General features: G+C 70.8%; 59 protein-coding genes, 1 tRNA gene, 1 rRNA gene, 1 other RNA gene, 1 pseudogene and 1 riboswitch (1 of these 64 cut by a window edge). Of the genes and pseudogenes, 49 read left to right on the forward strand and 14 right to left on the reverse strand.

Annotated elements, in window-relative coordinates; translation table 11 throughout:
- Positions 1-69, forward strand: a 5S ribosomal RNA gene (rrf, locus tag Q5722_RS14965); the annotation flags it as partial.
- 123 nt (positions 70-192) lie between these two features.
- Here the strand turns inward: rrf and Q5722_RS11285 are convergent.
- The gene (locus tag Q5722_RS11285; RefSeq protein WP_305028373.1) at positions 193-687 is read right to left on the reverse strand and encodes a DUF2505 domain-containing protein; all 495 of its coding nucleotides are present in this window, start codon (positions 685-687) and stop codon (positions 193-195) included.
- A 30-nt stretch (positions 688-717) separates the two neighbouring features.
- Between Q5722_RS11285 and Q5722_RS11290 the strand changes: the two genes are divergently transcribed.
- Together Q5722_RS11290 and Q5722_RS11295 are read left to right on the forward strand one after the other, a co-directional pair.
- A complete protein-coding gene (locus tag Q5722_RS11290) occupies positions 718-5,478 on the forward strand; it encodes an NAD-glutamate dehydrogenase (RefSeq protein ID WP_305028374.1) in 4,761 nt (1,586 codons plus the stop codon).
- A 33-nt stretch (positions 5,479-5,511) separates the two neighbouring features.
- Positions 5,512-6,384 carry an SDR family NAD(P)-dependent oxidoreductase gene (locus tag Q5722_RS11295; RefSeq protein WP_305028375.1) on the forward strand — a complete coding sequence of 291 codons (873 nt, stop codon included), beginning with the start codon at positions 5,512-5,514 and terminating at the stop codon, positions 6,382-6,384.
- Here Q5722_RS11295 and Q5722_RS11300 read toward each other — a convergent pair.
- Positions 6,381-7,322, reverse strand: coding sequence for a DMT family transporter (locus tag Q5722_RS11300; RefSeq protein ID WP_305028376.1), 942 nt, complete (start codon positions 7,320-7,322; stop codon positions 6,381-6,383). The two genes, Q5722_RS11295 and Q5722_RS11300, sit on opposite strands and share 4 nt — an antisense overlap.
- A 97-nt stretch (positions 7,323-7,419) precedes the next feature.
- Positions 7,420-8,220, reverse strand: a complete 801-nt coding sequence (gene ku / locus Q5722_RS11305; RefSeq protein ID WP_305028377.1) for a non-homologous end joining protein Ku — start codon at positions 8,218-8,220, stop codon at positions 7,420-7,422.
- A 30-nt stretch (positions 8,221-8,250) separates the two neighbouring features.
- Here ku and ligD (Q5722_RS11310) point away from each other — a divergent pair, with 30 nt between their 5' ends.
- From ligD (Q5722_RS11310) to Q5722_RS11320, 3 genes are all read left to right on the forward strand, one after another.
- Positions 8,251-9,150: a non-homologous end-joining DNA ligase gene (ligD, locus tag Q5722_RS11310; protein ID WP_305028378.1), complete on the forward strand. Its 900-nt coding sequence runs from the start codon at positions 8,251-8,253 to the stop codon at positions 9,148-9,150.
- Entirely contained in the window at positions 9,147-10,049 is a 903-nt protein-coding gene (ligD, locus tag Q5722_RS11315) for a non-homologous end-joining DNA ligase (protein WP_305028379.1), read from the forward strand. Before ligD (Q5722_RS11310) ends, ligD (Q5722_RS11315) begins: the two co-directional genes overlap by 4 nt.
- A gap of 115 nt (positions 10,050-10,164) precedes the next feature.
- Positions 10,165-11,385, forward strand: coding sequence for a mechanosensitive ion channel (locus tag Q5722_RS11320; RefSeq protein WP_305028380.1), 1,221 nt, complete (start codon positions 10,165-10,167; stop codon positions 11,383-11,385).
- 223 nt (positions 11,386-11,608) lie between these two features.
- On the opposite strand, the gene Q5722_RS11325 is transcribed toward Q5722_RS11320, so the two are convergent.
- Complete coding sequence (locus Q5722_RS11325; protein WP_305028381.1) at positions 11,609-11,752, reverse strand: hypothetical protein; 144 nt, start codon at positions 11,750-11,752, stop codon at positions 11,609-11,611.
- Here Q5722_RS11325 and Q5722_RS11330 point away from each other — a divergent pair.
- From Q5722_RS11330 to Q5722_RS11370, 9 genes are all read left to right on the forward strand, one after another.
- Entirely contained in the window at positions 11,741-12,856 is a 1,116-nt protein-coding gene (locus Q5722_RS11330; protein WP_305028382.1) for a TadA family conjugal transfer-associated ATPase, read from the forward strand. The genes Q5722_RS11325 and Q5722_RS11330 overlap by 12 nt on opposite strands.
- Before the next feature lies 1 nt (position 12,857).
- Positions 12,858-13,706 (forward strand): type II secretion system F family protein, encoded by an 849-nt coding sequence (locus tag Q5722_RS11335; RefSeq protein ID WP_305028383.1) that lies wholly within the window; start codon positions 12,858-12,860, stop codon positions 13,704-13,706.
- Positions 13,703-14,623, forward strand: coding sequence for a type II secretion system F family protein (locus Q5722_RS11340; protein ID WP_305028384.1), 921 nt, complete (start codon positions 13,703-13,705; stop codon positions 14,621-14,623). Before Q5722_RS11335 ends, Q5722_RS11340 begins: the two co-directional genes overlap by 4 nt.
- A 33-nt stretch (positions 14,624-14,656) precedes the next feature.
- Positions 14,657-14,848, forward strand: coding sequence for a hypothetical protein (locus Q5722_RS11345; RefSeq protein ID WP_305029059.1), 192 nt, complete (start codon positions 14,657-14,659; stop codon positions 14,846-14,848).
- Positions 14,823-15,212 carry a TadE/TadG family type IV pilus assembly protein gene (locus Q5722_RS11350; protein WP_305028385.1) on the forward strand — a complete coding sequence of 130 codons (390 nt, stop codon included), beginning with the start codon at positions 14,823-14,825 and terminating at the stop codon, positions 15,210-15,212. Before Q5722_RS11345 ends, Q5722_RS11350 begins: the two co-directional genes overlap by 26 nt.
- Positions 15,209-15,673 carry a hypothetical protein gene (locus Q5722_RS11355; protein WP_305028386.1) on the forward strand — a complete coding sequence of 155 codons (465 nt, stop codon included), beginning with the start codon at positions 15,209-15,211 and terminating at the stop codon, positions 15,671-15,673. Before Q5722_RS11350 ends, Q5722_RS11355 begins: the two co-directional genes overlap by 4 nt.
- Positions 15,670-16,101, forward strand: coding sequence for a pilus assembly protein TadG-related protein (locus Q5722_RS11360; protein ID WP_305028387.1), 432 nt, complete (start codon positions 15,670-15,672; stop codon positions 16,099-16,101). Before Q5722_RS11355 ends, Q5722_RS11360 begins: the two co-directional genes overlap by 4 nt.
- 162 nt (positions 16,102-16,263) lie before the next feature.
- Positions 16,264-17,367 carry a peptide chain release factor 2 gene (gene prfB / locus Q5722_RS11365; protein ID WP_305028388.1) on the forward strand — a complete coding sequence of 368 codons (1,104 nt, stop codon included), beginning with the start codon at positions 16,264-16,266 and terminating at the stop codon, positions 17,365-17,367.
- A gap of 12 nt (positions 17,368-17,379) precedes the next feature.
- Positions 17,380-18,054, forward strand: coding sequence for an alpha/beta fold hydrolase (locus Q5722_RS11370; RefSeq protein WP_305028389.1), 675 nt, complete (start codon positions 17,380-17,382; stop codon positions 18,052-18,054).
- A 2-nt stretch (positions 18,055-18,056) separates the two neighbouring features.
- On the opposite strand, the gene Q5722_RS11375 is transcribed toward Q5722_RS11370, so the two are convergent.
- Positions 18,057-18,683, reverse strand: coding sequence for a hypothetical protein (locus tag Q5722_RS11375; RefSeq protein ID WP_305028390.1), 627 nt, complete (start codon positions 18,681-18,683; stop codon positions 18,057-18,059).
- A gap of 100 nt (positions 18,684-18,783) precedes the next feature.
- Between Q5722_RS11375 and ftsE the strand changes: the two genes are divergently transcribed.
- The 9 genes from ftsE to Q5722_RS11420 all read left to right on the forward strand — a co-directional run bounded on the left by ftsE (position 18,784) and on the right by Q5722_RS11420 (position 26,149).
- Positions 18,784-19,473, forward strand: coding sequence for a cell division ATP-binding protein FtsE (gene ftsE / locus Q5722_RS11380; protein ID WP_305028391.1), 690 nt, complete (start codon positions 18,784-18,786; stop codon positions 19,471-19,473).
- An 11-nt stretch (positions 19,474-19,484) separates the two neighbouring features.
- Entirely contained in the window at positions 19,485-20,393 is a 909-nt protein-coding gene (gene ftsX, locus Q5722_RS11385; RefSeq protein WP_305028392.1) for a permease-like cell division protein FtsX, read from the forward strand.
- Positions 20,394-20,446: 53 nt separating this feature from the next.
- Positions 20,447-21,730: a M23 family metallopeptidase gene (locus Q5722_RS11390; protein WP_305028393.1), complete on the forward strand. Its 1,284-nt coding sequence runs from the start codon at positions 20,447-20,449 to the stop codon at positions 21,728-21,730.
- A 47-nt stretch (positions 21,731-21,777) separates the two neighbouring features.
- Entirely contained in the window at positions 21,778-22,257 is a 480-nt protein-coding gene (gene smpB, locus Q5722_RS11395; protein WP_305028394.1) for an SsrA-binding protein SmpB, read from the forward strand.
- Positions 22,258-22,347: 90 nt separating this feature from the next.
- Positions 22,348-22,720, forward strand: a transfer-messenger RNA (tmRNA) gene (gene ssrA / locus Q5722_RS11400).
- A 233-nt stretch (positions 22,721-22,953) separates the two neighbouring features.
- Entirely contained in the window at positions 22,954-23,358 is a 405-nt protein-coding gene (locus tag Q5722_RS11405) for an HIT family protein (protein WP_305028395.1), read from the forward strand.
- Positions 23,359-23,435: 77 nt separating this feature from the next.
- Positions 23,436-24,188: an SDR family NAD(P)-dependent oxidoreductase gene (locus tag Q5722_RS11410; protein WP_305028396.1), complete on the forward strand. Its 753-nt coding sequence runs from the start codon at positions 23,436-23,438 to the stop codon at positions 24,186-24,188.
- A gap of 202 nt (positions 24,189-24,390) precedes the next feature.
- A riboswitch (cyclic di-AMP (ydaO/yuaA leader) is annotated at positions 24,391-24,538 on the forward strand.
- 3 nt (positions 24,539-24,541) lie between these two features.
- Positions 24,542-25,030: a C40 family peptidase gene (locus tag Q5722_RS11415; protein WP_305028397.1), complete on the forward strand. Its 489-nt coding sequence runs from the start codon at positions 24,542-24,544 to the stop codon at positions 25,028-25,030.
- 120 nt (positions 25,031-25,150) lie between these two features.
- Positions 25,151-26,149, forward strand: coding sequence for a DUF3048 domain-containing protein (locus Q5722_RS11420; RefSeq protein WP_305028398.1), 999 nt, complete (start codon positions 25,151-25,153; stop codon positions 26,147-26,149).
- On the opposite strand, the gene Q5722_RS11425 is transcribed toward Q5722_RS11420, so the two are convergent.
- Positions 26,136-26,852 (reverse strand): TetR/AcrR family transcriptional regulator, encoded by a 717-nt coding sequence (locus Q5722_RS11425; RefSeq protein ID WP_305028399.1) that lies wholly within the window; start codon positions 26,850-26,852, stop codon positions 26,136-26,138. The two genes, Q5722_RS11420 and Q5722_RS11425, sit on opposite strands and share 14 nt — an antisense overlap.
- 132 nt (positions 26,853-26,984) lie before the next feature.
- On the opposite strand from Q5722_RS11425, the gene Q5722_RS11430 reads away from it, so the two are divergent.
- From Q5722_RS11430 to Q5722_RS11440, 3 genes are all read left to right on the forward strand, one after another.
- Positions 26,985-27,533 (forward strand): hypothetical protein, encoded by a 549-nt coding sequence (locus Q5722_RS11430; RefSeq protein ID WP_305028400.1) that lies wholly within the window; start codon positions 26,985-26,987, stop codon positions 27,531-27,533.
- Between the two features lie 157 nt (positions 27,534-27,690).
- Positions 27,691-27,948 (forward strand): DUF3039 domain-containing protein, encoded by a 258-nt coding sequence (locus Q5722_RS11435; RefSeq protein WP_305028401.1) that lies wholly within the window; start codon positions 27,691-27,693, stop codon positions 27,946-27,948.
- On the forward strand, positions 27,945-29,750 hold the full coding sequence (locus tag Q5722_RS11440; protein ID WP_439652493.1) for a DEAD/DEAH box helicase: 1,806 nt from the start codon (positions 27,945-27,947) through the stop codon (positions 29,748-29,750). Before Q5722_RS11435 ends, Q5722_RS11440 begins: the two co-directional genes overlap by 4 nt.
- Before the next feature lie 65 nt (positions 29,751-29,815).
- On the opposite strand, the gene Q5722_RS11445 is transcribed toward Q5722_RS11440, so the two are convergent.
- The 4 genes from Q5722_RS11445 to nemA all read right to left on the reverse strand — a co-directional run bounded on the left by Q5722_RS11445 (position 29,816) and on the right by nemA (position 33,368).
- Positions 29,816-30,559, reverse strand: coding sequence for an amino acid ABC transporter ATP-binding protein (locus Q5722_RS11445; protein ID WP_305028402.1), 744 nt, complete (start codon positions 30,557-30,559; stop codon positions 29,816-29,818).
- 5 nt (positions 30,560-30,564) lie between these two features.
- Positions 30,565-31,359, reverse strand: a complete 795-nt coding sequence (locus tag Q5722_RS11450; protein WP_305028403.1) for an amino acid ABC transporter permease — start codon at positions 31,357-31,359, stop codon at positions 30,565-30,567.
- A 7-nt stretch (positions 31,360-31,366) separates the two neighbouring features.
- Positions 31,367-32,167, reverse strand: coding sequence for an ABC transporter substrate-binding protein (locus tag Q5722_RS11455; protein WP_305028404.1), 801 nt, complete (start codon positions 32,165-32,167; stop codon positions 31,367-31,369).
- Between the two features lie 106 nt (positions 32,168-32,273).
- Positions 32,274-33,368, reverse strand: coding sequence for an N-ethylmaleimide reductase (nemA, locus tag Q5722_RS11460; protein ID WP_305028405.1), 1,095 nt, complete (start codon positions 33,366-33,368; stop codon positions 32,274-32,276).
- A 140-nt stretch (positions 33,369-33,508) separates the two neighbouring features.
- Here nemA and Q5722_RS11465 point away from each other — a divergent pair, with 140 nt between their 5' ends.
- The 8 genes from Q5722_RS11465 to Q5722_RS11500 all read left to right on the forward strand — a co-directional run bounded on the left by Q5722_RS11465 (position 33,509) and on the right by Q5722_RS11500 (position 38,853).
- On the forward strand, positions 33,509-34,810 hold the full coding sequence (locus tag Q5722_RS11465; RefSeq protein ID WP_305028406.1) for a choice-of-anchor P family protein: 1,302 nt from the start codon (positions 33,509-33,511) through the stop codon (positions 34,808-34,810).
- Positions 34,811-34,903: 93 nt separating this feature from the next.
- A complete protein-coding gene (clpS, locus tag Q5722_RS11470; RefSeq protein WP_439652494.1) occupies positions 34,904-35,194 on the forward strand; it encodes an ATP-dependent Clp protease adapter ClpS in 291 nt (96 codons plus the stop codon).
- A gap of 7 nt (positions 35,195-35,201) precedes the next feature.
- Entirely contained in the window at positions 35,202-35,789 is a 588-nt protein-coding gene (locus tag Q5722_RS11475) for a DUF2017 domain-containing protein (RefSeq protein ID WP_305028407.1), read from the forward strand.
- A gap of 79 nt (positions 35,790-35,868) precedes the next feature.
- Positions 35,869-36,312, forward strand: coding sequence for a M67 family metallopeptidase (locus tag Q5722_RS11480; protein ID WP_305028408.1), 444 nt, complete (start codon positions 35,869-35,871; stop codon positions 36,310-36,312).
- Between the two features lie 3 nt (positions 36,313-36,315).
- Positions 36,316-36,597 (forward strand): MoaD/ThiS family protein, encoded by a 282-nt coding sequence (locus Q5722_RS11485; protein WP_305028409.1) that lies wholly within the window; start codon positions 36,316-36,318, stop codon positions 36,595-36,597.
- A gap of 43 nt (positions 36,598-36,640) precedes the next feature.
- A complete protein-coding gene (locus Q5722_RS11490; RefSeq protein ID WP_305028410.1) occupies positions 36,641-37,603 on the forward strand; it encodes a PLP-dependent cysteine synthase family protein in 963 nt (320 codons plus the stop codon).
- A gap of 71 nt (positions 37,604-37,674) precedes the next feature.
- Positions 37,675-38,433 carry an MBL fold metallo-hydrolase gene (locus Q5722_RS11495; protein ID WP_305028411.1) on the forward strand — a complete coding sequence of 253 codons (759 nt, stop codon included), beginning with the start codon at positions 37,675-37,677 and terminating at the stop codon, positions 38,431-38,433.
- A complete protein-coding gene (locus tag Q5722_RS11500; RefSeq protein ID WP_305028412.1) occupies positions 38,434-38,853 on the forward strand; it encodes a cupin domain-containing protein in 420 nt (139 codons plus the stop codon). It abuts the gene before it with no gap.
- A 22-nt stretch (positions 38,854-38,875) separates the two neighbouring features.
- Here the strand turns inward: Q5722_RS11500 and Q5722_RS11505 are convergent, their stop codons facing one another.
- Both Q5722_RS11505 and Q5722_RS11510 read right to left on the reverse strand, forming a co-directional pair.
- The gene (locus tag Q5722_RS11505) at positions 38,876-39,559 is read right to left on the reverse strand and encodes a response regulator (RefSeq protein ID WP_305028413.1); all 684 of its coding nucleotides are present in this window, start codon (positions 39,557-39,559) and stop codon (positions 38,876-38,878) included.
- On the reverse strand, positions 39,556-40,704 hold the full coding sequence (locus tag Q5722_RS11510; protein WP_305028414.1) for a sensor histidine kinase: 1,149 nt from the start codon (positions 40,702-40,704) through the stop codon (positions 39,556-39,558). Before Q5722_RS11510 ends, Q5722_RS11505 begins: the two co-directional genes overlap by 4 nt.
- 132 nt (positions 40,705-40,836) lie before the next feature.
- Between Q5722_RS11510 and Q5722_RS11515 the strand changes: the two genes are divergently transcribed.
- The 8 genes and pseudogenes from Q5722_RS11515 to Q5722_RS11545 all read left to right on the forward strand — a co-directional run bounded on the left by Q5722_RS11515 (position 40,837) and on the right by Q5722_RS11545 (position 47,088).
- A complete protein-coding gene (locus Q5722_RS11515) occupies positions 40,837-41,739 on the forward strand; it encodes an ABC transporter ATP-binding protein (RefSeq protein ID WP_305028415.1) in 903 nt (300 codons plus the stop codon).
- Positions 41,736-42,545: an ABC-2 transporter permease gene (locus Q5722_RS11520; RefSeq protein WP_305028416.1), complete on the forward strand. Its 810-nt coding sequence runs from the start codon at positions 41,736-41,738 to the stop codon at positions 42,543-42,545. Before Q5722_RS11515 ends, Q5722_RS11520 begins: the two co-directional genes overlap by 4 nt.
- 70 nt (positions 42,546-42,615) lie before the next feature.
- Positions 42,616-43,473 carry an SGNH/GDSL hydrolase family protein gene (locus tag Q5722_RS11525; protein WP_305028417.1) on the forward strand — a complete coding sequence of 286 codons (858 nt, stop codon included), beginning with the start codon at positions 42,616-42,618 and terminating at the stop codon, positions 43,471-43,473.
- 31 nt (positions 43,474-43,504) lie between these two features.
- Positions 43,505-44,227, forward strand: a complete 723-nt coding sequence (rph, locus tag Q5722_RS11530) for a ribonuclease PH (RefSeq protein ID WP_305028419.1) — start codon at positions 43,505-43,507, stop codon at positions 44,225-44,227.
- Positions 44,220-44,861, forward strand: a complete 642-nt coding sequence (gene rdgB, locus Q5722_RS11535; RefSeq protein ID WP_305028420.1) for an RdgB/HAM1 family non-canonical purine NTP pyrophosphatase — start codon at positions 44,220-44,222, stop codon at positions 44,859-44,861. The genes rph and rdgB overlap by 8 nt, the downstream gene beginning before the upstream one ends.
- Positions 44,862-44,940: 79 nt before the next feature.
- Positions 44,941-45,420: pseudogene (locus tag Q5722_RS14970) on the forward strand (ATP-binding cassette domain-containing protein); the annotation flags it as partial.
- 399 nt (positions 45,421-45,819) lie between these two features.
- Entirely contained in the window at positions 45,820-46,509 is a 690-nt protein-coding gene (locus tag Q5722_RS14975) for an ATP-binding cassette domain-containing protein (RefSeq protein WP_439652499.1), read from the forward strand.
- A gap of 15 nt (positions 46,510-46,524) precedes the next feature.
- A complete protein-coding gene (locus Q5722_RS11545; protein ID WP_305028422.1) occupies positions 46,525-47,088 on the forward strand; it encodes a 1-acyl-sn-glycerol-3-phosphate acyltransferase in 564 nt (187 codons plus the stop codon).
- Positions 47,089-47,147: 59 nt separating this feature from the next.
- Here the strand turns inward: Q5722_RS11545 and Q5722_RS11550 are convergent.
- Both Q5722_RS11550 and bcp read right to left on the reverse strand, forming a co-directional pair.
- Positions 47,148-47,220, reverse strand: a tRNA-Leu gene (locus Q5722_RS11550).
- 25 nt (positions 47,221-47,245) lie between these two features.
- Positions 47,246-47,722, reverse strand: coding sequence for a thioredoxin-dependent thiol peroxidase (bcp, locus tag Q5722_RS11555; RefSeq protein WP_305028423.1), 477 nt, complete (start codon positions 47,720-47,722; stop codon positions 47,246-47,248).
- 145 nt (positions 47,723-47,867) lie between these two features.
- Here bcp and Q5722_RS11560 point away from each other — a divergent pair, with 145 nt between their 5' ends.
- The 6 genes in view from Q5722_RS11560 to Q5722_RS11585 are tightly spaced (at most 56 nt apart) and all read left to right on the forward strand, a layout consistent with a single transcriptional unit that may run on beyond the window.
- Positions 47,868-48,485, forward strand: coding sequence for a YveK family protein (locus tag Q5722_RS11560; protein ID WP_305028424.1), 618 nt, complete (start codon positions 47,868-47,870; stop codon positions 48,483-48,485).
- Entirely contained in the window at positions 48,482-49,678 is a 1,197-nt protein-coding gene (locus Q5722_RS11565) for a lipopolysaccharide biosynthesis protein (protein ID WP_305028425.1), read from the forward strand. The genes Q5722_RS11560 and Q5722_RS11565 overlap by 4 nt, the downstream gene beginning before the upstream one ends.
- Positions 49,679-49,695: 17 nt before the next feature.
- A complete protein-coding gene (locus Q5722_RS11570) occupies positions 49,696-50,808 on the forward strand; it encodes a glycosyltransferase (RefSeq protein WP_305028426.1) in 1,113 nt (370 codons plus the stop codon).
- Positions 50,805-52,214 (forward strand): O-antigen ligase family protein, encoded by a 1,410-nt coding sequence (locus Q5722_RS11575; RefSeq protein ID WP_305028427.1) that lies wholly within the window; start codon positions 50,805-50,807, stop codon positions 52,212-52,214. The genes Q5722_RS11570 and Q5722_RS11575 overlap by 4 nt, the downstream gene beginning before the upstream one ends.
- Positions 52,211-53,446, forward strand: a complete 1,236-nt coding sequence (locus Q5722_RS11580) for an acyltransferase family protein (protein ID WP_305028428.1) — start codon at positions 52,211-52,213, stop codon at positions 53,444-53,446. The genes Q5722_RS11575 and Q5722_RS11580 overlap by 4 nt, the downstream gene beginning before the upstream one ends.
- 56 nt (positions 53,447-53,502) lie before the next feature.
- Positions 53,503-54,394, forward strand: partial view of a glycosyltransferase gene (locus Q5722_RS11585; protein WP_305028429.1) — the 5' portion only. The gene runs 266 nt beyond the window's last position; 892 of the gene's 1,158 nt are visible here — the first part of the coding sequence; it begins with the start codon at positions 53,503-53,505; its stop codon lies beyond the right edge, outside the window.

Genomic DNA, 54,394 nt, shown 5'->3' on the forward strand with positions numbered 1-54,394 from the left:
GAAGTTAAGCCTGACAGCGCCGATGGTACTGCAACCGGGAGGTTGTGGGAGAGTAGGACGTCGCCGGACAAATTTTCCCCAAAGGGGCATCACGAAAGTGGTGCCCCTTTGGCATTTCTGCGCGAACGCTCGGGAAGCGAAAGGGCCGCCGGCCTCCGATCCTGGAGGCGGCGGCCCTCTCGTCATCCGGCGTCAGGCGTTGCGATCTCCAGCCAGCCACTTCACGCCGACCCTGTTCTCCGCGCGCGCTGCCTTGGCCAACAGGCCGGCGATCAGGTCCTCGATCTTGCCGCCGATCAGCGGGATGCCGACCTTGACGGTCAGGTCGACCGTCTGGACCACGTCGTCGCCGTTCTGGGCGAGCGTGATGCTGCCCTTCATGTCGCCGGGCTTGCCCGGGATCGTGATGAGCACGTCTGCCGCGTGACCGCGCCACGCCTCGTGCTGCACGATCGGGATCTCCTCGCCCACCAGCTTCTTGGCGAACGACGGAACGCGCTCGGTGCCGTGGGCGTACTCGAAGGTCACGTCGTTTCCGCCGGGGGCGGGGGACACGGCGAGGCTGCTCCGGATCGCGTGCTGGTACGACGCCACGGCCGCACGGAACTCCGGGTCGATGGCCAGCGCGGCGACTGCGTCGACTGTCGTGCCCGGATAGGTCAAGGTCTCGTGGATGCTCTTCGCCATGGCGCGACCTTAGCGGGCTATGTTGAAGACGTGCCTCGCCACGACAGCACACCCGACGTACTCCTGCAGGCCTACTTCCGGCACATCGCGCCGGAAGACCTGGCGGACCGCTTGCCCGATGACCTGGCCGGCGCCCTCGCCAGTCATCGCAAGCTCGCGAGCCTGCGTGCGTCCGGGACGGTGGTGGTGCGCGTGCACACGCCGCGGGCAGCGGTGCAGGGCTGGGAGGCGCACGGGCACACGGTGGTCGAGGTCGTCACGGAGGACATGCCGTTCCTGGTCGACTCGGTGCTGATGGCACTGGCCCGGGAGGGCCACGACGTCCATCTCGTCGTCCACCCGCGATTCGACGTCATGCGCACTGCCGAAGGCGCTCTCCTCTCGGTGGAGCCGGCGGACGAGCGCGTACCGCCGGGGGACGGCTGGACGCGTGAGTCCTGGATGCACGTGGAAGTGGACCGGCTTCCCGAGGGCCGCGACATCGCGGCCGACTTCGAGACCTCGATCCGACAGGTGCTGGACGACGTCCGCAGCGCCGTTCATGACTGGCAGGCGATGCGGGCGAAGGTCCTGGCGATCGCCGACGACCTGGAGAGTTCTCCTCCGCCGCTTCCGGCTCCCGAGCTCGAGCAGGGCACCGGCCTCCTGCGGTGGCTCGCCGACGATCACTTCACCTTCCTCGGCTATCGCGAGTACGACCTCCTCGACGACGACTCTCTCCAGCCTGTGGCTGGGTCGGGTCTCGGCATCCTGCGTGGCCGGGGCGAGGCGTCAGCGGCGTCGTTCGCCCGGCTTCCGCCCCACGTGCGGGCGCACGCACGCGAGCAGACGCTTCTGGTCCTGGCGAAGGCGAACTCCCGGGCGACGGTGCACCGGTCGGCGTACCTCGACTACGTCGGCGTGAAGCGCTTCGACGCGGAGGGCGTGGTGACAGGGGAGCGGCGGTTCCTCGGCCTGTGGTCGTCGGCGGCGTACACGGAGTCCCTACGAAGGATCCCGTTGCTGTCGGAGAAGGCCGACGCGGTGCTTGCTGCAGCGGGCCTCGACCCGCTGAGCCATGCCGGCAAGGCACTGGTGGAGATCCTGGAGGACTACCCCCGCGACGAGCTGCTCACCGTGCCGGTCGAGGACCTGGTCAAGGTGGCGGAGGCGGTGCTGCAGGCGCGAGAACGCCGGCGGCTACGGCTCTTCGTGCGTCCTGACACGTACCGGCGCTACCTGACCTGCCTGGTCTACGTGCCGCGCGACCGATACAGCACCTCCGTGCGTGAGCGCTTCGCGGCGATCCTGCGTGATCGCCTCGGAGCGTCGACGGTCGAGTACTCCGCGCGGGTGGGGGAGTCGCCCCTGGCGCAGGTGCACTTCGTCGTCCGTCCGGAGAACGCCGAGGCCGTGCCCGAGGTCGATGTGGCTGCGCTCGAGCACGAGCTCGTCGAGGCGGCTCGCTCGTGGTCCGACGACTTCGTCGGCGCGGTCACGGTCGAGTTCGGAGAGTCGGAGGCAGCGCGCCTCGTCCGCGCCTACCGGGGCGCGTTCCCGCCGGCGTACGTCGAGGAGTTCTCGCCGCGCGCCGCTGCGGTCGACGTACGCCGGATCGAGGCGATTCAGGGCGAGGCAGGTGTCGACGTCGCCATGTCCGAGCGGGTGGACGCGCCTGCCGACGAGGTGCGGCTCTCCATCTACCGGGTCGGGGAACCCCTGACGCTGACGGCGGCGCTCCCCATGCTCGCCTCGCTGGGCGTCGAGGTGGTCGACGAGCGGCCGCACGAGCTGGAGGGCCTGGCCCGGCCGACGTGGATCTATGAGTTCGGTCTGCGCGCTCCGTCCCCGGTCGGGGAGTCGGACCTGGCTCCCCTGGAGGAGCTGCTGCGGGCGATCCTCGCCGGGGAGTGCGAGGTCGACGGCTTCAACGCGCTCGTACTCGGCGCGGGCCTGCACTGGCGGCAGGCGGCGGTGCTGCGGGCCTATGCGCGCTACCTGAAGCAGGCGGGGACACCGTTCAGCCTGGAGTCGATCGAGGAGGCGCTGCGGGAGAACGTGGCGCTGACCCGGCTCGTGGTGGGCCTCTTCGAGGCGCGGTTCGACCCCGACGCCGACGCGGAGGGGCGCTCCCAGAAGGAGGAACGGCTCCGGGAGCAGATCGTCAGCGGCCTCGATGACGTCGTCCGGCTCGACCACGACCGGATCCTGAGGTCCTACCTGGCGCTGGTCAGCGCGACGCTCCGGACGAATCACTTCATGGTGGGCGTCGACGGGCGGCCGCGTGCCTGCCTCGCCCTGAAGCTGGACCCCGGCCAGGTGCCGGACCTGCCGGCTCCCCGGCCGCAGTTCGAGATCTTCGTGCACTCTCCGCGTGTGGAGGGCGTGCACCTGCGCTTCGGAGCCGTGGCCCGCGGCGGGCTCCGGTGGTCGGACCGCCGTGACGACTACCGCACCGAGGTCCTCGGCCTGGTCAAGGCGCAGATGGTGAAGAACACCGTCATCGTGCCGGTGGGTGCCAAGGGCGGCTTCTACGCGAAGCACCTGCCCGACCCGGCCGACCGTGAGGCATGGCTGGCCGAAGGGATCGCCTGCTACCGCACCTTCATCGCCGGCCTCCTGGACCTGACCGACAACATGGTCTCCGGTGAAGTCGTGCCACCGGCGCGCGTGGTGCGCCACGACGGTGACGACGCCTACCTCGTGGTGGCTGCCGACAAGGGGACGGCGACGTTCTCCGACATCGCCAACGAGGTGGCGGCAGGCTACGGATTCTGGCTGGGTGATGCGTTCGCGTCGGGTGGCTCGGCCGGCTACGACCACAAGGCCATGGGTATCACCGCCCGTGGTGCCTGGGTCTCGGTGCAGCGGCACTTCCGGGAGATGGGAGTCGACTGCCAGAACGAGGAGTTCACCTGCGTGGGCATCGGCGACATGTCCGGAGACGTCTTCGGCAACGGCCTGCTGAGCTCGCGAACCACGCGGCTGGTGGCGGCGTTCGACCACCGCGACATCTTCCTCGACCCGGACCCCGACCCGTCCACGTCGTACGACGAGCGTGCGCGCCTGTTCGCGCTCCCGCGGTCCTCCTGGCAGGACTACGACCGGAAGCTCATCTCGGCCGGCGGCGGCGTGTGGTCGCGGCAGGCCAAGCAGGTGCCCGTCTCGCCCGAGGTGGCGGCCGTGCTCGGGCTCGATCCGGCCACCGGCTCGCTGCCTCCCAACGACCTGCTGCGCGCGATCCTCGCTGCGCCCGTCGACCTCCTGTGGAACGGCGGCATCGGGACGTACGTGAAGGGCGCCGCCGAGTCGCACGCGGACGTCGGGGACAAGGCCAACGACGCCATCCGGATCAACGGCGCCGAGCTCCGCGTGCGCTGCGTGGGGGAGGGCGGCAACCTCGGCCTGACCCAGCTCGGCCGGATCGAGTACGCCGCGGCCGGTGGCCGGATCAACACGGACTTCATCGACAACTCGGCCGGCGTCGACACCTCGGACCGCGAGGTCAACCTCAAGATCCTGCTCGACGCGGCGGTCGACGACGGCGACCTCACCGGCAAGCAGCGCAACGCGCTCCTGGCGTCGATGACGGACGAGGTCGCTGCGTTGGTGCTGCGGGACAACTACGAGCAGAACCTGGCGCTGGCCAACGCCCTGGCGACCGCGCCGGCCCTGCTGCACGTGCACGAGTCCTGGCTCCAGGCGCTCGAACAGCGACGTGCGGTCGACCGTGAGCTGGAGGGACTGCCGGCGGCGGCGGAGGTGCGGCGTCGGCAAGAGCAGGGGGAGGGGCTCACCGCTCCCGAGCTGGCGGTCATGCTCTCCTGGACCAAGATCGTGCTCGCCCGCGAGCTGCTCGAGTCCGACCTGCCCGACGACCCGTTCCTCCGGAGCGACCTCTACGCCTACTTCCCCTCGCAGGTGCGGCAGGAGTACCGGCAGCGGATCCTTCGGCACCCGCTCCGGCGGGAGATCATCGTGACGCAGGTGGTCAACGACCTGGTCAACGGAGCCGGCATCACCTTCTGGCACCGTCTCTCGGAGGAGACGTCAGCGAGCGCCCCGGACCTCGCGCGCGCGAACTTCGTGGCGCGCGAGATCTTCGCCTCGCTCGCGCTGCGCGAACGGATCGCGGCCGAGGACAACCGTCTCGATGCGAGCGTGCAGACCACGATGCGCATCGAGATGCGCACGCTCGTCGAGCGAGCCTCCCGCTGGCTGGTCACCAACCGCCGTTCGCCGCTGGCGAGTGAGGAGATCGTCGACTACTTCGGCGAGGCCGTGCAGCGCCTGATGGACTACCTGCCCGGGCTGCTCGGCGGACGGGAGCGCGAGGGCTTCGAGGCACGCCGGGACGACCTGCTGGCCCACGGGGTCGACGAGGCCCTGGCGACCCGGGTGGCGGTGCTCCAGCCGGCGTACGTGCTGCTGGGAGTCGTCGAGACGGCCGAACGGGAGCAGGTCGACCCGCTCGACGTGGCCCGCGTCCACTTCGCCCTGGGGGAGAGGCTCGGCCTGTCCTCCGTCGTACGCCGGGTGCAGGCGCTCCCGCGTCGCGACCGATGGGAGGCGCTGGCGCGGGCCGCTGTGCGCGACGATCTCCATGCCGTCCACGCCGCGCTGACCGAGCAGGTCCTCCAGTCCACCCCGGCTGAGGAGCCGGCACCGTTGCGGGTGGCGCTCTGGGAAGAGCGCGACGCCGGGCGGGTGCAGCGGGCCGCACAGACGCTGGAGGAGATCTGTGTCGACGAGTCGGCCGACCTGGCCCGGGTCGCGGTCGGGCTCCGCGTGGTGCGTGGCCTGGTCACGTGACTTGACCGATCGGTCAGACGTAGCATGGGCTTCATGCTCCTCTTCCAGGGTCCCCGCGCGGTCGCCGCTCGCGTCGTACGCCGGGTGGCCGGCCTGCCCAGCCCGCTCGCCGGGCGCACCGTGCTCGTCACCGGCGCTTCCTCCGGCATCGGTCGGGCCACTGCCGTGGCTGTGGCCGACCGGGGGGCGCGGGTGCTCCTCGTCGCGCGGCGTGTCGCCGAGCTCGAGGCCGTGCGCGACGAGATCGAGGACGCCGGCGGCGTCGCCGAGGTCTTTCCATGCGACCTCACCGACGGTGACGCGATCGACAAGCTCGTCAAGGACGTGCTCGCCGCCCACGGCGCGGTGGACTACCTGGTCAACAACGCCGGCCGCTCGATCCGCCGGTCGCTCGACCTGAGCTATGACCGGTTCCATGACATCGAGCGCACCATGGCGATCAACTACATGGGGCCGGTCCGGCTGACCATGGGACTGCTGCCGGCGATGCGTGCGCAGAAGTTCGGCCACGTGGTCAACATCGTCACCTGGGGCATCCAGATCAAGGCGCCGAAGTTCGCGGCGTACATCGCCTCGAAGACCGCGCTCGACACGTTCTCGCGGATCGCCGGGCGGGAGGCGTTCTTCGACAACGTGACCTTCACGAACATGAGGTTCTCGCTGGTCAGCACGCCGATGGTGGCGCCGACCGAGGCGTACAGCGGGCACGGCGAGACGCCGGAACACGCTGCGGAGCGCGTCGTCCGCGCCCTGGAGGACCGGCCGCTCACGGTCAACACCCGCGTCGCCGGCGTCCTCGAGGTGGCGAACGTCGTCGCGCCGCGTGCCACGGACTTCGCGATGGCTCTGGCACACCGCGCGTTCAAGGACTCCGCCGCGGCGCGGGGGAAGACGCCGTCGGCCTAGGCCTGGCCCTCGGCCGGTGTGACGGCGACGGGCCTCGGGCCGATCCGGATCCGGCCCTGCGCGATGGCGACACCGAGCAGGATGACGGCTCCGCCCACCGGCTGGTACCAGTGCGGCTCCTCGCCGAGGACGACCATGCCGACCGCGATGGCGAACAGCGGGCTCAGGTAGGTCACGTACGACGCCGTCGAGCCGCCGACCCAGCGGATGTTGCGCGCGTGGATGGCCAGGGCGATGCCGGTGCCGACGGCACCGAGCGTGAGCACGGAGGCGACCACCTCCGGCGAGAGGTCCCACGGCGCCGGCGGTACACCGGCGACGAAGGGCGCCACGACCGCGAGTGCGGCGGTCGCCCACAGGAGCTGGCCGGCGCTGACCGCGAGGTCGGAGTCGACGCGCGGGGCGACGTAGCGGTGCTGGTAGGGGATCGCGATGCCGTAGCACGAGGCTGCGGCGAAGCAGAGCATCTGCCCGGTGAACCCGCTGCCGCTGAGGCCGTGCCATGCCCCGAGCACGACGAGCGTGCCGCCGAACCCCAGCACCAGGCCGACGACCTTCGCCAGCGAGAACCGCTCGGTCCGGAACAGCAGGACGGCAGCCGGGAGGGTGACGAGCGGCGTGGTGCCGTTCCAGATCCCGGCGAGCAGGCTGGGGATGCGCTGCTCGCCGAAGCCGAAGAGCGTGAAGGCGAACGCGATGAGGAGGCCGGGGACGGCGAGGTGGAGCCACGTGACCACGTCGCGCGGTAGCCGGTGTCCGGTGAAGGCCATCAGCACCAGCACCGCGATGGCGCCCGACGAGACGCGGCCGAGTGTCACGTAGGCGGGATGCAGCTCGCGGACCCCGACGCTGATGAAGAGGAAGCTGCAGCCCCAGATCGCCGCGAGGCCGATCAGCCAGGGGAGCCAGACGCGGACAGGAGGCTGCTCGGTGGTCACCCGGTCAGCATGGCGCCGACTGGCTGACGCGTCACCTGATTTCGGGCCGGCCCGGTCGATCGTGGCCGGACCGTGACGTGCGGCGCGGAGGCGCCGGTCAGCCGGCCTTCTCCCCGCGCGCCTGCTTGGCCGCCTCGACCGACTGCTGGAGGGCCGCGAGCAGGTCGACGACCTCGCCGGCGGACTTGGTGGAGGTCTCGGTGCGCTGCACCTCGCCGCCCTCGATCTTTGCCTTGACCAGGGCCTCGACCGCCTCGGCGTAGTCGTCCTCGAGCTCGCTCGGGTCGAAGTCGCCGGCGAGCGTCTCGACGAGCATGCGGGCCATCTTGACCTCGGCGTCCTTGACCTCGCCGGCCTCGACGGAGAAGTCGGGGGTGCGGATCTCGTCGGGCCACATGAGGGTCTGCAGCACGATCACGTCGCCGGCTTCGGTCTCGCGGACCCGGAGGACAGCGGGGGCGGTGCGTTGGCGCAGCGCGACCGTCACCACCGCGACCCGGTCGGACTCCTGCAGGGCCTGGCGCAGCAGGGCATAGGGCTTGGCGCCGGTCTTCTCCGGCTCGAGGTAGTAGCTCTTCTCGAACATGAGCGGGTCGATCTGCTCGCTCGGCACGAACTTCTCGACGGCGATCTCGCGGCTGGCCGTGACCGGGAGCTCGCGGAGGTCGTCGTCGCTGAGGATGACCATCTCGCCGTCCTCGGTCTCGTAGCCCTTCGCGATGTCGGCGTAGGGCACCTCCTCGCCGTCGAGCGAGCAGATCCGCTGGTAGCGGATCCGGCCGCCGTCCTTGGCGTGCACCTGGCGGAAGGAGACGTCGTGGCTCTCGGTCGCCGAGTACAGCTTGACCGGGACGCTGACGAGGCCGAACGAGACGGCCCCCTTCCAGATAGCGCGCATGTCTTCACGGTATCCGAGAAGATGGTTGGCATGCCGTTCGTGCCTCCGATGCTCGCCACCAAGGGCGACCGCGTGCCCGACGGGCCTGACTGGGTCCACGAGGTGAAGTGGGACGGCATCCGCGTGATCGTGCACGTGGATGCCGACGGGGTGCGGGTGTGGTCGCGCAACGGCAACGAGCGCACCCGCGACTTCCCCCGGCTCGCCGGGCTCGCGGCACTCGGCCGGAGCATGGTCCTCGACGGTGAGCTCGCCGCAGCCGACGAGGCGGGCCTGCCCACCTTCGGCGCCCTGCAGCGCGGCGGGCAGCCGCGTCTCTACGTCTTCGACCTGCTCGAGCTCGACGGTCGCGACCTGACCACGCTGGCGTGGGTCGACCGGCGTGCCCAGCTCGAGGCCCTGCACCTCGGCGACGACGCCTGGCTCGTCCCCCCGACGTACGACGACGGGGAGATGCTGCTCGAAGCCACCCGGCAGCAGGGGCTCGAGGGGATCGTCTCCAAGCTGCGGTCGGCGGCGTACCGTCCGGGGGTGCGCAGTCGCGACTGGCTGAAGTTCCCCCACCGGCCACGGCGTTCGGTGGTGATCGGCGGATGGCGTGGCGAGAAGGGCAGCGACGCCCGGCTCGGGGCATTGCTGGTCGGCGAGCCGACGCCGGACGGCCTGGTCTTCCGGGGGCGGGTCGGGAGCGGTCTCGCCGGACGTGCCGGCCTGGCGCTGCTGCCGATGCTGGCCGACCTGGGCCGTGCCGACAGCCCCTTCGTCACGCCGATCGCGAAGGCCGACGCGCTGGGCACCCACTGGGTGGAGCCGGTCGTGGTCGTGGACGTGGAGTCGCTGGGCATGACCGGCGACGGCCGCCTGCGCCAGCCGTCGTACCAAGGAGTCCGGCAGGACCTCGTCCCGGCCGACCTCGAGGGCCAGTCGTGAGCCCGGCCGGCACCGAGGTCGTCACCGAGGTCGAGGGGCACCGGCTCACGCTGAGCAACCTCGCGAAGGTGCTCTACCCCGCGACCGGCACGACGAAGGGCGAGGTGCTCGACTACTACGTGCGGATCGCGCCGGTCCTCCTGCCGCACATCGCCGACCGGGCCGTCACCCGGATCCGCTGGCCGCACGGCGTGGCCAAGGCGAGCTTCTTCGAGAAGAACGCACCCGCCGGCGCTCCGTCGTGGCTGAGGACGGTCTCCGTGCCGACGACGGGGTCGCGGGGATCGGGGGAGGCGGGGGAGATCAACTTCCCGGTCGTCGACGGCCTCGCTGCGCTGGTCTACCTGGTCAACCTGGCCTCCCTCGAGCTGCACGTGCACCAGTGGCAGGTCGACGCGACGGGCGCGCCCGCCGCCCCGGACCGCATGGTCGTCGACCTCGATCCCGGCGAGGGCGCCGGGCTCCTGCAGTGCTGCGAGGTGGCGCTGCTGGCACGCGCCCTGCTGGCGGAGCGCGACCTGGAGGCGAGGCCGGTGACCAGCGGGTCGAAGGGCCTGCATCTCTACGTGCCGCTCGACGGTTCGCTGAGCTCCGAGGGGTCGACGGCGCTGGCGAAGGAGATCGCCGAGGAGCTGCAGGCGGCGCATCCGGCGCTGGTCACCGCGACGATGACGAAGGCGCGGCGTACCGGAAAGGTCTTCTTCGACTGGTCGCAGAACTCCGGGTCGAAGACCACCGTCGCGCCCTACTCGCTGCGGGGGAAGGAGCGGCCGACGGTGGCGACACCCCTCACCTGGGACGAGGTCGAAGCCGGTGCCGCAGACGAGTTCGGACTCGACCAGTTCCGCTACGACGAGGTCCTGGCGCGCGTCGTGGACCTCGGCGATCTCTTCGCCTGACCGACCTCGCCCTGGCGTCCCGACCTGTCCGAATGAGACAGAGCCCTACCGCTGGTCTAGACCGGTGTGTAAGGGTCTCCAATGAAATCTGCTCTCACTCGGGCTAGGAGAAATCGTGGATATTCAGGAGTTCAACGACCGCTACGACGTGGTCGGCACGCTGGGGAAGGTCGGCATCGCGATCGCGATCCTGGTCATCACGTGGATCATCGCCAAGATCGTGGCGAAGGTCTTCGCGAAGCTGGTCACGAAGGTGCCGGCGCTGCAGAAGGCTGGTGCTGACGGCCAGAGCCTCGGCGCCTCACTGGGCTCGATCGCCTCGCTGCTGGTCTGGCTCTTCGGGCTGATGGCGATCCTCCAGCTCTTCGGCCTCACCCAGGTGCTGGCGCCGGTCCAGAACATGCTCAACGGCGTCTTCGCCTTCCTGCCGAACATCATCGGCGCGGGCCTGGTCTTCGTCGTCGGCGCGATCCTCGCGAAGATCGTCCGGCAGCTGGTGGAGACCGCGCTCAGCGCGGTGCCGTTCGACAGGTGGCTCGGCAACGGGAGCCGAAAGCTGGAGACCGCGGCGGGCGTCGCCGACACGCCGGGGTACGCCGCGCCGGCACCCGTCGAGGCTGGCCTCTCGGCCCGCTCGATCATCTCGATGCTCGGTCTGGTCGTCTACTCGATGATCATGCTGGTCGTGGCCATCTCGGCCCTCCAGATCCTCGACATCCAGGCGATCTCGGAGCCGGCGACGCAGATGCTGCAGAAGATCATGGACGCGATCCCCAACATCATCGCCGGCGCCGTCCTGCTCGGCATCGGCGTGCTGATCGCGGGCTTCGTGACGGCCCTGCTGACCGAGCTGCTCAGCGGTCTCGGCATCGACCGCGGCCTGCGGTCGATGGAGGTCCTCCCGGCCGGCAAGAGCGCCGTCCCGGCGATCACCAAGATCGTCCAGGTCGCGATCGTGCTGGTCTTCGCGGTCGCGGCGACGCGGCTGCTCGGGTTCGCGGAGATCACGAACTTCCTGCAGGAGATCCTGGCGCTCGGCGGCAAGGTCGCCTTCGGCGGCGCGATCATCGCGGCGGGCTTCGTGGTCGCCTCGGTGCTCGCCAAGCTGGTCGGCGGCAGCGCGGCCAACATCGTCCGGATCGCCACGCTGGTGCTCTTCGGCGCGATGGGCCTGAAGTACATGGGCCTGGCCGACTCGATCATCAACCTGGCCTTCGGTTCGCTCGTCGTGGGTGGCGCTGCCGCCGCGGCGCTCGCCTTCGGCCTGGGTGGTCGTGAGGCGGCGGCCCGCCAGCTCGCGAAGCTGCAGAACCAGAACAGCGGTCCGCAGATCTGACCCTCCGCACGTGGCGGCGCCCCCGGGTGTTCCCGGGGGGCGCCGCTGCATTTGTCGGCTTCCGCCCGGGTTGTCCGGGCGCCGGCGGTGGTCGTCCACAGCGGCTGGACGCGTTGGTGGACAACGGCGCGTTGCAGGGCGTAGGAACCCCTCAGGAGACCACTACTCGGGACGGGGATCGACGATGGTGGCGTACGCCGCGACCCAGGGCGCAGACGCGTCGTCAGGCACGGATGCGGGTGCGCACCGCGCCCTCGTCGAGCAGATCGACGAGCGAGTCCGCGAGCGGGTGCGGGCCGAGGGCGTCGATCCGCAGCACGAGCCGGGTGCCGTGCGTCGACTCGCCGAGGAGGCTGTGCGCCTCCACGACGAGCACAGCCTGACCGGTCAGGTGGGTCGCGTCGCCGACCCGTCGCGCGTCATCACCGAGGTCGTCGCCCGGGTCTCGGGCTTCGGGGCCCTCCAGCCCTACCTCGAGGACGACGAGGTGGAGGAGATCTGGATCAACAAGCCGTCGGAGGTCTTCGTGAGCCGCCGCGGCCGGCACGAGCTGACCTCGACCGTGCTCACCCGGGCCGAGGTCGCCGAGCTCATCGAGCGGATGCTGAAGAGCAGTGGCCGACGGATCGACATGAGCCAGCCCTTCGTCGACGCGATGCTGCCGGATGGCAACCGGCTGCACGTCGTGCTCGAGGGCATCTCGCGCGGGTTCAGCGCGGTCAACATCCGCAAGCACACCCTGCGTGCCACCCGGCTCGCTGATCTCGTCGAGCTCGGGAGCCTGTCCCCGCGAGCTGCGAGCTTCCTCGAGGCGAGCGTCCGGGCCGGGCTCAACCTGCTGGTCGCAGGAGCGACCCAGTCGGGCAAGACGACCTTCCTCAACTGCCTCGCCGCGTCCATCCCCGGCTCGGATCGTGTCGTGTCGGCGGAGGAGGTGTTCGAGCTGCGCTTCCCCCATCCCGACTGGGTCGCGATGCAGACCCGTCAGACCGGGCTCGAGGGCACGGGGGAGATCACCCTCCGTGACCTGGTCAAGGAGTCCCTGCGGATGCGGCCGAGCCGGATCATCGTCGGCGAGGTCCGGGCCGAGGAGAGCCTCGACATGCTGCTCGCGCTCAACTCCGGGCTGCCGGGCATGTGCACGGTCCACGCCAACTCCGCGCGAGACGCGCTCGTGAAGCTCTCCGCGCTGCCGCTGCTCGCCGGTCCCAATGTGCACGCAGGGTTCGTCACGCCGGCCGTCGCCAGCAGCATCGACCTCGTGGTGCACCTCGGCATCGACCACGCCGGCGTACGCCGGGTGCAGGAGGTGGTCGCCGTTCCCGGGCGGATCGAGCAGGGCGTCATCGAGACCGAGCCGCTCTTCGTGCGTGATGACGCTGAGCTCCGCTACGTCGGCGGGATGCCGCCGCACGTCGAGCGGTTCGGCCGGGCGGGGATCGACGTGCACGCCGTTCTGGCGGGACGCTGACGTGGGTGCGCTCGTCGGGCTCGGAGTGGGCGTCGGCCTGCTGCTCGTGTGGTCGTCGTTCCAGCCCCCGGTCGTGCGGCCGGGCCGCCGGCAGGCGCGGTTGCCCGACCTGCTGGGGCGCGCCGGGCTCGACGGCATCGCGGTACGCACGGTCGTGGCTGCCAGTGCCGTGTGTGCCGTCACGGCCGGCCTCGCGGTGCTGGCGACCGCAGGTGCCTGGCCCGTTTCGCTGGTCTTCGCCCTGATCGGCGGCTACCTCCCGTTCGCCGCCCTGCAGGGGCGAGCGAGACGCCGGCAGAGGGACGTCGCGGAGGTCTGGCCGGAAGCAGTCGACAACCTCGCCAGCGCCGTGCGGGCCGGGATGTCGCTGCCCGAGGCCCTCGGTGCGCTCGGGACGAGAGGGCCTGCCGCCCTGCGCCCCGCCTTCGCCGCCTTCGCGCTCGACTACCAGGTGAGCGGGAGGTTCCCTGACGCGCTGGACCGCCTGAAGGACCGGCTGGCCGACCCGGTCGGGGATCGCGTCGTGGAGGCGCTGCGGATCGCGCGGGAGGTCGGCGGCGGTGACCTCGGCCGCCTGCTGCGCAACCTCTCGTCGTTCCTCCGCCAGGATGCGCGGACCCGCTCCGAACTCGAGTCGCGACAGGCGTGGACGGTCTCCGGTGCCCGTCTGGCGGTGGCGGCACCGTGGCTGGTGCTTCTGATGCTCTCCTTCCAACCGGACGTCATCGCGCGCTACTCCTCACCGGGCGGAGCCGTGGTGATCTTCGGTGGTGCCGCCTGCTGCCTCGTGGCCTACCGGTTGATGATCCGCATCGGGCGTCTGCCCTCCGAGCGCCGGGTGCTGGCATGACAGGCGATGTCACGGGCGGGCTGCTCGGTGCGGCGGGTGGCCTCGGCCTCGCGTTGGTGGTCCTGCGCCTCCGCTCGCTGCGGAGGACCGACCTGCGGCACCGGGTGCTTCCCTACCTGCGGGACGTCCGCCGGGCGCCCGCCCGGCCGGCTGCCACCGGTCCGGGAGCCGTGGGGACGCTGCTGGCCTCGTTGGCGAGCTGGCTGGAGACGGCTCTCGGAGGGGCGACCACGGTGCGCCGGCGCCTCGAGCGGGCCGGGCTCGCGGGCAGCGTGGCGGACTTCCGGGTCGAGCAGGTGGTCTGGGGTCTGCTCGGGTTCGCAGCGGCGGCGGCCTACGGCCTGCTCGACTCGACCCGCGATGCAACGGCCGGCAACGTGGTCCAGCTGCTCGTCCTGTGCGTGCTGGGCTTCGCGGCTGGCGTCGTCCTGCGTGACCAGCGGCTGACGGCGCAGGTCCGTCGGCGCGAGCGGGCCGTTCTGCTGGAGTTCCCGACGGTGGCGGAGCTACTCGCACTGGCGGTTGCGGCGGGTGAGGGGCCGGTCGTCGCGCTGGGACGCGTCGTCGCGCGGACGTCGGGCGCGCTCTCGGAGGACCTCGGCGTGGTGCTCGCGGCCGTGCGCACCGGGACCCCGGTGGGCGAGGCCTTCGACGCGCTGGCCGCCCGCACCGGCGTACCGCTGGTCGCCCGGTTCGCCGAGGGCATCGCGGTCGCCGTGGAGCGCGGCACACCGCTCACCGACATCCTCCACGCGCAGGCGGCCGACGTCCGTGAGGCGGGGCGACGCGAGCTGATCGAGTCGGCGGCCCGGCGTGAGGTGCTGATGATGGTCCCGGTGGTCTTCCTGGTGCTGCCGGTCACCGTGGTGTTCGCTTTCTGGCCCGGCGCTGTCGGGCTCACGTTGATGACGCCCTGACACGGCGCGAAGGAAGGATCTCGGGTGAAGCAGATGAGGTGGTGGGCGTGGTGCCTGGTGCTGACCTCCACGACGGCGCCGCGGCGCCGTGATGAACGAGGCGATGTGCCCGGCTGGGTCCTGGTCACGATCATGACGGCGGGGCTGGTGACGATGTTGTGGCGCTTCGCGGGTCCGCAGCTGCAGCAGATGCTCAGCAATGCGCTGGCGCAGGTCAGCGGCTGAGCACGGCGCTTCGGTCGTCGACTTCGTGCTGGTGACCGTGGTGCTGTTGCCACTGGTGCTGGGCATCCTCCAGGTCGCGCTGGTGCTCCACGTCCGCAACACGCTCACGGCTGCGGCGTCCGACGGTGCGCGGCTCGCGGCGACCGTCGACCGCGGTCCGGCCGACGGCGTACGCCGCACCCGGGAGCAGATCTCAGGAGCGCTCTCGGCGCGGTTCGCGCGTGACGTGACGGCGCGTCGGTCCGTCGTCGACGGGCAGCCCGGCGTCGAGGTGAGGGTCGTGGCGGTCGTCCCGCCGCTCGGGCTCTGGGGGCCGGCGACCCGGCTCGAGCTCACCGGCCACGCCATCGAGGAGCCCTCGTGAGGCGGCACGAGCGACGGGGGAGGGCGATGTCGCGCCGCGACGAGCGGGGCAGCGCGCTGGTCGAGCTCGTCTGGCTCGCGGTGCTCCTGCTGGTTCCTCTCGTCTATCTCCTCCTGGCCGTCTTCGACGTCCAGCGGGCGTCGTTCGGGGCGGAGGCGGCGGCACGTGCGGCAGGACGCGCCTACGCGCTGGCCGACACGGATGCGGAGGGGCTGCGTCGCGCGCAGGACGCGGCGTCAGTCGCGCTCGAGGACCAGGGCGTCACCGAGCCGGTCGACCTCGAGATCACCTGTGACCCGGCGCCACCCTGCCACCGACGCGGAGCCACGATCGCGGTACGTCTGTCCTCACACGTCGTGCTTCCTCTCGTGCCGGCCGCACTCGGCGGTGGGGCCCCGAGCTTCGCGATCCGGGCCGACCACCGCGTCCCGATCGGCCGCTACCGGGACCTCGGACCGTGAGCAGGCGCGCGGAGGCCGGGCAGGTCACGGTCCTGGTCGTCGGGTTCGCACTCGTCCTGCTCCTCGCGGTCGGGGTCACCGTGGACGCTTCGGCGGCGTACCTCCAGCGCGAGTCGCTGGCGACGCTGGCCGATGGTGCCGCGCTGGCGGCCGCCGACCAGGTCCAGGGCGCCCCGGCGTACGACGGAGGCCTGGCTGCCCTCGCGCCCGTCGACGTGCGGACGGCGCGGGCGAGCGTTGCCGCGCACCTCCGTGCGGCGGGTGCCGAACGTGCCCACCCCGGCATCGTCGCGACGGTGAGCGTCGTCGAGGGGCGGGTCGTCGTGCGGCTGCGCGCCCCGCTCGACCTCCCGTTGACGGTAGAGGGCCTGACCGCGACGACCGTCAGCGCCATCGGCTCGGCCTCGGTGGTGCTGCGCGGGGAGTGACATCGCTCACGATGGGCCCTCAGGGATGTCGCTGGTGGCCCGCGCGGGCCCAGAATGTCCTCAGCCCCCGCAGAGGACCCGAGACCCCTGCGGGGGCCTTCCATTTCTCCCGGCCTGCGCCGAGGTCAGCACACCCGTCGCCGTGCCGTAACCTTGACGATCGTGGCAACCACGGACTTCGACACCGAGATCAAGCAGCTCCAGGCGACGATGCGCACCATCGAGCAGGTGCTCGACCTCGGCGCGCTCCGCGCGGAGAAGGAGCAGCTCGAGGAGCAGGTTGCTGCCCCCGACCTCTGGGACGACCAGGACAACGCGCAGAAGGTGACCGGCCGCCTCTCCGCCCTCAACGGCGAGATCGACCGCTTCACCGGCCTGGCCGACCGCATCGAGGACCTCGGCGTCCTGGTGGAGATGGGCCAGGAGGAGGGCGACGCCGACACCCTCGCCGAGGCGGAGGCCGAGCTCGAGCGGATCAAGAAGTCCGTCGAGGCGCTCGAGGTCCGCACCCTCCTCAACGGTGAGTACGACGCCCGCGAGGCGATCGTCTCCGTCCGCTCCGGCGCCGGTGGCGTCGATGCCGCCGACTTCGCCGAGCAGCTCATGCGCATGTACACGCGCTGGGCGGAGCGCAACAAGTACCCCGTCGAGGTCTTCGACGTCTCCTACGCCGAGGAGGCGGGCATCAAGTCCGCTGAGTTCGCGATCCACGCGCCCTACGCCTACGGCACGCTCTCGGTCGAGGCCGGCACGCACCGTCTCGTCCGCATCTCGCCGTTCGACAACCAGGGCCGCCGCCAGACGTCGTTCGCCGCCGTCGAGGTCGTGCCGGTGCTCGAGCAGACCGACAACATCGAGGTAGACGAGAACGACCTTCGTGTCGACGTCTTCCGCTCCGGCGGTCCGGGTGGCCAGTCGGTCAACACGACCGACTCCGCGGTCCGCCTGACGCACATTCCGACCGGCATCGTGGTCTCCTGCCAGAACGAGAAGTCGCAGCTGCAGAACAAGGCCTCAGCGATGGTCGTCCTCAAGGCGAAGCTCCTCGCGAAGAAGAAGGCCGAGGAGGCCGCGCTCAAGAAGGACCTCAAGGGCGACGTCGCCGCCTCGTGGGGCGACCAGATGCGCAACTACGTCCTCAACCCTTACCAGCTGGTCAAGGACCTGCGCACGGGCCAGGAGTCGGGCAACCCGGCTGCCGTCCTCGACGGCGACATCGACGACTTCATCGAGGCCGGCATCCGCTGGCGCCGCAGCGCCTCCTGATCCCTGCCACCGGTGGAGCGGCTCCGCGTCGGTGACCTGACCCTCGCGTACGACGTGCGCGGGGACGGCCCCCCGATGGTGCTGCTCCACGGTGCGGGCGAGCGCGCCGCCAGCTGGGACACGGTGCGTGACGCGCTCGCGCAGCGGTTCACGACGTACGCCGTCGACCTGCGTGGTCACGGCGACAGCGACTGGCCCGGGGAGTACCGCCACGCGTTGATCGAGGCCGACGTCTGCGCCCTGCTCGATGCGGTCGGCCTCTCCGGCGTCGTGCTCGTCGGGCACTCGCTCGGCGGCAACATCGGCTTCCGGGTCGCGGCGCATCGCCCGGACCTGGTCGCGCGCCTGGTCGTCGAGGACGTCATCCCGCCGTGGCCGCGTACGCGGCGGGTGCCGCCGCGACCGGACCGCGAGCTCGACTACGACTGGGACGCCGTTCCGGCGCTGATGGGGGAGGCCTCCACCCGCGACGACGTGGCGTGGGACGAGCTGGGGCTGATCGTCGCGCCGACGCTGCTCGTGAGCGGTGGCGCCGGCTCCCACCTGCCGGTGGAGAAGGTCGCCGAGGTCGTGGCGCGGATCCCCGACTGCGTGATGGTCGAGATCGACGCCGGGCACCATGTCCACCGACGCGAGCCCGGGCAGTTCCTCAGCGCCGTCCTCGGCTGGCTCGCAGTCCGCGGCTGACCTCAGGAGGACGAGGCGGTGGTGGCCACCTGGACGCACCAGTCGCCGGCGCGCGCCACGAGGTCGGCCTCGGAGGCCTCCTTGGCGGGGGCGGCGACCGAGCACGCCAGCCAGGCGTCCCCGAACAGGCCGCGGTAGGTGACGGTGCGGCCGGCGGAGCTGCTGCACACCGTGCCGACAGCGGGGGAGCCGAACCTCGCCGCCGGCGTCGTGTGGCAGCCCGGCGTCTTCCGTGCCGCGGCAACGAGCTGGGCTGCCTGCGCCGGCGTCACCGGCGGCACGAAGACCCAGCTGCGTGCGACCACGTCGCCGTGGGCGAAGACGCAGCCGTACTCGTGGGAGAGGTCCTCCGTGCCGGGCAGGCGTTCGCCGTTGCCGTAGTGGGCGGTGGTGACGTCCTTGGTCCCGACGGCCTCGAGGACGGCCCGGGCCGGGATCCTCGAGCAGAACGAGATCCGCTCGACGTGCGCCACCGTGCCGTCGTACGACGCGAGCGGGGTCGGCTCCGGAGCGGCTGGGGGAGGCGTCGGGCCGCCCCCGCATCCGGCCAGGAGTGCCCCTGCGAGCGAGGCCCAGGCGACGGCGCACACGCTGCGCCACGTCCTCACAGAACCGGTGCGACGAGCCATGGGGCCACCCTAGGTGCACGTCGCCGGAAGCGTCGCCGGGGGCGCGGGTGCGACACGCAGGTCCGCGGTTCTGGTTGTCCGCTCACCTAAAGTCTGTGCAGTGATCCGCTTCGAAAAGGTCAGCAAGACGTACCCCGGCCAGGACCATGGTGCGCTCGAGAAGGTGTCGGTCGACATCGAGAAGGGCGAGTTCGTCTTCCTCGTCGGCGCCTCGGGCTCGGGCAAGTCGACGTTCCTGCGGCTGATCCTGCGCGAGCAGAGCGCGACGGACGGCCGCGTGCACGTGGCCGGCAAGGACCTCAACCGGCTCGCCGGCTGGAAGGTCCCGCGTCTGCGCCGCCAGATCGGCACCGTCTTCCAGGACTTCCGCCTCCTCCAGAACAAGACCGTCGCGGAGAACGTCGCGTTCGCGCTCCAGGTGATCGGCAAGTCTCGCGCCGACGTCGACCGCCTCGTCCCCGAGACGCTCGAGCTGGTCGGACTGGCCGAGAAGGCGGACCGCATGCCCGACGAGCTCTCCGGCGGTGAGCAGCAGCGCGTCGCGATCGCGCGCGCCTTCGTCAACCGTCCGATGATCCTCATCGCGGACGAGCCCACCGGAAACCTCGACCCGGCGACGTCGCTCGGCATCATGAAGCTGCTCGACCGGATCAACCGCACCGGCACGACCGTGATCATGGCGACCCACGACGCCGGCATCGTCGACCAGATGCGCAAGCGCGTCATCGAGCTCGCCAACGGCAAGGTCGTGCGCGACGAGGCCCGCGGCGCCTACGGCTACGAGAACTGAGAGCCCTTCCCATGCAGATGACCTATGTCTTCACCGAGCTCAAGCAGGGCCTGCGTCGCAACGTGTCGATGCACCTCGCCGTCGTCCTCACGCTCTTCGTGTCGCTGACCCTCGTCGGCCTCGGCGCGCTGCTCAAGCTGCAGGCCGACCACGCCGAGGAGCACTTCGGCAAGATCAACCAGGTCGTGGTCTGGCTGTGCAACGACGCGTCGAAGGCCAGCACCTGCACCGGCGGCGTGACGCCCGCGCAGAAGTCCGCGATCCTCAAGGTGGTCCAGGACAACCCGGAGGCGAAGGGCTACCACGTCGAGTCGCAGCAGACCGCCTTCGAGAAGACCAAGCGCCTCTTCGGCCAGCAGTACCAGACCAAGCTTCCTGCGGACTTCGGGCCGGACGACCTGCGTGAGTCGGTCTGGATCGACCTCAAGGACCGTCACAAGGCCGACGGCATCATGAGCGCCGTCGAGGGCCTCGACGGCGTCGACAGCATCCGCGACTCCCGCGGACTCGTCGGCCCGATCTTCAAGATCCTCGACCGGATGCAGATCGGCTCGCTGCTCACGGCGGGCGTGCTGCTGATGGCAGCGCTGCTGCTGGTCGCGAACACGATCCGGCTCACGGCGTACGCACGGCGCCGCGAGATCGGCATCATGCGCCTCGTCGGCGCCGGCACGCTCTACATCATGCTGCCGTTCCTCCTGGAGGCACTCATCACGGCGGTGGCCGGTGTCGCCCTCGCGGCGGCCGCGCTGTCGGCGTTCGAGTACTTCGCGATCGTCCGCGGCGTCAGCGACCTTCGCCTGATGCCGTGGGTCGACTGGACCGACACCCTCTTCGCCATCGAGGCGGCCGCGATCCTCGGGCCGATCCTCACGGTTGTCCCGACACTCCTGTTGACGCGCAAATACCTCAAGGTCTGACGCACGTCACCTACCGTCGAAACTGTTCTCTTCCCCGAACGAAGGTTTCACCCGTGGCTGGCCCCTTCCCCTTTGCCAACCGTCCCGACGTCACCCATCGCCGCCTGGGCGCGCTCGCGCTCGCGTCCGTGGCCGTGATGGCCCTCTCGACCCCGCTCGCGTCCGCCGAGGACGACCTGAAGGACAAGCAGAAGCAGGTCCACCACCAGGTCTCCCGCGCCGAGTCCGACCTCGAGGACTCGAGCGCGACGGCTGCCCGGGCGACCGCCGCCCTGCACCGCGCCGAGGCCTCGCTGCACACGGCGAAGGTCCGGCTGCACGCGACCCAGGCGGCGCTCCACGAGGCGCGGCTGCGCGACCAGAAGATGCAGGACGCCCTCGACGAGGCGGTCCACAACCTCCGGGTGGCGCAGCACGACCTCGAGGAGGGCCGGCAGAAGGTCGCCCACCAGAAGGACGACATCGCGGCGTTCGTGACCTCCGTCTACGAGCAGGGCGACCCGCGCCTGCTCGGCTTCGCGGCTGTCGCCGGGGCCGGTGACCCGGGCGACATGACGCGAGCGATGGCCTTCAACGAGTCCTACGGCGACCGCGAGGACGCTGTGCTCTCCGCCCTCGAGAACGCCGAGCAGGAGCTCGCCGCGCGTGAGGCGCAGGTCGAGGCACGCAAGGCCCAGGTAGCGGCCAGCCGGGCTGCCGCCGCGGCCAACCTCGTCGACAAGGAGGCGCTGGAGAAGAAGGCCGCGTCGGAGACCGCCCACGTGCAGTCCCTGGTCGACGAGCGTGCGGCCATCCAGCACCAGGCGGCGAAGGCCAAGGCTGCCGACCGCGCCGCCCTGGCCCACCTGAAGGCGAAGGAGGACCACATCGCGGCCCTCCTCAAGCAGCGTGCGGCGGCCGAGATCCGCAAGCACGGCGGCAACTACGCCGATGGGCCCGGCTACCTCTCCGCGCCCGCCAGTGGCCCGATCACCTCGCCCTTCGGCTGGCGCATCCACCCGATCTGGCACACCCGCATGTTCCACAACGGCATCGACTTCGGTGTCGGCTGCGGCCAGCCGCTGCGTGCGCCGGCCGACGGCGTGGTCGTCGCCCGCGGCGGCGGCGACTGGGACCCCTCGGGCAACTACATGTTCATCGACCTGGGCGTCCATGGGGGTGTCGGCCTCTCCACGAGCTACAGCCACGCCTCGCGCTACATCGTCGGCGTCGGGCAGCACGTCAAGCGCGGCCAGACCATCGGCTACGTCGGCGACACCGGCTGGGCGACCGGCTGCCACCTGCACTGGACGGTCAAGGAGAACGGCGTCGACGTCGACCCGATGAAGTGGCTCTGACCCGGGTCGCTTCGAAAACCGCTCGCCTGCCCTGAGAGAATGGCTGAATGGCCAGGGAACAGGGCACCAAGCCCATCGCGCAGAACAAGAAGGCGCGGCACGACTACCACATCGACGAGACGTGGGAGGCGGGCATGGTGCTGATGGGGACCGAGGTGAAGTCGCTGCGTCAGGGGCGTGCCTCCCTGGTCGACGGCTTCGCGGAGATCGAGAACGGCGAGGTCTTCCTCCTCCACGTCCACATCCCCGAGTACCTCAACGGGACCTGGACCAACCATGCCGCCCGGCGCCGCCGCAAGCTGCTCCTGAACCGGTCGGAGATCACCAGGATCGAGCGGAAGCTGGGCGACAAGGGCTACACGCTGGTGCCTCTCCAGCTCTACTTCAAGGACGGCCGCGCCAAGGTCGAGATCGCGCTCGCGCGCGGCAAGAAGGCCTACGACAAGCGCCACACGCTCGCCGAGAAGCAGGCCAACCGCGAGAAGGAGCAGGCCGTCCAGCGGCGGCTGAAGGGCTACAAGGACTGACCGGTCTCCGCGGCGTGCTCGACGAGGAATAACCGGTCGAGGCACCGGGTTGTGCCCACTAGACTGTGAGCGCAGTTTGAAAAATCAAGAGGGGCTGATCGGTTTCGACTTGGGACGTTAGTTCCAGGGGAAGCGGGTCGAGAAGGCAGCGTTATCTCGTTAACGATCGCTGCAAACCAATAGTTGCCAACGCTAAGCGCAACGACTTCGCTCTTGCTGCCTGAGTAGCAATCGAAGGGTCAGACCGGGCATCCGTCCTCGTCCCGGACCCTGGCCTCATCTAGAGGACTTGCTGATCAACCTCTGTCGGGAGGGTTGATCGGGACTCAATCCTGACTGAGCCTGTCGGCGCACGTGTCCGTGCCAGCGCCGGGGCCGAGAAAAGCGCACACCGCGGACTACGCCCGTAGAAGACCTGGATCGACGCTCGAGGACCGGGGTTCGATTCCCCGCAGCTCCACGTGTGACAGCCCTCTTGGCATGCGATGGCCGGCTCCCTCGGGAGCCGGCCATCGTCGATTTCCGTGCTCTCACCTGTTCGTGGCGCTGCGCGGGCCGCTCCTGCTCGCCGCTGGCCTGTCGCGGAGACGTGGCGCCTGCCCCGGTGCCGGTCGACGCCCCGCGGTCCATCGACGACATCCTGCCCGTCCGGGCGCCGGCCTGCCGGCAGGTCTCCGCGCCGGTTACGGTCGGGACATGGACTGCGTGTTCTGTTCCATCGTGGCAGGGGAGACCCCGGCGGAGGTCGTGCTCGAGACCGAGGCCCTGCTTGCGTTCCTCGACCGGAGGCCCGTCTTCAAGGGGCACGTCCTGCTGGTGCCGAAGGAGCACCACGTCACGCTTCCCGACCTGCCGGCGGAGCTCCGCGACCCGTTCCTCGCGGCCGCGCAGAGGCTCGCCACGGCGATGGTCGCCGGGCTCGGCGCCCAGGGCAGCTTCGTCGCCATGAACAACACGGTCTCCCAGTCGGTGCCACACCTGCACTGCCACGTCGTGCCGCGCACGAAGGGCGACGGGTTGCGGGGCTTCTTCTGGCCCCGGCGACCGTACGCCGACGGCGAGCCCGCGGCGTACGCGGAGAGGCTTCGCTCGGTGCTCTGACCCGCACGGTGGAGACACGGCCTAAGGTGGCTGGCGGTGCCCGACCACGACGGCGGGCCGACGGACTTGGAGGAAACATGGGTCGTTACGACGGACGCGTCGTGCTGGTGACCGGTGCCGCGCGCGGTCTCGGTTTCGCGATGGCGCAGCGCTTCGCCGACGAGGGTGCCGCGGTCGCGATCGTGGACCTCAACGAGGAGGACGCCGCCGCGGCGGCGGCCAAGCTGCCGAAGGCGATCGGCATCGGCTGCGACGTCGCCGACCGCGCCGCGGTCGAGGCGGCGGTCGAGCGCACGGTCGCCGAGCTCGGCGGGCTGCACGTGCTGGTCAACAACGCCGGCATCACTCGCGACAACCTGCTCTTCAAGATGACCGACACGGACTGGGACCTGGTCATGAACGTGCACCTGAAGGGCGCGTTCCTGATGGCCCAGACGGCGCAGAAGATCTTCACCGCTCAGCGCTACGGCAAGATCCTCAACCTCTCCTCGATCAGCGCCTACGGCAACCGCGGCCAGGCCAACTACTCGGCAGCCAAGGCCGGCGTCCAGGGCTTCACCAAGACCCTCGGCAAGGAGCTCGGCAAGTTCGGGATCAACGTCAACGCCATCGCGCCCGGCTTCATCGTCACCGAGATGACGGAGGCGACGGCCCGTCGTCTGGGCATGGAGCCGGAGGAGTTCTTCAAGCTCAACGCCGACCACAACCCGGTCGGCCGGGTGGGCCAGCCGGAGGACATCGCGGCTGCCGCGGCGTTCCTCTGCAGCGACGAGGCGTCGTACATCACAGGGCAGACGCTGAACGTCTGCGGCGGCGCCGCCATCCACTGAGCGGCCCGAAAAGCAGGTCTGACCTGCACATATGCGACCCGGCCCGACCTCGTCGGGCCGGGTCGCGTGCGTCACGCGAGGTGGATCACATACCAAAGTAGGGGTCTCGAGTGGCCTTTCGGCGGCCCGGTCCGTACGGTCGTGGCCCAACAACCGAATACCTGCGCTCCGGCAATCGCCGAGTCCTGCCCGGCCGGAGCGTTCCCCGATCTCGACAGATCTGGGCAGGAGTGGGGGACCCACAGGTTCCACGCGGTCTCCGGACCGCTCGGGGTGAAGCCACCTAGGTGGCGGAGCACTTTCCAGCTCTAACCCGACAGCTCACCTCACAGGCGTGGGAAAGGAACACACTCATGCCTGCGATCTCCCGCATGCGCAGCCTCGTCGTGCTGCCGTTCGTCATGCTCGCCCTGTGCCTCGGCCTGGTCGCCACCACCGTCTCGACCGCCCCGAAGGCCGACGCCGCGCTCACGCGCTCGGCGAAGATCCTCAACGGACTCACCATCGCCAAGCACCAGCAGGGCGACCCGTACAGCTACGGCTCGGCCGGCCCCGGTCGCTTCGACTGCTCGGGCCTGGTCTACTACTCGATGCGCAAGGCGGGCATCTCCGTGCCGCGCTCCTCGGGCGCCCAGGCCGGCGCCACGCGCCGCATCAGCAAGTCCAACATGAAGCCCGGCGACCTGATGTTCTTCAGCTCGGGCGGCCACGTCTACCACGTCGCGATCTTCGTCGGCTGGAAGGACGGCCACCGCCGCATGATCGACGCGCCCAAGTCGGGCGACCACGTGCGCATCCGCGCGCCGTGGACCTCCGACTGGTACGCCGGCACCCTTCGCTGACGTATCGTCGCGAAGTCCTGGATCTCGGGGTCTGAGGGCGCGCCTCCGCCGTCGTGCGGAGGTGCGCCCTCAGACTTTGAGGAGATCTGCCACCACCGATCGGAGATTCCCGTGCGCCGCATGCGCCTGTCCGTTGCCGCCACCCTCGCCGCGAGCGTCGTCCTCGCCGGCTGTGGAGGGTCGACCGGCAACGGTGACACCGGCTCGAGCGACAAGCCCTCCAGCAGTGCGCCCGCTGCCCAGCCCGAGACCTGGCCGCTGACCGGCCTCCGTGTCCCGGACGGCCGCTCGCCCGAGTCGCCTGCCTACATCGTGAAGATCGACAACACCGGCGCAAGCGCCCCGCAGTACGGGCTCGGCAAGGCCGACATGGTCGTCGAGGAGCTCGTCGAGGGCGGCATCACGCGCCTCGCGGCGTTCTTCCAGTCGCAGCTGCCGACGAAGGTCGGCCCGGTCCGCTCGATGCGCCTGACCGACATCGGTGTGGCGAAGCCGCTGGGTGCCGAGATCGTGACGTCGGGCGCCGCCGTGCCCACGCTCAACGGGCTGCGTGAGGCCGGTGTGAAGTTCGCCGACATGAGCAACCCGGCGGTCGTGCGCGACTACGACGGCTCGCACGACTACCTGCACAGTGTCGTGGCCAACCTGCAGAAGCTCGCCGCCCAGCAGAAGCACCCCGCGCGTCCGGTCGACTACCTGCCCTTCGGGGACGCGAAGGGCATGGCGGGCGGCAAGCCGGCCACGGCGATCGACGCGCGGATGTCGGCTGCCCGTACGGCGCACTGGCAGCTCATGGGCCACAAGTACGTGCTGCAGAACGGCTACATGCCCGACGGCGACGTCTTCAAGGCCGACACCGTCATCACCTGCATGGTGAGGACCTCGCTGGCGCCGTACCTGGACCCGGCCGGCAACCCGGTGCCGGTCTCGCACTTCGAGGGCAAGGGCCAGGCGATCATCTTCCACGACGGCAAGGCCGTGCGCGTGACGTGGAAGAAGCCGAAGGTCGGTGACACGGTCACGTTCGTGACCAAGTCGGGTGCGCAGTTCAAGGTGCCCGCCGGTCGCACCTGGCTTCACCTGGTGCCGAGCAGCGGGGGCAGCGTCAGCTTCCGCTGACCGCCTCGTCGCCGTCGGCACGATCCGTCGTGCCGACGAGCGACCGCATGCCGTCGAGCAGGATCCCGAACGCCGCCTCCACCCGCTGGGTGGCGGCGGAGGGGTCGGTGCTCTCGACGATGGCATCACCGGCCGCTGCCAGCGCACCGAAGAAGATTCGCGAGAAGGTCTCCTGCATCTGGGAGTCGACGCCCAGCGCGTCGCCGCTCAGGACCCCCGAGACGACGTCGCGGACGACCGCGAACGTCGATCGCTCCTGCTGCTCGGCGAACCGCTGCGGGCCGAGCACCGTCGGTGCCTCGTGGACGACCAGGCGGCTGTAGGCCGGCTCGCGCAGCACCTCCAGGAACGCCGTGAGACCGGCACGTGCCTGGTCCCACGGGTCCTTCGCGCCCTTCATGGCCCGGGTGATGCTGCGCGCGGCCTGGTCCTCGAGGTCGGAGAGGACGGCCTCGAAGATGCCCTGCTTGCCGGAGAAGTGGTGATAGAGCGCGCCCTTGGTCACCTTCGCCTCGGAGACGATCGCGTCGAGCGAGGTGGCGGCGTACCCGCGGACGGCGAAGAGCTGCTCTGCTGCCCGGAGGAGGGCGCGGCGCGTGGCGGCGGAGTACTGCTGGCGGCGGCTGATGCCCGTGACGCCGGCCACGGTCGAGACGCCCGGAAGGGAGATCTTGGACCGTCCACCGCCTGCTGTTCTGCTCACGGCCGAAGTCTAAGTGAGCGCCATCACTGGACAAGTGTCCAGAGTCACCGCGTGGGCGTTTGGCATACCGCCGGTATGCCACGTACGGTCATTACGTACCAACGGTATGTGGATGAGTGAAAGGAGCTGTCCATGAACTGGGAAGCTTTTCACCGTCGTGGGGACGTGCTCCACGCCGTGATCAAGGAAGCCGACGCCCGACGCGACGGCGAGCTGCCGATGTACGTCACCGGCGTCGAGCAGACCTTCAGCGACGAGCTTGACCTGATCGGTGCGCTGTCGCTGCGCTGGCACACCCGCCTGTCGGGTCACATCGAGCGTCTCGCCAAGGACCAGCCCCTCGACCTCGAGGCAGCGACCATCGAGGCCTGGCGCGACGCCGCGGACGAGAACCCTGGCATCCGCCTGGTCCTCGACAAGGCCCTCGCCGACGCCGACGAGGAGACCGTGGCCGCCATGGAGCGGATGCTGGAGAAGGAGCGCGAGCTGCTCGCCCTCAACTCCGGCAAGATCTCGGCCTACCAGCTGGAGGAGCACGGCGCCCGTGTCGGTGCGGCCGTCGAGGCGAAGGCCCGCGAGGGCTTCGTGATCGGCGCGAACGCACCGCAGCGCGAGGCTGCGCCGTCGCTGCTCGCACGGATCAAGGCCAACACGCGGTCCCGGACCGCTGCCATCGCCTGACGGCAGGCCCGCTGAGCTGACGTACCCCGGGTGCTGGCGCATCCCTCCCCGTGACCCTCCCAGTCACATTCCCTCCCACCGCGCCGGCCCCCGGGGATCGTCATTTCCGCCCCCGACGCTGGTCGGAGGTTCTCCTCACCTCGCATAGGATCGTCTCGTGAGCACGCCCATCGGATTCACCCAGCTCGACGTCGTCGAAGACCGCGAGACGCTGTCGGTCGAGGACGGCGACCACGAGCGGTTCAGCCACTTCGTCCCCAAGGAGAAGCTGACCGAGGCGATGGTCCTGGGGACGCCGGTCGTCGCCCTGTGCGGCAAGGTGTGGGTCCCCAGCCGCGCCCCGGAGAAGTTCCCGGTCTGCCCGGAGTGCAAGGAGATCTGGGAGTCGATCGAGCACGACGGGGACGACTCTTGAGCGGTCAGCCCGAGGCTGACCTGTTCGACACGGTTCCCCAGGCTCCCGGCGCGCTGACGCCGGCGTGGCCGGACCGTGCCGCGTGGGGCACCGCGACCTCGCTGCGTGCCTGGCAGGCAGCGGCGATGCGGAAGTACCTCGACGAGCAGCCCCGCGACTTCCTCGCCGTCGCCACCCCGGGAGCCGGCAAGACGACGTTCGCGCTGACCGTGGCGGCCGAGCTGCTCGGTCGTCGCGTCGTCGACCGGGTCACCATCGTGGCGCCGACCGAGCACCTCAAGGTGCAGTGGGCCGAGGCCGCGGCGCGTGCGGGCATCCCGATCGACCCGACGTACTCCGCCGGGCAGGGCAAGACCTCCCAGGAGTTCCTGGGCATCGCGGTCACCTACGCCGGAGTCGCGGTGAACCCGCTGGCCATGCGGATCCGCACCGAGCGCTTCAAGACCCTGGTCATCCTCGACGAGGTGCACCACGCCGGAGACGCACTGAGCTGGGGCGAGGGCGTCCGCGAGGCGTTCGACCCGGCGACGCGTCGGCTCGCGCTGACCGGCACGCCGTTCCGCTCCGACGTGAACCCGATCCCGTTCGTGAGCTACGAGCCCAACGAGGACGGCATCCCGCAGTCCAAGGCCGACTACACCTACGGCTATGCGCACGCGCTCGCCGACCACGTCGTCCGCCCGGTGCTCTTCATGGCCTACTCGGGCGAGATGCAGTGGCGCACGCGCGCCGGTGACGAGATCACCGCCCGCCTCGGCGAGCCGCTGACCAAGGACATGCACCAGCAGGCGCTGCGTACCGCGCTCGACCCGAGCGGCTCGTGGATGCCGGCGGTCCTCGAGGCCGCCGACAAGCGCCTCACCGAGGTACGCCGCCACGTCCCGGACGCGGGCGGCCTCGTCATCGCCTCCGACCAGGACTCCGCACGGGCCTACGCCAAGCTCCTGCGCGCGATCACGGGGGAGTCCCCGGTCGTCGTCCTCTCCGACGAGAAGGGTGCCTCGAAGAAGATCTCCGGCTTCTCCGAGGGCGACCAGCGCTGGATGGTCGCGGTCCGCATGGTCTCCGAGGGCGTCGACGTTCCGCGTCTCGCCGTCGGCGTCTGGGCGACCAACACCTCGACGCCCCTCTTCTTCGCCCAGGCCGTCGGCCGCTTCGTGCGCGCCCGCAAGCGCGGCGAGACCGCGTCGGTCTTCCTGCCCTCGGTGCCCAACCTGCTCGGGCTTGCCGCCGAGCTCGAGGTCCAGCGTGACCACGTGCTCGGACGCAAGGTCAACGACGACGGCGACATCTTCGCTGCGGAGCAGGGCCTGATCGACCAGGCCAACGCGGCCGAGGGCGCCTCGGACGACCTGCTCGGCAACTTCGAGGCGCTCGGCTCGGAGGCCACCTTCGACCGCGTCCTGTACGACGGCGGCGAGTTCGGGCACTCGGGAGAGGTGCACGTCGGCTCCGACGAGGAGATGGACTTCCTCGGCATCCCCGGCCTGCTCGAGCCCGACCAGGTGCGCGACCTGCTGCACCAGCGTCAGTCCGAGCGGGCCAGGAAGCAGAAGCAGGAGCGCGCCGCCGACCCGACGTCCGAGGAGGACCGCGCGGTCACGCACGAGCGCCTCGGCGTGCTGCGCCGGGAGCTGAACGGCCTCGTCGCCGCCTGGTACCACCGCACCGGCCAGCCGCACGGCGTGACGCACAACGCGCTCCGCAAGGAGTGCGGCGGCCCGCCGTCCGCGGTCGCGACGGTCGACCAGCTCCAGGGCCGCATCGACAAGATCCGCGAGTGGGCGATCAGCGGACGCTGACCTCGACAACGACGAACGCCGCCTCCCTGACGTCGGGGAGGCGGCGTTCGTGCGTCGTGCGTGGGTCAGAGCACCTTGGAGAGGAACGCCTGGGTGCGCTCGTGCTGCGGGTTGCCGAGCACCTCGCGCGGGTCGCCCTCCTCGACGATGACGCCGCCGTCCATGAAGACCAGCTTGTCGCCGACCTCGCGGGCGAAGCCCATCTCGTGGGTCACGACCATCATCGTCATGCCCTCCGACGCGAGGTCCTTCATGACCGCGAGGACGTCGCCGACGAGCTCCGGGTCCAGCGCGCTGGTCGGCTCGTCGAAGAGCATCATGTCGGGGTCCATCGACAGGGCACGCGCGATCGCGACCCGCTGCTGCTGGCCGCCGGAGAGGTGCGCGGGGTAGGCGTCCTCGCGGTTGGCCAGGCCGACCTTCGCGAGGTTGCGCCGGGCGATCTCCACCGCCTCGGCGGTGCTGCGCTTCTTCACCCGCTTCTGCGCGATGGTGAGGTTCTTCAGCACGCTCATGTGCGGGAAGAGGTTGAACTGCTGGAAGACCATGCCGATCCGGCTGCGCACGGCATCCAGGTCGGTCTCGGGGTCCGTGATGTCGATGCCCTCGACGAGGATCCGGCCCGAGGTCGGCTCCTCCAGACGGTTCACGCAGCGCAGCAGGGTCGACTTGCCCGAACCCGACGGCCCGATCACGCAGACCACCTGGCCGTTGTCGACGTGGAAGTCGATGCCCTTGAGCACCTCGTTCTGGCCGAAGGACTTGTGCAGCTCGCGCACCTCGATGGCGCGGCTCTGGGTGGTCGTCATGTCAGTCACCGGGCTCGCTGCTGGCGACGCTCGAGGGCGGCGACCAGCTGGGTCAGGGGGAGTGAGATCGCCAGGTAGACCAGCGCGATCGCCAGCAGGGGCGCAGAGTTCGCGTACTCGATGATGCCCTGCTGGCCGTAGGCGGTCAGGTCGACCTGTGACGCCTGCGCGCCGACGAACGCGAGGAGGGAGGTGTCCTTGAGGAGCAGGACGCCCTCGTTGGTCAGCGGCGGGATGACGACGCGCAGGGCCTGCGGGAGGACGATCGACGTCGTCGTCCGGTACGAGGACATGCCCAGCGACCGGGCGGCTTCGGTCTGGCCCTTCGGCACGGCCTGGATGCCCGCGCGCAGCGTCTCCGCCATGTACGCCGAGGCCACGAAGACGAGCCCGATGAGCCCTGCGCCGATGGTGCCGCCCGGGGCGTTCCAGTCGAACGCGAGCGGTACGCCGAACGCCATGAACAGGATCACGACGAGCGCCGGCAGCCCGCGGAAGAACTCGATCCATGCGATCGCGATCCACCGGAGGCCGAGCACGCTCGACATCTTCATGAGGGCGAGCACGAGCGCCAGTGCGAGACCGCCCGCGAAGGCGATGACGGTGTAGAAGAGCGTGTTCTTCGCGCCGATCAGGAAGATGTCGGGCCACTGGCCGCGCCAGGTGTCGCCGTCGGCGAAGTTGAGCTTGAGTGCCTCCCAGTCGGCCTTGAGCACGAGGAGGAGGACCAGCAGCGCGAGGACGGCGTACACACCGAGGTGTGTCGCCGCCCGTCGCTGCCGTCGGGTGAGGGCTGGCATCAGGCGATCACTTGGTGGCGAAGTAGGAGTCGTAGATCTTCTGGTAGTCGCCGCTCGAGTGCAGCGTGGCCAGGGCGTCGTCGACAGCCTTGATCAGGTCGGTGTTCGACTTCTTCATGGCCAGGCCATAGGTCTCGTCGGTCTTGTAGGTCTCGACGACGGTGAACTTGCCGGGCTGCTTCGGGTCCTTCTGGTGGTCCAGGTTGACCGGGAGGTCCTGCAGGATCGCGTCGACCTGACCGGCCTTGATCGCGGCGTACATCTGCGCGTCGCTCGGGAACGAGGTCACCTTGGCGCCCGTGGCGTTCTTGTTCGCGTAGGTCTCACCGGTCGTGCCCTTCTGGACGGCAACCGACTTGCCCTTCAGGTCGTCGATCGACTTGATCGACGACCCGGCCGGGACGAGCAGCGACTGCTCGGAGTCGTAGTAGCCCTCGCTGAAGCCGATCTTCTTCTCGCGGACAGGGGTGATCGTCATCGCGGAGGCGGCGAGGTCGCACTGCCTGGAGTTGAGCGCGAGGCCACTCTGGAGGGCGTTGAAGTCGGAGTCCTTGACGACGAGCTTGAGCTTCAGCTCCTTGGCGACGGCCGTGACGATGTCGATGTCGAAGCCCTTGAAGCCCGTCGGCGTCGTCTTGTCGAAGTCCTCGAACGGCGGGTAGGGGACGTCCGAGCAGACGGTCAGCGTGCCCGCCGTGATGGTGTCGAGGGCGCCGTCGGCCTTGTCGTTGCCCTTGTCGGAACCGCACGCGGCGAGGCCGAGGGCCAGGGTCGCGGCGGCGGCGGTGGTCAGGATCCGGGAGGTCATGCTCGGCACACTAGGGGATTGCAGATCACAATCGAATGCCGGATGTGTTGCGGAACTGTCTGGGACCCCAGATTCTGTGGACCGCGCGCCGCCGCGGCCAGCCGGCTCAGTCGGTGAGGGCCGGGTAGTCCGTGTAGCCCGCGGCGCCGCCGCCGTACACGGTCGCCTGGACGACCTCGTTGAGCGGGGCGCCCGTGCGCAGGCGGACGTCGAGGTCGGGGTTGGCGATGTACGCACGACCGAACGCGGCGGCGTCGATCAGGCCCGCCTCGATCAGGCGCTCGGCCTTGGCGACGTCGTAGGCACCGGCACCGATGATCACGCCCGGGAACGCCGCACGCAGCTGCTTGCGGTACTCCTCGGTGAGCTCGGGCCCACCGGCCCAGTCCGGCTCGGACAGGTGCAGGAACGCGATGCCCCGCTTGGCGAACTCGGCCGCGACGTAGAGGCCGGCCTCGGCGCCCTCCGGGTCCGAGGTGCCGTTGAACGAGCCGATGGGGGAGATGCGGATGCCGACGTGGTCCGCGTCCCAGGCGTCGATGACGGCGTCGAGGACCTCCAGCATGAGGCGGGCGCGGTTCTCCAGCGAGCCGCCGTACTCGTCGGTGCGCTGGTTGCTGTCGGCGGCGAGGAACTGGTGGAGCAGGTAGCCGTGGGCACCGTGGATCTCGGCCAGGTCGAAGCCGGCCTCGCGGGCGTTGGCGGAGGCGCGACGGTAGTCCTCGACCACGGCCTTGATCTCCTCGACCGTCAGCTCGTGCGGCGTCGGGCAGTCGGCGCGGTAGACGTTGCCGTCCGCGTCCTTCAGCGAGGTGCGGTTGCGGAACGGGATGGCACTTGCGGAGACCGGCAGCGCGCCGTCGTGGAAGGACTCGTGCGACACCCGGCCGGTGTGCCACAGCTGCGGCGCGATACGACCGCCCGCGGCGTGGACGGCCTCGGTGATGGCGCGCCATCCGGCGACCTGCTCGGGGGAGTAGATGCCCGGGGTGTCGGCGTACCCCTTGCCCTGCGGGGAGATCTGCGTGCCCTCCGTGATCAGGAGGCCGGCGCCCGCGCGCTGCGTGTAGTACTCCGCCATGAGCGCGTTGGGCACGTCGCCCGGCTGCGTCGCGCGCATCCGGGTCAGCGGCGCCATGATCACGCGGTGGGGGAGCTCGACGGCTCCGACGGTCAGGGGCTGGAAGAGTCGGCTGGTCACGTCGGAGCCAACCGCGGCTGGGGGCGGCGGCATTCCCGCCCATGGGATTGATATTTCAACCAGAACCGCGTCATGGCCCGCGTGGTCGAGCGTTTGACAGGTGTCCAGACTCTCGGAACACGAAAGTAGTCAGTACCTCCATGGCCTCCACCCTCCTCGGTTCGCGCCGCACCGCCGCCCGCGGCGGCGCCGTCGCGCTCCTCGCCTCTGCCGTCGCCTCGGCAGCCCTCCTGCTGCCCGCGACCCCGGCTCAGGCTGCCGTCACCAACCAGACCCTCGTCGGCTCCGCAGCCGGCACGAAGGTCACCCTGCTCAACGGCACGGTCTCCTCCGGTGCGACGGCCCCGTCCGGCCTCACGACGCCGTACACGGGCAAGACCTCCTCCAACTCGACCGCCAGCGTCGTGGTGCCGGGCCTCCTCACCACGGGCGTCGTCTCCTCCAAGGTCGCCACCACGGCGATCACCGGCGGCAAGCGGATCACCTCCACCGCCTCCGTCGCGGGCGTCGACCTGCTCAACGGCCTGGTCAAGGCGACCGCGGTCCAGAGCACGAGCCGCGTCTCCGTGGTCAACGGCATCGCGACCCCGTCCAGCACCCCGAACTTCCTCGGCCTCGCCGTCGCCGGTACGACGCTGCCGCTGAGCATCCCGAAGAACTTCACGGTCGACGTGCCGGGCGTGGCCAAGGTCGTTCTCAACAAGAGCGTCGCGACCCAGCTCTCCGACAACGCCGCCCGGCAGGTCTCCGCGGGCATCGAGGTGACGCTTCTCAGTGCTGTCGGCGCCTACGGGGCCGGCACGGTCATCGACGTGGCGCCGACCGCTGCCGCGGCGACCCTGCCGACGACGCAGCTCGGTGCGGCGGTCGGGGGCCTCGGCTACTCGACCCGCGTCGCTGCCGTCGTCGACGGCGTCCTCAAGGTGACCTCGGGTCCGACCGCAGCCCAGGCCATGCCGGCCGGCGGCACCGCGGGCAAGAACGTCACCAACAGCACCGTCGGTGTCCACCTCAGCACGATCCTCAACACCGGTACGCTCGCCAACACCGTGAACGGCTCGCGCACGGCGTCGTACTCGCGTTCGACGGTCACCTCGAACGTGACGGCCGTCAACCTGCTCGGTGGACTGGTCCGGGCTGACGCCGTCAAGGCCGTCGCGCAGTCGTCGAAGAAGTCCGGCTACCCGGCGGTCAAGACCGGCCAGTCGACGCTCGTCAACCTGGTCATCGGCGGCAAGGCCATCCCGGTCGACGTCGCCCCCAACACCACCGTCAGCGTCCTCGGCCTGGTCACGGTGACGGTCAACCAGCAGATCCGCACGACGACGGGCATCACCGTCAACGCGCTCGACGTGAAGGTCGTCGGTGCCGGCCTCGGCCTGCCGGTCGGCAGCCACATCACGGTCGCGTCCGCCGACGCGTGGGTGGGCACCGCCGGCTGACCCCCGCCCAGCCTCACCACTGCCCCCGTGCCCACGCGGCGCGGGGGCAGTGGCGTCTCCGGTCGCGAAGCTGCCCTGTGGAACGATGGAGGCGTGTCGACCGCAAGCCCCGAGGTCGGGTCCGAGACGGTCCCCGACGAGATCACGTTCCTCAGCAAGCCCTGGGTGACCGTCGTCTGGAACGACCCGGTCAACCTCATGTCCTACGTCTCCTACGTCTTCCAGACCTACTTCGGCTACGCGAAGGCCGAGGCGGAGAAGCTGATGATGCAGGTCCACGAGGAGGGCCGCTCCGTCGTCTCCTCCGGCACGCGCGAGGAGATGGAGCGCGACGTGCAGGCCATGCACGAGTACGGCCTGTGGGCAACGATGGAGAAGCAGTGAGGACGCCGTGACCGAGGGCTTCCACCGACACCGGAAGTCCGGGCGTGCGATCGCCGAGTTCACCGGGTTCGAGGCCGACCTGCTCCGCTCGCTGGCCTCCCAGCTCATCGAGCTGCTGCACAGCGAGGTCGCGGCGCCCGTGGAGCACGAGGACCCGCTGGCGGCCCTCTTCGACTTCTCCGGGCCGACCACCGCGCCGGAGGACCCGGTGCTGCAGCGCCTCTTCCCCACGGCGTACCCGGGGGACGACGACGCGGCGGCCGAGTTCCGTCGCTTCACCGAGGGCACGCTGCGCGACGGCAAGGCCCGCGGGGCGGCTGCCGTCATCGACGCGCTGGAGGAGGCCGGCCTCCCCGAGGACGACGTCGACGACGCCGTCCACATCGATGTCGAGCTCGACACCGGCGAGGCGGTGACCTGGCTGAAGACCTTCACCGACATCCGCCTCGCCCTCGCCACCCGCCTCGGCGTCGAGGAAGGTGACGAGGAGCGCTGGGCGGCACTCCCGGACGACGACCCCGCCAGCCAGGCCCACGACATCTACGAGTGGGTCGGCTACCTGCAGGAGACGCTGGTCGGGGCGCTGGGCGGCTGACCGGCGCGGTCACGGGGTGACGCAGGCGGCACCCGCCCGATGCGGCCCCCAGTGCCGTTCTCACCTAGGCTGTGGACTTGTGTTGACCATCGACCAGGCGACGTACGACGCGATCGTCGCGCACGCCAAGCGGGACCACCCGGACGAGTGCTGCGGCATCGTCGCCGGCCCTGAGGGCAGCGACCGCCCGGAGCGCTTCATCGAGATGATCAACGCCGCCGGCAGCCCGACGTTCTACGAGTTCGACTCCACCGAGCTGCTCGCTCTCTACAAGGAGATGTGGGCGAACGACGAGGAGCCGGTCATCGTCTACCACTCGCACACCGCGACGGAGGCGTACCCCAGCCGCACCGACATCGGCCTGGCCAGCGAGCCCAACGCCCACTACGTGCTGGTCAGCACGCGTGAGCACGGGAATAACGAGGGCCCGGTGGAGTTCAGGTCGTACCGCATCATCGACGGCGAGGTGACCGAGGAAGAGGTCACCGTCGTCCCGCAGCTTTCCAGCACCGAGGAGCGTTGAGCCATGGCCATCGAGGTCCGCATCCCCACCATCCTGCGCACGTACACCGGCGGCGAGAAGGCCGTGCCGGCCGAGGGCGCCACGCTGCTCGCGCTGATCGACGACCTGGAGACCCGCCACGCCGGCATCAAGGGCCGCCTCATCGAGGAGTCCGGCGAGCTGCGCCGCTTCGTCAACGTCTACATCAACGACGAGGACGTCCGCTTCATCGGCGGCCTCGACGCCGAGCTCTCCGACGGCGACCAGGTCGTCGTCCTGCCGGCCGTCGCCGGCGGCGCTCGCTGAGACTGCCTCGTCTCCGCGCACCTGAGACCGGGATAATCGAGTCATGGCCCGCTACGACAACCTGCTCGCCTCCGTCGGCAACACCCCGCTCGTGGGGCTGCCGCGCCTGACCGCGATGGTCGGCGGTGGAGACGACGTCCGGATCTGGGCCAAGCTCGAGGACCGCAACCCGACGGGCTCGATCAAGGACCGTCCGGCCCTGAAGATGATCGAGGAGGCCGAGAAGTCCGGCCTGCTCCGCCCGGGCTGCACGATCCTGGAGCCGACCTCGGGCAACACCGGCATCTCGATCGCGATGGCCGCGAAGCTCAAGGGCTACCGCACCGTCTTCGTGATGCCGGAGAACACCTCCGAGGAGCGGCGTCAGATCCTGCGCATGTGGGGTGCGGAGATCCACTCCTCCCCGGCCGCGGGTGGCTCCAACGAGGCCGTCCGCGTCGCCAAGCGCATGGCCGACGAGCACCCGGACTGGGTGATGCTCTACCAGTACGGCAACGACGCCAACGCACTCGCGCACGAGCTCGGCACGGGCCCGGAGCTCCTCGAGGACCTGCCGTCCATCACGCACTTCGTGGCCGGCCTCGGCACCACCGGCACCCTGATGGGTGTCTCCCGCTTCTTCCGCAAGGCCAAGCCCGACGTGCGCATCGTCGCCGCGGAGCCCCGCTACGGCGAGCTCGTCTACGGCCTGCGCAACCTCGACGAGGGCTTCGTCCCCGAGCTGTACGACGCCTCGCTGATCGACAGCCGCTTCTCGGTCGGCCCGCGTGACGCCGTACGCCGCGTGCGCGAGCTGCTCGAGATGGAGGGCATCTTCGCCGGCATCTCCACCGGCGCGATCCTGCACGCCGCGCTCGGCCAGGCCGCGAAGGCGGTCAAGGCCGGGGAGAAGGCCGACATCGCGTTCGTCGTCGCCGACGGTGGCTGGAAGTACCTGTCGACCGGCGCCTACGAGGGCACCGTCGACGAGGCGGAGGACCGCCTCGAGGGCCAGCTCTGGGCGTGATGCCCGTCTCTGGGTGACGCGGCTCGCAAGTTGCGGCGCGCAGGCGTGGCCAAGCCGTAACGTGTACTCCCGTGAAGGTGACGGTGATCGGCTGCTCGGGGTCCTACCCGGGTCCTGAGGCTCCCGCGAGCTGCTACCTGGTCGAGGCAGACGACCAGGACGGCCGCACGTGGCGCATCCTCCTGGACCTCGGCAGTGGTGCGCTCGGCGAGCTGCACAACCACGCTGACCCGCTCGCCATCGACGGCATCTTCGTCAGCCACCTGCACGCCGACCACTGCCTCGACCTGTGTGGCTACTACGTGCTGCGCAAGTACCACCCGACCGGTCCCGCGCCCCGGATCCCGTGCTGGGGTCCGTCCGACACCGACCGCCGCATGGCCAAGGCCTACGACCTGGACGAGGACCCGGGGATGAACGAGGAGTTCGACTTCCGGACCTACGACGGTCCGGTCTCCTTCGGTCCGTTCACCGTGACCGCGACCCCCGTCTACCACCCCGTGGAGGCCTTCGCGCTCCGGGTCGAGGCCGATGGCCGGGCCCTGGTCTACAGCGGTGACACCGACGTCTGCGACTCCCTCGTCGAGGCCGCGCGCGGCGCCGACCTCTTCCTGGCCGAGGCCGCCTTCCGGGAGTGCGACGACAACCCGCCGGGCATCCACATGACCGGCCGGCAGGCCGCCGAGGTCGCCCTCAAGGCCGGTGTCGAGGCGCTCGTGCTGACCCACGTGCCCGCCTGGCACGACAGCAGCCACGCGATGACCGAGGCCGCCGAGCTCTGGTCCGGTCCGCTGCACCTGGCCGCCAAGGGCGCGGTCTACGAGGTCTGAGTGACCGTCCCTCGCCTGGCGCGCGAGCTGGAGCTCCAGCCGCACCCCGAAGGCGGCTGGTACCGCGAGACGTGGCGCTCGCCCGTCTCCGTGACGCTGCCCGACGGGCGCGTGCGCGCCACCGCGACGTTGATCCACTTCCTGCTCCCGGCGGGTGAGAGCTCGGCGTGGCACCGGGTCGGCTCCGACGAGCTGTGGATCGCCCACACCGGTGTCGTGGGGCTGGAGCTCGGTGGCGCCGGTCAGCGGCCCGCGACCGAGGCGTCGTACGCCGTGGGGGTGGACGTCTCCGCCGGCCAGCGGACCCAGGTGCTGGTGCCTGCCGGCGTGTGGCAGCGCACCGTCCCGGGAGAGGCCGACGCGCTGGTGAGCTGCCTGGTCTCGCCCGGCTTCGACTTCGCCGACTTCGAGCTGGCCTGAGCGGTCGGGCTGGCCTGAGTGGTCAGATCAGGCCGGCGTCGTGGACGCAGATGGCGATCTGCACGCGGTTGGTGGTGCCGAGCTTGTCGAAGAGCCTGCCGACGTGGGCCTTCACGGTGGGCACCGAGAGGAAGAGCTCCTTGGCGATCTCCGCGTTGGAGAGGCCACGGCCGACCGCGAGGGCGACCTCGCGCTCGCGCTCGGTGAGGGAGGCGAGCCGGGCCAGGGCGGCGTCCGCCCGGGCCTCGGCCGGATGCGCCGAGCTGTCGGAGGCCTCCGTGCGGATCTGCCGGATCAGCGATGCCGTCGCGGACGGCGAGAGCATCGGGTCGCCCGCCGCCACCTGCCGGATGGCAGTGACGATCTCGGCGGGCGGCGTGTCCTTGAGCAGGAAGCCGTCCGCACCGGCGGCGACGGCGGTGGTGACGTACTCGTCGGCGTCGAACGTGGTCAGCACGATGACGCGTGGCGGCGCGGGCCTCGCGTGGAGCCGGCGGGTCGCCTCCAGACCGTCCATCACCGGCATGCGGATGTCCATGAGCACGACGTCGGGCGTGGTGGAGTGGCACAGGGCGAGCGCCTCCTCGCCGTTGCTGGCCTCGCCGACGAGCTCGATGTCCGGCTGCCCGCCGATCATCAGGCCGAGCGCCGACCGCACCAGCGCATCGTCGTCGACCAGCGCCACGCGGATCGTCTGACCGCTCACTTCTCCCACGGAACCCACCCCCGGATCACCCACGACGACATCTCCCTGCCGGCGTCCAGTCTGCCGCCCGCGAGCTCCGCCCGCTCACGCAGGCCCACCAGGCCGAGTCCGGCCCCCGGCGTACCGGAGGAGGCGAAGCCGAGGGGGTTGCGGATCACCAGGGTCAGTCCGTCGTGCGGGTTGCCGGAGACGGAGACCTTCACGGAGGCGCCCGGCGCGTGCTTGCGGGAGTTGGTCAGTGCCTCCTGCACGATCCGGTACGCCGTGCGCCCTGCCAGCTCGGGGACGTCACCCTCGACATCGGTCTCCAGCGTGACGCTCGCTCCGTTGGCGGCCTCGTCGGCCACCAGCGAGGCCAGGTCGCCGAAGGTGGGCTGGGGCCGGTCGAGCGGCGCGCCGCTGGCGGGGTCGCGCAGGACGCCGAGCACGGACCGCAGGTCGGCGAGGGCCTCGTTGGCGTTGGCCTGGATCACGCCGACCTGCTCGCGCAGCTGCTCGGCGGTGAGGTCCTCGCGGAACATCACCGCATTGGCCCGCATCGAGATCTGCGAGATCCGGTGGGCGAGGACGTCGTGCATCTCGCGTGCGATGCGGGAACGCTCCGCGCCGCGAGCCTGGTCGGCGCGACGCTCCTGCTCGGCTGCGGCCTGCGCGACCTCGGCCCGGAGACGCGCCAGCAGCTCGCGGCGGGAGCCGATGTAGAGGCCCCAGCCGAGGATGGCGGTCGTCGCGACGAGGTTGACGACGATGTCGAGCCACCAGGTGTCCTGGTGCTGCTGCGGCTCGATCTTGGTGAAGGCGATCCCGGCGCTGAAGCTGACCAGACCGACGAGCGCGATCTCGCGATAGACGCGCCGGGAGGCGAGGGAGACCGCGGCGAGCACGGCCGGTCCGGCGGCGAGGCCCGACACGGCGGCTGCCGCGTTGAGCAGGAGCGCAGTGGAGAGGGGACTGCGGCGCCGGAACGCGACAGCCACGTAGGCGACCGACCCGACCCCGAGGTCGAGCCACCACAGGCCGCGGTGGTGGTCCCACTGGTTGCCGAAGACACTGCCCCAGCCGATCGCCGAGATGACCAGGCACAGGACGTAGCGCCACACGTGGGAGCGCCGCGTCAGCGGCGGTGAGGGGAAGTCGACCGGCACACGCTCAGGCTAGGGGAGCCGGCCGCGCCACCGGACCAGACCCGGGACGTAGACGTGCGACGACTTTGGTAGGGGCGATGTCGCGACCTCGGGTCGATGTCGCCCGCCCTCCGGGACGGCACGCTTGCTTGCATGATCAAGGTTGAGAACCTCACCAGGACGTACGGCGCCTACACGGCCGTCGATGACGTCAGCTTCGTGGCCCGACCGGGCCGCGTGACCGGCTTCCTCGGTCCCAACGGTGCCGGAAAGACCACCACGATGCGGATCATGGTGGGCCTCAGCGCTCCCACGAGCGGCAGCGTGACCATCGGCGGCCACCGGTACGCCGACATCCCGAACCCCGGGCTGCACGTCGGCGTCCTCCTCGACGCGACCGCCCAGCACGCGGGCCGCACGGGCCGTGAGGTCCTCACGCTCGCCGCGCGGACGATGGGCCTCCCGGACACGCGGGTCGACGAGATGCTGGCGCTGGTCGGCCTCACCCCGGAGGAGGCGAAGCGCAAGGTGCGCAACTACTCCCTGGGCATGCGACAGCGCCTCGGTCTCGCCAACGCCCTCCTCGGCGATCCGCAGATCCTGATCCTCGACGAGCCCGCGAACGGCCTCGACCCGGCGGGCATCCGGTGGATGCGCGGCCTCCTCAAGTCGTACGCCGAGCGCGGCGGCACGGTGCTCCTCTCCAGCCACCTCCTCAACGAGGTCCAGCTGATCGCCGACGACATCGTGATGATCGGCCGCGGCAGGATCGTGGCCCAGGGCACCCCCGAGTCGCTGCTGAGCCGGACCGGCACGTTCGTCCGGGCCGCGGAGACCGAGGAGCTGCTGGCAGCCCTGGCCGAGCACGGGGTCGCCGTCACGCCGGTCGGTGACGGCCACCGTGCCGACACCGAGGCGCTCGTCGTCGGCAAGCTCGCCGCCGAGCGCCAGATCACCCTCATCGAACTCCGTCCCGCTGACGGTGGCCTCGAGGACCTCTTCCTCGAGCTGACCGCCGACACCCAGCGCGACGCCACGGAAGGAGCGCTGGCATGAGCGCCGTTCTCGACGGGACCGCCGCCGGCGTCCTCGACATCTCCGCCACCCGACCGGTCCCGTTCAGCCGCCTGGTCCGGGTCGAGCTCCGCAAGATGGTCGACACCAGCGCCGGGTTCTGGGTGCTGGTGGCGACCGCGGTCATCACCGCCCTGGTGATGGTGATCCAGACGGCCGTGGGTGCCAGCCAGGACCTGGACCTGACCTACCGTTCGTTCGCCGCCGGGGCCAACATCCCGATGGGTGTCTTCCTCCCCGTGCTCGGCATCATGTCGGTGACCAGCGAGTGGGGGCAGCGCACCGCGCTCACGACGTTCACGCTGACCCCGCACCGGGGACGCCTGGTCGCGGCGAAGTTCGCCAACACGCTGATCCTCGCTGTCGCCGCGGTCGTCATCGGCCTGGCGCTCGGCGCGCTCGCCACGTTCGTGTCGAGCGCACTCGTCGGGTACGACGCGGGCTGGGACCTGAGCCTGGGCGACGCCGCCGCCTTCATGCTGCTGCACGTGCTCGGCCTCGCCACGGGCTTCGCCTTCGGTGCGCTGCTGCTCAACACCGCCGGTGCGATCGTCCTCTACTTCGTCTACTCCTTCGTGCTGCCGGGCCTCTTCGAGCTCGGTGCGAGCCTGATCGGCTGGTTCGGGGACATCCGGCCCTGGATCGACTTCAGCAACGCACAGGGTCCGCTCATGCAGGGTGGCATCACCGGTGAGCAGTGGGCCCAGCTCGGGGTCTCGAGCCTGCTGTGGTTCTTCCTGCCGCTCGCGCTGGGCCTGCGCCGCGTTCTCCGCGCCGAGGTGAAGTAGTTCATCCAGGGTTGCGCGACGCGCCACCCGTACCTCTCCGCCACGTACCCCGTGCCGCCACGCTGGCGGCATGGGGTACGTGCGCTTCGCAGCACTCGGTGACTCGGTGACCCACGGCGTCGGTGACGCCGTCCCGACCGGCTGGCGGGGGTGGGCCCGGATCCTCGCCGACGCCCTCGGCGAGACCCACGACATCTCCTTCTGCAACCTCGCCGTCAGCGGGGCGGTCGTGGCCGACGTACGCCACCGGCAGCTGCCCGAGGCGCTTGCCCACCAGCCCGACATCGCCTCGCTGATCGTGGGCATCAACGACACGATGCGCTCGACCTGGCACCGGGAGCGGATCCGGCGTGAGCTGCTCGAGACGGCCGACGCGCTGCACGGCGCCGGTGCCGTCCTCCTGACGGTGCGCTTCCACGACCACGGGCGGGTCTTCGGGCTGCCCGCTGTGCTGCGCCGGCCGCTCTACGCCCGGATCGCCTTCCTCAACGAGGTCTACGACGAGATCCACGCGACCTACGGCGGCATCCGGGTCGACCTCGCCGAGCAGCCCGAGGTCTTCGAGCGCGCGTTCTGGTCCATCGACCGCCTGCACCCCTCCGAGCTCGGCCACCGCTCGCTCGCGCGGTGCTTCGGCGCGGGCCTGAACGAGCTCGGCCTGGCGCATCCGCTGCCCGGCGGTGACCGGTCCGGCGGCTATGTGCCGAACTGGCGCACCGACCTGCAGTGGATGGTCACCGAGGGCGTGCCGTGGTTCGGCCGCCGGGCGAGGGACCTCGGCCCCTGGGCGGCGCGGCTGGCGATGACCGAGGCACGGGGGCTCGCGCAGCGTCCGGTCCTCCCTGCGCGCCTGGCCGCACCCCGCCTTCCCGCCGTACGCCGCGGGGTGCTGGTCGGAGCGGCGCTCGACGAGGCCGTCGCGTCCTGAGCTGTCAGCGGCGCTCGGTAGGGTCAGCGCCATGACTTCTGAGCTTTCCGGGGGACGCGCCGACGGCAGGGCCGACGACCAGCTCCGCGACATCACGATCACGCGCAACTGGCTGGACCACCCGGCGGGCTCGGTGCTCGTCGAGTTCGGCAAGACCCGCGTCCTGTGCGTCGCCTCGGCCTCCGAGGGCGTGCCGCGGTGGCGCAAGGGCTCCGGCCTCGGCTGGGTGACGGCGGAGTACGCGATGCTCCCGGGCTCCACCCACACCCGCTCCGACCGTGAGTCGACGAAGGGTCGCGTGGGCGGCCGCACCCACGAGATCTCCCGCCTGATCGGCCGGTCGCTGCGCGCGGTCATCGACTACCAGGCGCTCGGCGAGAACACGATCAACCTCGACTGCGATGTCCTGCAGGCCGACGGTGGCACCCGCACGGCCGCGATCACCGGTGCCTACGTCGCGCTGGCCGACGCGGTCCGGGCGCTCGGTGTCGAGAAGGCGCTGACCGGCTCCGTCGCCGCCGTCTCGGTCGGGATCATCGACGGCGTGCCGCGCCTCGACCTCCCCTACGAGGAGGACGTCCGCGCCGAGACCGACATGAACATCGTGATGACCGGTGACGGCAGGTTCGTCGAGGTGCAGGGCACGGCCGAGGGCGTCGCCTTCGACCGCGCGGAGCTCGATGCGCTGCTCGCCCTCGGCGAGAAGGGCTGTGCCGACCTCACCGCGCTGCAGAAGGCCGCGCTCGGTGCCTGACCCCGTCGACGCGGCTCCCCAGGTCTTCCTGGCCACCCGCAACGCCAAGAAGCTCGGCGAGCTGCGGCGCATCCTCGCGCCGCTCGTCGCGGGCATCGAGGTGCTCGGGCTCGACGACGTCGCTCCCTACGACGAGCCGGTGGAGGACGCACCGACCTTCGAGGGCAACGCCCTGGTGAAGGCCCGTGCCGGCGTGCTGGCCACCGGCCTGCCGTCGCTCGCCGACGACTCGGGCATCTGCGTGGACGCGCTCAACGGGATGCCCGGCGTGCTGTCGGCCCGGTGGTCCGGGCAGCCGAAGTCGGACGAGCGCAACAACGCCCTCCTCCTCGACCAGCTCGCCGACGTGCCCGACGAGCGTCGCGGTGCCCACTTCGCGTGCGCCCTCGCCTTCGCCTACCCGGTCGGCGACGGGGGAGTGGCCGAGGAGGTCGTCACCGGCGAGATGCACGGTCGCGTCGCGCGGTCGCTGAGTGGCACGGGTGGCTTCGGCTACGACGTGCTCTTCGTGCCGGACGGCCACGACGTGACCTCGGCCGAGCTGACCCCGGAGGAGAAGGACGCGATCTCGCACCGCGGCCACGCCCTGCGGGCGATCGCGCCCCTCGTCGTCGACGTGCTGGCCGGCCTGTGAAGTCGGTGCTGTGAGCGCCACCCTCGTCGTCAAGGACCTCGCAGGCGGTCACGCCCACCGCACGCTCTTCGAGGGGCTCTCCCTGACGGTCGCGCCGGGTGACGTCGTCGGCGTCGTCGGTGCCAACGGGGCGGGCAAGTCGACGCTCCTCCGGCTCCTCGCCGGCGTCGACGAGCCGCTCGGCGGCACCGTCTCGACCGCGCCCAACGACGCGTTCGTCGGATGGCTGCCGCAGGAGCACGAGCGGCTCGAGGGCGAGACCGTCCTGGCCTACCTCGCGCGCCGCACCGGGTGCGCCCAGGCGACCGCCGCGATGGAGGCCACCGCCGAGGCACTCGGATCCGGCGAGCCCGGCGCCGACGACGCCTACGCCGCCGCCTTCGACCACTGGATCGCCACCGGCGCGCCCGACCTCGAGGACCGCGTGCCCGCGGTGCTGGCCGAGCTCGGGCTCGAGGTGAGCGCCGATGCCCTGATGACCTCGCTCTCGGGCGGGCAGGCCGCCCGCGCGGCGCTGGCCGCGCTGCTGCTGAGCCGCTTCGACGTCGTCCTCCTCGACGAGCCGACCAACGACCTCGACCTGGCCGGACTCGAGCGGCTCGAGGGGTTCGTGACGGGGCTGCGGCAGGGCGTCGTACTCGTCTCGCACGACCGTGAGTTCCTCGCCCGCTGCGTCACCCGCATCGTGGAGCTCGACCTCGCGCAGCACAAGGTCGCCGTCTACGACGGCGGCTACGACGCGTTCCTCGAGGAGCGGGCCATCGCGCGGAGGCACGCGCGTGAGGCGTACGAGGAGTTCGCCGACAAGAAGGCCGACCTCGTGGCCCGGGCGCGGGTGCAGCGCGAGTGGAGCTCGCAGGGCGTCCGCAACGCGATGAAGAAGAGTCCCGACAACGACAAGGTCCGGCGCAAGGCGCAGTCGGAGTCGTCGGAGAAGCAGGCGCAGAAGGTGCGCCAGATGGAGTCGCGGATCGCGCGCCTCGAGGAGGTCGAGGAGCCGCGCAAGGAGTGGCAGCTCCAGTTCTCCATCGCGGCTGCGCCGCGCTCGTCGGCCGTGGTCGCGACCCTCAACGACGCAGCGATCTCCTTCGGCGACTACACGCTGGGACCGGTCTCGCTCCAGGTCAACGCCCGCGACCGGATCGGCATCGTGGGCCCCAACGGTGCGGGCAAGTCGACGTTGCTCCAGCTGCTGCTGGGTCGGCTCGCGCCGACGACGGGGACGGCATCACGGGGAGCGAGTGTCGCCGTCGGCGAGATCGACCAGGCCCGTAGCGGCCTCGACGAGTCCCGTCCGCTCGGAGCCGCCGTCGAGGCGGTCCTGCCGGAGATGACGCCCGCGGACATCCGCACCCTGCTGGCCAAGTTCGGTCTCAAGGCCGCGCAGGTCGAGTCGCTGGTCGGCCGGCTCTCGGCGGGGGAGCGGACACGGGCCGCGATGGCGCTGCTGCAGGCGCGGGGCGTGAACCTCCTCGTGCTCGACGAGCCGACCAACCACCTCGACCTGCCCGCCATCGAGCAGCTCGAGGAGGCCCTGGACGCCTACGACGGGGCCCTGCTGCTGGTCACCCACGACCGTCGGCTGCTCGACAACGTCCGTCTCGACGAGCGCTGGCAGGTCGAGGCCGGCCGCGTGTCCCTCCTCTGACCCCGGGAGTCCCCGTTGTTCCTCCGCACCCGTCTCGCCCGCACGCTGCTCCGGGTCACCCGCTGGAAGCTCGTCGGGAGCGTGCCGCAGCGCGGCATCCTCGTCGGCGCCCCGCACACCTCCAACTGGGACTTCATCGCGATGCTCGCCATCGCGTGGAGCAGTGGCGTCCAGCCCCAGGTGCTGGTGAAGGAGTCCTTCTTCCGAGGCCCGCTCGGCCCGGTGCTGCGAGCCCTGGGCGGCATCCCGCTCGACCGGGCCAACCCGGGCGACGCGATCCGCGCGATGCTGGCCGGGGCCGACGACTCGTTCCTGCTCTGCATCGCGGCCGAGGGGACCCGGTCGAAGGGGGAGTTCTGGAAGCCGGGCTTCCTGCGGATCGCGCAGCAGACCGGGCTCCCGGTCTCGATGGGCTTCGTCGACGGCCCCACGCGCACGATGGGGATGGGGTCGACGTTCGTCCCGTCCGGGGACGTCGTCGCCGACATGGACGTGGTGCGCGCCTTCTACGCCGACAAGCGCGGCTTCCGGCCGGAGAACCGCACCGAGCCGCGGCTCCGTGAGGAGTCGCAGGGCTGACAGCCGGCCGACGGAAGCTCCTTGGCAGCCCGTGACAAGGAGCCTCCGTCGAGATCACGTGCGCCCGGTGAGATTCGAACTCACACTGGACGGCACCTAAAGCCGTTGCCTCTGCCGTTGGGCTACGGGCGCGCAGCCGTCAGTCTAGGGACAGTGCTCAGGCGTCGAGGCCCAGGTCGCGCCGGAGCTTGGCGACGTGGCCGGTGGCCTTCACGTTGTACTGCGCGACGACGACGGTGCCCTCCTCGTCGACGACGATCGTCGAACGGATGACACCCTCGACGACCTTGCCGTAGAGCTTCTTCTCGCCGTACGCCGCGTAGGCCCGGTGCACCGCGAGGTCGGTGTCGGAGGCGAGCGTGATGGTCAGGTGGTCGCGCTCGCGGAACTTCGCGAGCTTCTCGACCTTGTCCTTCGAGACGCCGATGACCTCGTAGCCGGCACCGCGCAGCGAGGCGATGTTGTCGCTGAAGTCGCACGCCTGCTTGGTGCAGCCCGGGGTCATCGCCGCCGGGTAGAAGTAGACGATGACCTTGCGTCCCCGCAGGTCCGACAGGGTGACGGTGCTGCCGTCGTCCGTCGGGAGGGTGAAGTCGGGAGCGGTATCGCCGGGCTGGAGTCGGGTCGCGGTCATGGTCGGAACGGTAGCGGGAACTGCGGCGTGGCCGAACTGCGTCACGGGTACCGCACGGCGCCGTCACACGAGCATGACCGTGCGGTAGCGTCCGCAGCGGGGATGCGTGCCCGCGCCAGCGGGCCACATGAGGAGGAGGTGGAGCGTGGACCTGCGCACGTACGTGGGCGTACTGCTCCGTAACTGGGTCCTGATCCTGCTCGCCATCGTCCTCGGCCTCGCGGCGGCCGGTGCCGTCGCCCTCTTCGGCACCTCGCGCTACACCTCGACCGCCCGGATCCTGTTCAGCGCGTCCCAGGTCGACACCGGACAGGACCTCGCCTACGCCGGCAACTACGTCCAGTCGCGCATGCAGACCTACAAGGGTCTCGCGACCACGCCCGCCGTCCTCGACAAGGTGATCGACGAGCTCGACCTCGACACCACGCCGGCCGAGCTGGCCAAGCAGATCTCTGTCGAGACGAGCCAGATCGACACGCTGATCGGCGTGACGGCGGAGTCGACGGACAAGCGGGAGGCCGCCAGGATCGCCGACTCCGTGTCGACGCAGCTGATCGGCGCGGTTGTCGGTGTCGAGAACTCCGGGGCCTCCGACAAGGAGCCCGGCGTCCGCGGCGTCGTCGTCGGTCGCGCGGTCGTCGCGAAGAGCCCGTCGTCGCCGGACGTCCCGGTCGACCTGCTGGCAGGCCTGCTGCTGGGTGCGTTCGTCGGTGTGGGTGCGGTGACCGCACGCCACCTGCTGCGTGACCCGGAGTCGGCGTGAACATCGGGACCAAGGTGCAGCCACCCCTGGAGTCGCCGGCGCCCGAAGGGGCGAGCCGCGTCATCACGACGCTGAAGGCCTCGGGCTGGATGTACTCCTCGCGTGCCCTGGTCTTCGTGTGGGCGCTGCTGATCACCCACACCTTCGGCATCCAGGCGTACGGGCTCTACGCGATGGCGTTCGCGGCAGGCTCCTTGCTCGGCGTTCCCCTCGACAGCTACTTCACGACGCGTGGCCCGCGCGTCGCCCGTGAGGTCTTCCTCCGCGAGCGGACCACCCGCGCGATCTTCGGCTTCGCGCTGATCGTGCTCGGCGTCATCGCGTGGCCCTTCTCGATCATCGCCGGTTTCGCCGTGATCAAGGCGGGCAGTGACGTCGCCTTCCAGGCTTCACGCAGCTCCCTCATCCGCGACGGCCAGCCCGACCGTGCCCAGCGTGCCGACGCGATCCGCCAGGTGCTCGGCATGCTGCTGGGCAGCACCTACCTGCTGCTGGCCCAGCAGCCCGACCTGCGACTCGGTGCGGCGCTCTACCTCACCGGCACGGCGCTGCCGGTCCTCCTCGGCCTGCAGGCGATGGTGCACGCGCGGCCGTCGTTCCCGGAGATCACCACACGGTCCTTCGTCATCCTGGCCGAGTCGGCGCTCGGCGTCGCGTACGTGCAGTGCGAGGTGCTGCTCCTCGGCGTGCTGGGCCACATGGGCGGAGCGGGCTACTACTCCTTCGGCGCGACGCTGGTGTGGTCGCTGGCGGCCCTCGGCCAGTCGTTCGGTACGACCTTCCACGGCTCGCTGCGGGCGTCGAACGGCGACATCAGCGGGGGCCCCCAGCTGCGCACGGCGGTCTTCCTGTCCGTGGCCACGGCGTCCGCGCTCGGGTTGTTCGCGCTCGCGGCGTACCTCTTCGAGGGTGAGACCTCGCTCTGGCTGACGTTCGCGATCCTCGCGCCGGTGAGCTTCCTGCGCACGCTCAGCAGCGTGGCGACCGTCGTCCTCGTCCTCCAGCACCGCGACCGGTTCCGCCTGAGCGTCACCGCGGTGGCGATCACGATCAAGGTCGGGATGGTCGTGCTGCTGAGCGGCTTCGGAGGACCGGGCGCGGCGATCGCGTTCCTGGTCGCGGACATGGTGATGTCGGGCGCCTACTCGTACGCCGTCTACGGCGGCCGCGCCGCCCGCCCCGCGGTGGCGTGAGCCGGGTCGAGCCCGTGGTGCCCGCCTCTGCGGAGCGCCCGCGACACCGGATCGCCTTCCTGCTGGGCAAGGACCCGGCGCTCGCACGCGGCGGCGACGTCACGCTCTTCACGCTGCTGCGCAGGATCGCCGACGAGCGGCACGAGACCTCGGTGATCTGCCTCAGCGAGGAGCCCGACCGCGTGGACCCGGACACGGTCCGTGTCGCCAAGCCGCCGGTGGCCCTGCCCCGGACCGCGGCTCGCGCGCTGGTGCACCGACGGAGCCTCGTGCACGAGCGCTTCGACGTCGACGGTCTGGTCGACGCGGTGGAGGCGGCCGGTGCGGACCGGGTCGTCGCGGTGCACTCCTACCTCGCCGAGCCGTACCTGCGGGCCCGTGATGCAGATCCGGCACGCCTGCTCGTGTCCACGGAGGTCTCCGAGGCGCCGGTGTGGCGGTCACGGGGTCTCGCTGGGCGCATCGAGGCACGACGCATCGAGCGCGACGAGCTGCGCATCGCACGTACGGCGCGGGCGATCGCCGGCTACGACGCCAGCGAGATGGAGGCCAGGCGGTCGCTGGGCATCGACGCCCGCTGGCTGCCGCTGACCCTCCCGCCGGCCCCTCCCGTCGACGTCGCGGCGTCGGCGCCGCGGCTGGTGCTGCTCGGCAACCGGCACTGGCCGCCCAACGCACGGGCGGTCGACCGGATGCTGGCCTGGTGGCCCTCGATCGCGCGCGGGATCCCGGGCGCCGAGCTCTGGCTGGTGGGACCACGCCCCGACGGGCCGAAGGTCGTGCTGCCGGGGGTGGTCGACCACGGCGAGGTGCGTGACGTCGCGCCCCTTCTCGCCGGCTGCCGTGCCATGGTGGCTCCCGTGGCGGTCGGTGGCGGTGTGCGGGTCAAGGTGCTCGAGGCTGCCGCGCGCGGGCTCCCGGTCGTCACGAGCCCGGCCGGCGTGGGCTCGATCGAGTCGCTGCTCGGGCTGGACCCGGTGCCGGACGACGGCTTCGTCGCGCGCTGTCGGGACCTGCTCGGCGACGCCTCCGTGGCAGCCGGGGAGGGTGCGCGCCTGCACGCGACCAACGAGGCGCTGTGGACCGGCCGGAGGGGTCGGGACGCCGTGCTGGACTGGCTGGACGCATGAGCACGGCTTCCCTGCAGCGCGGCCTGGCTGCGGCGCGTCCGCGGTCCGTCGGTGACCTGGTCGTCCTGGCCGCGATCGTGGTCGGCGTACCCGTCCTCGTGCTCGGCATGGCCCTGGGCGGTCCGACGGTGCAGCTGCTCATCATCGCTGCACTCGCGGTGCTTGTCGCCGCCTGGGTGACCACGGTCCACCCGCGGGTCACGCTCGGTGCCTTCGCGCTCGTCCTCGGCCTGGTCCCGTACGCCAAGCTGCCGGGCACGGAGGCGCCACTGATCCTCGTGCTCGCCGTGGGGAGCTGGGTGGCGATCGCCTTCCTCCCCGGGGTGCGGTTCACGATCGGCTATCCCGAGGTCCTGCTCGGGATCTTCGCGGCCGTCGCCGCCATCTCCTTCCTCGTCACCAGCCCGAGTGCGGACTCCGTCCTCGAGTACGTCTCGTGGCTGGCCGCGACGTCGGTCGTCGTGCCGATGCGCCTGCTGACCCGTGAGGCCCGTCGGGTCGTGGTCGGTGCCCTGGTCGCCGGCGCTGCGGTCGCGGCGGTCGCCGGTGTCCTGCTCCTGCGCTACGACCCGCTGGGCTACTTCCTCGCCCGGCTGACCGTCATCGGCTACCACGCGGGCGGCGGCAACGCGCAGTACGTCCCGGGCGTCGAGTCCAACACGCTCCGCCTCACCGGCACGTACGTCGAGCCGAACATCGCGGGCCTGATCCTCGCGGCAGGCGTGCTGCTCGCCGTGGCGGCGTACCGGGGGTGGCTGCGGGTCGTCCTCGTCGCCGTGATCGGCGCCGGCCTGGCGCTCACGCTGAGCAGGTCGGCGCTCGGCACCGTGGTGGTGGCGCTCGGCCTGGTCGTGCTCCTGGGGCGTGGGCGGCAGCGGGTGTGGCTCGCGGGGACCGGCGTGGCAGCGGCGCTGGCGGTGCTGGCGACCCCGGTGCTGCGGGCCCGGATCTTCTCCTCCTTCGGCGAGCACGACACCGGTTCGCAGGCGCGTGCTCTGGCGTTCAGCGACTACGCGTCCTCCGTGCAGGGCCACTGGCTGTGGGGACTGGGCTGGGACCGTCCGGAGTACCGCTCGCAGTCGATCGGCCAGACGGTCAACTTCGTCGCCAACGCCCCGCTGCTCACCGTCTACCGGGGCGGCGTGATCCTCGGTGCCGTGGCGGTGCTGATCCTGCTGGTGCTGGTCGTCCGCGCCGGGCTGCAGGCGCGCGCAGGCTTCGAGGCCGCCGTGCTGGCCTGTGGCGTCGCCGGCTTCGCCCTCGTGGCGCTGCAGCTGGACTTCCCCGTGGTCATCCAGCACCCCGCCACCGCCGTCTTCTCGGTGCTCGTGGGGCTCTCGATCGGCCGACCGGTGACGGATGACGACGTCGAACCGGCCGCGGTGCAGCCCGAGGGGGCGTCGTGACCGCGGCCGACCCCGTGCAGGCGCCGACCCGCGCGGGCCACTACCTCGGCGGCCTGGAGGGCATCCGGGGCCTCGCCTGCCTCGGCGTCATCAGCGCGCACTCGTGGATGCACTGGGCGCCCGACACGACCCCGGGCGGGTTGGCGCAGTCGATGGCGCTGGGCCTGGTCCTCTTCTTCGCGATGTCCGGCCTGCTGATCTCTCTGCCGTTCATCCGCGACATCGCGCGCGGCGAGCGTCGCACCGACGTACGCCGGTTCGCGCTGCGGCGGGTGGCGCGGGTCTTTCCCGGCTATGTCGTGATCTTCCTGCTGAGCTCCTTCGTCCTGCAGTCGGTCTACCTGGGCAACGCCGTCGTGGTCGGCCGTGAGGCGAGCGCCGCGGGCGCGGGCATGATGACCGATCCGGTCGACCTGCTCGCGAACCTCACGCTGGTCCACACGTTCTTCCCGGCCACGATCCAGACCGGCATCAACCCGTCGTGGTCGCTGACGTCGGAGCTCTGCTTCTACGCGCTGCTGCCGCTGCTCCTGCTGCCGCTGGTCCGGTGGGGTGGCGGGTTCCGCCGGCGGGCGTTCTGGCTCGCGACGCTCCCGGGCCTGCTCTTCGTGGCGGTCGGCCTCGTCGCCCGGCTGGTGGGGGAGGAGTGGTGGCGCCACACGCCGGGCATGTCGGCGCTGACGGCCGAGTTCGGTCCCAACGGCATCGCGGTGCTGACCCGCAGCCTGCTCGCCATCGCGGACAACTTCGGCGTCGGCATGCTGGTCGCGGTGGTCTTCGTCTGGATGGAGCGGGGGCACCTCGCCTGGCTCACCCGGCGTCGGCTCTTCCTCGTAGGCACCCCGGTCGCGGCGGTCGGGGGAGTGCTCACCCTGTGGTCGGCGGACCGGCACCCCTGGTTCGTGACCGCGGCCATGGGGCTGACGGCCGGCGTGATGCTGCTCGTGCTCGTGGAGCCGACCGCCCGGCGCACGTCGTCAGGGATCGTACGAGTCTTCAGCGCCAGGCCGCTCGAGCACGTCGGGACCATCTCGTTGAGCGCGTACCTGTGGCACTACCCGGTGCTCCTGCTGGTCTCCCGACTCGATGCCCACGTCCCGCTCGTCGGAGGTGACGACGCCCTCACCATGGTCTGGGCCCCGGTCCTCGTCGCGACGGGCTCGATCCTGCTCGGCACCCTCACGTACCGCCTCGTGGAGAAGCCGGCGATGGACTGGTCGGGGCGTCGTTGACGACCACAAGACGGAAAGCGACTGTTTCCAACAGGGAAGCCGCTAGCCTCGCCCCCGTGACGAACTCGGGTGCCCCGCTCAAGGTGGCGATCGCCCACGACTACCTGACGCAGCGCGGCGGCGCTGAGCGCGTCGTGCTGGCGATGGCACGCGCCTTCCCTGCGGCGACGATCCACACGACGCTCTACGACCGGGCCGAGACCTTCCCCGAGTACGCCGACCTCGACGTGCGCACCTCGTGGCTCAACCGCTGGCGCTTCTTCCGCCGGAACCACCGTGCCGCGCTGCCCCTGCTGCCCTTCGCTGCGTCGTCGCTCGACATCGACGCCGACGTGGTGCTGGTCAGCAGCAGTGGCTGGGCCCACGGCGTGCGCACCCGCGGCCGCAAGCTCGTCTACTGCTACACGCCGGCGCGCTGGCTGCACCAGTCCTCGCGCTACCTCGGTGACCACCCGGGCTTCCTGGAGTCGCTGATCCTCTTCGTGCTGCGTCCGTTCCTGAAGATCTGGGACCGACGGGCGGCGCGCGAGGCGTCGGCGTACATCGCGATCTCCAACCTGGTCCAGGACCGGATCCAGGCGGCGTACGGGATCAGCTCGACGGTGCTGCCCGCTCCCTGGCCGGACACGCGCAGCCATGCCTCCGAGCCGATGGCGGACGTGGAGGGCTGGCTCGGTGGGGCGCCGTACGAGCTCTGCGTCTCTCGTCTGCTGCCCTACAAGAACGTCCGCTCCGTCGTCGCCGCGTACGCCGACGAGCCGCAGCGCCGCCTCGTCGTCGTCGGTCGTGGCCCGGAGGAGGAGGCGCTGCACGAGCTGGCCGGTGACAACGTCCTCTTCCTGCAGAACATCTCGGACGGGCAGCTGGCCTGGCTGTACCGCGGCTGTACGGCGCTGATCGCGATCAGCTACGAGGACTTCGGGCTCACCCCGCTGGAGGCGGCGTCGT

Origin of the sequence: Nocardioides jiangxiensis, from assembly GCF_030580915.1 — a bacterium.
GTDB lineage: Bacteria > Actinomycetota > Actinomycetes > Propionibacteriales > Nocardioidaceae > Nocardioides > Nocardioides jiangxiensis.

What these genes read in the sequence shown, in the direction of transcription:
- ku (WP_305028377.1), bottom strand. Translation starts at nt 8,220, where the DNA reads ATGCGCGCTATCTGGAAGGGGGCCGTCTCGTTCGGCCTCGTCAGCGTC.
- Q5722_RS11345 (WP_305029059.1), top strand. Translation starts at nt 14,657, where the DNA reads ATGAGGTGGTGGGCGTGGTGCCTGGTGCTGACCTCCACGACGGCGCCG.
- Q5722_RS11350 (WP_305028385.1), top strand. Translation starts at nt 14,823, where the DNA reads ATGCGCTGGCGCAGGTCAGCGGCTGAGCACGGCGCTTCGGTCGTCGAC.
- Q5722_RS11420 (WP_305028398.1), top strand. Translation starts at nt 25,151, where the DNA reads ATGCGCCTGTCCGTTGCCGCCACCCTCGCCGCGAGCGTCGTCCTCGCC.
- Q5722_RS11520 (WP_305028416.1), top strand. Translation starts at nt 41,736, where the DNA reads ATGAGCGCCGTTCTCGACGGGACCGCCGCCGGCGTCCTCGACATCTCC.
- Q5722_RS11455 (WP_305028404.1), bottom strand. Translation starts at nt 32,167, where the DNA reads ATGACCTCCCGGATCCTGACCACCGCCGCCGCCGCGACCCTGGCCCTC.
- Q5722_RS11575 (WP_305028427.1), top strand. Translation starts at nt 50,805, where the DNA reads ATGAGCACGGCTTCCCTGCAGCGCGGCCTGGCTGCGGCGCGTCCGCGG.
- bcp (WP_305028423.1), bottom strand. Translation starts at nt 47,722, where the DNA reads ATGACCGCGACCCGACTCCAGCCCGGCGATACCGCTCCCGACTTCACC.
- ligD (WP_305028378.1), top strand. Translation starts at nt 8,251, where the DNA reads ATGCCGTTCGTGCCTCCGATGCTCGCCACCAAGGGCGACCGCGTGCCC.
- Q5722_RS11405 (WP_305028395.1), top strand. Translation starts at nt 22,954, where the DNA reads ATGGACTGCGTGTTCTGTTCCATCGTGGCAGGGGAGACCCCGGCGGAG.
- Q5722_RS11485 (WP_305028409.1), top strand. Translation starts at nt 36,316, where the DNA reads ATGGCCATCGAGGTCCGCATCCCCACCATCCTGCGCACGTACACCGGC.
- Q5722_RS11515 (WP_305028415.1), top strand. Translation starts at nt 40,837, where the DNA reads ATGATCAAGGTTGAGAACCTCACCAGGACGTACGGCGCCTACACGGCC.
- Q5722_RS11430 (WP_305028400.1), top strand. Translation starts at nt 26,985, where the DNA reads ATGAACTGGGAAGCTTTTCACCGTCGTGGGGACGTGCTCCACGCCGTG.
- Q5722_RS11285 (WP_305028373.1), bottom strand. Translation starts at nt 687, where the DNA reads ATGGCGAAGAGCATCCACGAGACCTTGACCTATCCGGGCACGACAGTC.
- Q5722_RS11295 (WP_305028375.1), top strand. Translation starts at nt 5,512, where the DNA reads ATGCTCCTCTTCCAGGGTCCCCGCGCGGTCGCCGCTCGCGTCGTACGC.
- Q5722_RS11525 (WP_305028417.1), top strand. Translation starts at nt 42,616, where the DNA reads ATGGGGTACGTGCGCTTCGCAGCACTCGGTGACTCGGTGACCCACGGC.
- ftsX (WP_305028392.1), top strand. Translation starts at nt 19,485, where the DNA reads ATGCAGATGACCTATGTCTTCACCGAGCTCAAGCAGGGCCTGCGTCGC.
- smpB (WP_305028394.1), top strand. Translation starts at nt 21,778, where the DNA reads ATGGCCAGGGAACAGGGCACCAAGCCCATCGCGCAGAACAAGAAGGCG.
- Q5722_RS11410 (WP_305028396.1), top strand. Translation starts at nt 23,436, where the DNA reads ATGGGTCGTTACGACGGACGCGTCGTGCTGGTGACCGGTGCCGCGCGC.
- Q5722_RS14975 (WP_439652499.1), top strand. Translation starts at nt 45,820, where the DNA reads ATGGAGTCGCGGATCGCGCGCCTCGAGGAGGTCGAGGAGCCGCGCAAG.
- rph (WP_305028419.1), top strand. Translation starts at nt 43,505, where the DNA reads ATGACTTCTGAGCTTTCCGGGGGACGCGCCGACGGCAGGGCCGACGAC.
- Q5722_RS11490 (WP_305028410.1), top strand. Translation starts at nt 36,641, where the DNA reads ATGGCCCGCTACGACAACCTGCTCGCCTCCGTCGGCAACACCCCGCTC.
- Q5722_RS11445 (WP_305028402.1), bottom strand. Translation starts at nt 30,559, where the DNA reads ATGACGACCACCCAGAGCCGCGCCATCGAGGTGCGCGAGCTGCACAAG.
- Q5722_RS11450 (WP_305028403.1), bottom strand. Translation starts at nt 31,359, where the DNA reads ATGCCAGCCCTCACCCGACGGCAGCGACGGGCGGCGACACACCTCGGT.
- Q5722_RS11375 (WP_305028390.1), bottom strand. Translation starts at nt 18,683, where the DNA reads ATGGCTCGTCGCACCGGTTCTGTGAGGACGTGGCGCAGCGTGTGCGCC.
- Q5722_RS11465 (WP_305028406.1), top strand. Translation starts at nt 33,509, where the DNA reads ATGGCCTCCACCCTCCTCGGTTCGCGCCGCACCGCCGCCCGCGGCGGC.
- Q5722_RS11415 (WP_305028397.1), top strand. Translation starts at nt 24,542, where the DNA reads ATGCCTGCGATCTCCCGCATGCGCAGCCTCGTCGTGCTGCCGTTCGTC.
- Q5722_RS11340 (WP_305028384.1), top strand. Translation starts at nt 13,703, where the DNA reads ATGACAGGCGATGTCACGGGCGGGCTGCTCGGTGCGGCGGGTGGCCTC.